Here is a 45141-nt window from a genome sequence, read left to right on the forward strand (position 1 = left end):
GTTCCTTCTCGATAGCCATGTGATGATTCTCTCCTTTCCATCATCATGGCCTCGCGCACAGAATTCCTGACAGTCCCGGGGCTGGACGGGCGCACGCCAGAATTCCGCCCACCCGCGCTTCTGCCTGGCAATAGTGCATACCAACCGCTCAGCGCCGTACCGCGCGCCGTGCTACGCCGGCGACGCTGAACGGCGTGAGCGGTCGCTCGGTTCGAGCTTCGGCGGGCAACACAAGACCGCCAAAGCCGGAAGGCGTAAGCTGCTCCGAGGCTCCGAGTCCGATTAACCCGGCGCTTGCGGCGAGCAGATCACTCTACCAATTCAATCTCGCCCGGCTTCCAGGTCTTGTCGAACCACGGTTCCAGCGGGCCGTAGAGGCGAAGAAGCGTGAACCAGCCCTTGCCCGGAATCGTCTGCACCCAGTTGTTCTCCATTCCGGCCGGGGCTTTTGGTCCGAAATAGACGTCAACCGAACCGTCAGCATTGACCTTGACGCCTTTGCTCTGGCTGCTGACGCTGGGGGCCTTCTGGTCTGTCTGCACCATCGAGCGGGTCTGGTTGTCGTAGACGATGACCGACCAGAAATCCTTGACCGGGATGTTGGGAGGCAGGCGCAACTTATAGTTCTTGCCGCCATCGAAGGGATCGCCCTTCGCATCCTGCACCGACCAAGGATATTGCGAGCCCTGGCCCACCATCTTCTCCTCCATAGCCGGCGTCACGGCAATGGCGAAGTAGTAAAAGAAGACGGCGCCATCCAGGTTGCTGACCCCGGGCGCTGACTCGAACTTGTAGCCGCCCAAAAACGGCAGCCGCCACGCACTGTCCGGATAGAAATACGCATCCTTCGGGCGAATCTTGAAAGCGACAGTCCGCGCCGTCACCGCGCCGATGTTGGCGGCGTCGGTGAGGATTTTCTTCATCCGCTCGTCGGGATTGAAGGGTTTGCCCTTTTCGATGCCGATCGAGGCGAACAGGCCCAGGGTGGTGGGATCGGAACCGTCCGCCGGCTCTTCCTGGATGACCTGGTTCAACAGGCTCCAGAACGAGTAGTCGCCCGGTGAGACGAAATTCGATGGGATGCCGGAGGCATTGACGAATTGCATCGGCGGCGGGTTGGCTGCCTCGGCCAGGGGATAGATTCGCAGGTTCTTCTTGACCGAATCGACCGCAGGTTGGGTGGAGCCGTCTACAAGGAAAGCGCGAAAGACGAAGTAGCTGCCGAAGGTGCTCGGCCGCAAAACGTGATACCCCGATGGGATGTCGCCCTTGAAACCAGGCGGCAACAGGAGATACTTGCCGCCTTCGCCCTTGTCGGCCCCGGTGATGCCGATGTCGGCCACCCACTTGTACCAGAAGTCGTCGACCGTCCCGAGCACCTTTGGCGGAACCTCGGCCACCAACGGTCCCTTGCTGGTGTCGACCCACATGAAGTTGTAGATCGTGTTGTCGTTGCCAGTCAGCGCGACGGTCTTGGAATCCATCAGGCTTTCCCAGATCACGTTGGTCTGGTTGTCTGGTCCAAACTGTCGCAGCGACTCGCGCATGCCGGCCTGATTGACGATCGGAATCGCCAGCAGATAAGCCTGCAGCGCGCGCGAACGGTCGAGGTTGTCGTAGATTTTTTCAACTGTATCTTCCGATGGGTAGCCGTAATTGAGATTGAGCGGCCCGATCGAGGACTCGATCTTGTCCGGCACGGCGACGCCCGGTGCGAAGGGCGTCGTCATGTTGTAGGTCTCGGCGGAAGCGGCGCCCATGCCCATCAGCACCGCTGCGGCGGTGGCGCAAAGCAGTCTCGTCATGCGTATCATTGCTCTTTCCTCATCGACATCCAACGCCACACATCAGCATGGTCGGGATAATTCATGTTCGGGGGATCATCACTGCGCCACATTGATACCGGGCGGCTGCCAGCTGCCTTCGCCGGCCGGCAGGATCGAAGGCGCTTCCGTCTTCGGCCAGTACAGGCGCATCACGAGATAGATCTTGCCATTGGGCGCAGGCAGCCAGTTAGCTTCCTTGTCCGCACCGGGGCTGTCTTTCTGGATATAGAGGGTGAGCGAACCATCCTCGTTCTTTTTCATGCCCGGCAACATCGGCGAGTTGATGAGGTAGCGGTTGATCGGATTGTTGATCAGGAGCTGGCTCTTGCCGTCATACATCGTTACCGACCAGAAGGAATTCACTGGCGGCAGCTGTCCGGGTGCGAAGGTGATAGTGTAGTTGTGCTTGCTGCCGTCGAGCGGTTCCCCGGTCGCATCCGTTCTGGTGAAGGGGTACATGGCCTCTGCTGCATCGTTGCCATAGAGGCCTGCCTTTGCAGCTCCGGCCCGCATCAACCAATCGCCGTTGTAGAAGGCTTCGTCGCCCAGGAGGGAGCTGACATTCCAGCCGTTGATGGGCTTGTTTCCGCTGGCCAGCCATTTGTTGATTTTGTCGTCACCTTGCTTCATGCCTATCAGCATTTCTGCCTTATGTTCGAGCGATAGATCCTTCAACTCGAAGGTCTTTCCGGGACCGATGCCAATCTTCGCCAGTTTCGCACGGATCTCCTTGTCTCTTGGCGTCTCGGGGACGAATTGCAGGGCCGCATCGAGATATTGGAAGAAGTTGTCCTTGATCCCGGCTGTGGTGGCAGGGAGGAACTCGATCGTAGGCGCGGCGGGGGGGGCGGGCTGCTTGAGGAAGGCGGAAAGCGGCTCCGCCTTGTAGCCGGCCTGCACCTTTTCCACGTTCGGCATATCTTCGACATTGATAAGCTGGGTCCGAAAGTTGGCGAACACGAACGGGGTGGTCGAGGAAAAGACTTGGCTGATGCCGACCGGCTTCTCGCCTTTCCCGTCGGGTCCGACAACAAGATAGGAACCCGGATCGTTCCCCGTGGCGCGGCTGCCGATGTAGCCGAAGTTGTACGTATTGCCATCAATCAACTGCACCGAATAATAGCGCTCCTTCTCCACCGCCGGCACCGATATCACCATCGGCTCGGCACGCAGGTCCAGCCAAAGTACGGAGTATGGCGTGTCGCTGTTCGGCGTGACGACTGCCGTGTCTTCCGGGGTGGCGACGTGGTGCATGTTGTCGATCTTGTTGAACGGCGCCTTGAACTGGCTGGACTTCGGATCGACGGCGAATTCATTCATCACGGCATAGTTCATCACGAGCGGCAGTCCGTAGATGAAACCTTCCTCGGCGATGTCCTTGGCCTCGATGATGCCGGGGTAGCTCTGCGCCATCAGCAGGCTTGGGTTCGCAATCGCAGCGCCAGCGGCAATCGCCGCGGCTGAGCGAAGTAGATCTCGCTTTGTCAACATTTGCCGTCTCCTTATCATTCGATGAGTTGTCGAATTCGTGCGTTTTCTTCATTTTCGCGCCGGCAGGCGGCGCCGGTCTTGCTCATTTTTTCGGGAACAGAAGCGTAATCCCGGTACGAAAGCCAAACCCGTCTGGGCCGCTGTCGGGGCTTTCGGTCCAGTAGCGGACGCCGGCGAAGAGGCTGATGGGCTGCTTGTCGACGACGACGAGCTTCGCGACCTGGAAATTGACCGGAACGGACCATTCCTCCGCCTCCCAGTTGTAGGTGCTCTCGGTGTTCAGCGTGAACGTCCAGGCGTCCTTGGTCGTGTAGGCGACGAAGGGCTGCAGGAACGTCGAACTGATGTCGCCGCGATCGCTGTCGCCCGCGAACGACCAGACGTGGTTCGCCAATGCGCCGACCGTCCATCCGTGGCTCTGCTTCAGCACAACGGCGGTCGGGCCTGCGCCCCATTTGCCGCCGCCGAGCAGGTCGTCGGTCGCGGTAGGAACCAAAAACACCGGGCCGACGCCCCAGACGATGCCGGACTCGGTCGGTTGGGACGGCGAGAAGAACAGGCTCTGGGTTATGTCGCCGAGACCAGACTGCTCGCCCGACGGGCCGGCTATGTCATTTTGCCAGATCACCGGCAGGATCGTGCGCGAGATCATGTTCCAGTCGGCATTCAGCGAGACGGGGATGACCGGCTGGATGTTGACATAGGCTTTCTCGCCGTCGTTCGGGCCGTAGCCGCTGTCGTAGTTGAACTGGAACGGCACGCTGATCAGCGAGGCGATCGGGTTCGACAGTTTCTTGGCGAGTTCCTGCGTGTCGTCCTGGGCAGACGCCGCGACGCTGAACAACAACGACGGAAATAACAAGGCTGTAACTTTGAGAACCCGAGTAGCAGATCGAATATCCATTGCCCTCTAAATCGTGCGAAATAATATCGGGTGTCATCGAACGCCCGGTGCCTGCCATGCTGCGCAGATATTAAATTCAACTGCTGGACCGGGGCTCCGCCGCTCTGAGTGCTAGCCAACCGTTGCTGGCGTAGAGTAGGGCAGCCCATACTCCACAGGGCAAGTAGCGGGTGCGTAACTTACGTGGGCAACTGTAGTCCGAACGGCAGCAATCGGCCTCTCAGGAGGATGCAACCTGACCATGTAAAGGTCGACAACGGGTGGATAGTGTTGAAAATTGCGCTGCCCTTCACAGGTGAGGACCAATGGGGCCTCATGATGCTTCTGGAAAGGGCCGGCGATACGTTTCCTACAAGATCACTTGTGCCATGCCGTTTTTACCATTGCGGCGACGCCAAGCGAACGGAGAAGAGCCTGCATATGCTCTGCCAGATCGTGCTCGCCGCGCGCCTCCGATCTTTAGAAGATTTCGGCCTTGGCCCGGCAAACACCTTCCCTGACCGCAGGATAGCGCATACAGCCAGCAGCGCCCTTTCCTAAGTCCGGCTGGCTCTGTCGTGGTCGCGGTTACTGCCGTCCATTTCGTGGATTGCCTTGCCGAACGCCGTGTACCCTGGATCGCGCGCCCTTTATGGCGTTCATGCCGACCGCGCTCGCTGCGGGATGTTCAGCAAATTCCCCGTCACCCACGTAACTTACATTCCGCTACCGCCTCCATACGATTATGCTAATGCGGTCCCGGGAAAACACGAGTTGCCATGAGGATGGAAGACGAACCGCCCGATAGACGCAGAGCGGTCTCGGCTGCAGTACGCCAGTTTAGGCTTTCGCCGCCTTTTGAAACAGTTTGGTGGCATAGAGCAGCGGCGCTTCGGAAACTGCGTGCCGCGTGCCAAGGAGAGCGCAATGAATAGCCGTCCAAGATCGTTGTGGATTCGATCCCTCGCCACACGCGTTCTCTTATCGGTTGGTCTCGGAGGTCCTATTGCGACCGCCACAGCCCAAGACCAGAGCGCTGACGTCAGGATCGTTGGCGACCAGGTGCGAAGCCAGGGCTTTCCTTGCGACAATCCAAGCTCGGCTGAGCGTATCGAAGCGGAGTCGGCCCCCAATCACACTGTCTACCTGCTCAAGTGCGAGGGCGTGACCTACCGGGTGGTTCTGATTCCAGATCAAGCAGCGCAAGTGACCGAAGCTAAGTAAACCCGCCCCTAGCGGCGCGCTCCTGCATGGATCGGTGCTTGACCGTATCGTAGTCCCTACAAGATCGTACACGCCTTGCAGATTGAGGCCTCGAAGATCTCACGGACACTGAGCTGACTGCCATCAAGGGCTGACTGTCTTGGTCCCGCCTGCAATTCCACCTGTAGGATACAGTTAGTTACGTTCCCTAAAGCAAAGCAATCGGCCAAGGTGACGCGTTCCTGCATGGATCGCTGCTTGGACGAAATTAAAAGCAACCAGGAGAAATGATCATGAACCTCAAGATGCTTTGCACGGGCGCGATGGCGCTTTCGATGATGACCGGCGCCGCACTTGCCGAGCACGGCGGCGCCCTCGACGAGCCGACGAAAATGGCGCCCTTCTACACCGCTGCCGACATGAAGACCTTAAAATCGGATGCCGACTTCAAGGCCGCTTGGGAGGGGTTGAAAGACGAGGATCGCGCCACGATAAAGCAGGAATGCGGCGGCATAGCCAGTGATGACCAGGGGCATGGCGCCTTCTGCACGATGGTTGGCCACCAGTAAACGCTGCCGGTTTGGTGAAGTCGGAGATGGCGGGCAAAGTTGCCTGCCATTTTTCCGTGACCGGATCTTTTCCCTCAGCGCTCATAAGATTACTGGCGGGGGCGTTCATTCGGGTGACATTGCGGCTAACTAAACGACGCTTTCAGATCGACCCCCAAAACTTCCGCTAAGCGCCCATACTGGACACTCCCGAGCCTCTCTGGCCGCGCGTCCTCATGGATGGAACGCTTGTTGGCATTCTGATTTACAACACGGCGGTATCAATTCTCGCCGTCTACGCGGGTGCAGTCCTAAAGATGACCGGCGTCATGCTTTGGTCCGCGGCTGGATTTCACGCGCTTCTTGCCGTCTGGAGTTGTCTGCTTCTACGTGGCGTTCCGGGCGAACTCCGCCGACAAATCGGTGACAACTGAGGGGTCCTTGGAAAAGGGCAACGGGCATATCGCGTGATATTGCTGCGATGCATGGTATTCCATCTGCGCATTGCTGAAAAGTCCGCGACTAAGTCAAGTAGGGCGCTTGCCGCGACCGCGCCCGGCGGGCCACGGTGCTCCGCGCCACCCAAGAAATACACCGCGCCCGGTGCCCAATTAGGCGTCGGGTGAAACAGAATGGCCAATTCTGTTTCACCCGCCAACCGCGCGTTCCGGACCCATGAAAGGCAAATGACTGGTCAGAGCGGGGTCACTGCGTGAGGCACTTGAGGCCCATTGCCATTGCCTTGTAAGTCCCCTTCAGATCGACGACAAAGGCCCCCTTGGTTTCCGGAAACACGATCATTTCATATTGCTTCGCTACGTCGCGCTTGAAATTCGGGTCGTCGGTCAAGATGTAGCCGCCAGAGTATCCGCCCTTGAGGTCGCCGCTCATGCTGGTAGCCACACCCTCGTAGAGACGGCCACCGATGGAGACGAAGATTTCCGACTTGGTCCCGTTCTGAAGGCCGATATCCTGCTTCGTGAACACGCCAAGATACCCGACCTCCTGATTTGCGGTAACGCCCATTTGCACCGAATTTGGGCCATTTGAGTGCACGATCAAGCAATCTCCGCGGGTTTGATTGGCATAGACGGTCCAGCCCTCGACGTCGTGCCCGTATCGGACAAGCACGTCGCTGGCCTTGGGAAGGGGGCTTTGATCTTGTGCGTAGGCTGCAGACGAAAGTGCTACTGACGTTGCCGCGATGAGTGTCGTGAATTTTCGCATTGATATTCCCCTTGTGTGCAAAATTGTTTCTGGCTATGGGCGCCCTATTCGATTGCTCAGAGGCTGCTGTCCTCTTGCGGGGCGAGGCGATATTACCTTGGCCGATCGGCTCACGTCAGGGAACGTAAATAACTGTAACCTACGGGCGAATGCTGGCCAGCGCACTGCGGACCGTTCAGTCCTCGACGCCATCGACGACTGCATGATGTCCGGTTTGACCCCATTGCGGCCGTTCCTCAGAGATAACCGACATCCTGCGAACGACTATCGCGCGATAGCCATTGCCCCTTGGTCGGATGTCGGTTTTGGCACGGCCCGAATTCCGTTCTCTCGGAATGCATTGTGAACCGCCTTCAGTGCCGCCCGACGGATCGCGGATTGCCTGCCCGGTTCGCCGTAAACTTTGCCTGAATGACCATGCCGGGAAGGGGAAGCATCAACCTGATGATCGAGATTGCCGGCCAGCCGGCGGCGCGCGGAGACGATGCAGGCGCCATTGAATGGTATCGGAGGATTCTTGACGCTGACGCGTAACGCGCTCGCCGGGCTTGGAGTTTCGGCGTTGCGGCTCGGAGACTATGACCTGGCAATTGAAGTCAGGGCAAAGCTGCTCAGCCATGAACCCGCCAACGCTCAGGCCTATGCGGTCATCGCCATCGCTTACTACGCAAAAGGCGACTATGATCGGGCAAAGGAGAACGCCGCCAAGGCCCGTGACATAGACCCTTCCATCCGCTCGGCGGATGAACTCGACCGGCATGTTAGGCGGCCGAGCTGACTGACGGGGAGGCCAGCGGGCTACTCGAGGGACGAAATCGCGAAATCCAGCTCGCCAAGCATGCCTCAAAGCATGAAAGAAAGTGGAGCTTTGGTGATAATGTGGCTCGAAGATTGGTTGCTATTTGGGAGCCTGCTCGGTGACTGGGTAGATCAGTCGAGATCGGATTTTCGCAGGAGGGCAGCATGAAAGCGATCGAGATATCCCGGCAAAAGTCGCCATTTTTGGCGGTGTGCGTCATGGCCGCGCTGGCATTGGTGTGGTTGGCGGCAATGGGCAGCGCCTCGATGGCTCAGGCGCAGCAAACTTCGACCATGCCGGTGGCGGATGAAAAATTTCAGGCGTTCATCAAGATGCTTGATGATCCCGACATCCGCGCGCGGCTGGACGCCATGGCAGTGCCCCCTGCGGACAAACCAGGTGCGCCAGCCGCCTCGCAGATGGCGGTCTGGGACAGCCTCATTCGCAGCCATCTCGTTGCGTTGCGTAACGCGGTTCCGCGCATCCCGGGCGAGGCCGCAAACGCCGTCCGAATTGTGAGGTCAGAAATCAACAACCGTGGATTCGCCACCATACTTGTTCTCTTCGCAGCCTTGCTGGCGCTTGGCTTCGGAGCGGAGTGGCTATTCAAGCGTGCGGTGGGCGGAGTGAAGCAGCCCGGCTCGGGCCAGGCAGCCGATGCAAGCGCCGCACGCGAGGCCAATCGTGCCGCCCGATTACTCGCGGAACTGGCGCCGCTCGTCGTGTTTTCCCTCGTCAGCGCTGGGGTTTTCCTGGCCTTCGATTGGCCCGCCTTGCTGCGCGTCGTCATCCTGACCTATCTGGTCGCATTCATCGTCGCGCGGGTGGTGATGGCCATCGGCAGGATCCTGCTTGCGCCGAATGGCGGCGCCATTCCGGCGGGACAGGAGAAACCGCTCCGGCTTGTTCCGGCGAGCGATGCCGAAGCCCATTTCTGGTATCGCCGGCTGGCCGTTTTCACCGGCTATCTGATGGCCGGATGGGCGACCGTCAGCCTGCTTCCGCACCTGGGCTTTTCGCCGGATGCAACGCGTTTGATCGCCTATCTGCTGGGCATCGGGCTTCTGGTCCTCGCCATCGAGATGGTCTGGCGGCGTCCAGGCGGCCCAGCGACCACACAGCGCATAAGCACGAGGGAGTGGCTCCTTACCATCTACCTGGTTCTCCTCTGGGGGCTCTGGGTCGCCGATCTCAACGGCGCGCTATGGCTCGGCATCTATGGCTTGCTATTGCCAAAGGCGTTGACCATCGCCGGCCATGTGGCAGAGGCGCTGGTGGTCCGGCCGGACAATGCCACCTCGGCGAGTTCCGTTCGCACGGTGCTGATCAACCGCGGCGTTCGCGCGCTGGTGATAATGCTCGCGGTGCTGTGGCTGAGCCTGGTCTGGCGCCTGGACCCAGGTGCAATGGCAGAAGGTAATACCACGATAAACCGCATCGTGCGCGGCCTGTTCCACGGTGTCCTGATCTTGCTGGTTGCCGATCTCATCTGGCAACTGGCGAGAGCCTATATCGGCCGGACGCTGGAACTGGCCGCGGTCGACGACACAATCACGCCGGCTGAGGCGGCACGCCGGAGCCGGCTCAGGACCTTGCTGCCGATCTTTCGCAACATGCTGGCTGTGCTGCTTACTACTGTGGCCGTTCTCATGGTGCTTTCGGGGCTCGGCGTGCAGATCGCTCCGTTGATCGCCGGCGCGGGAATCTTCGGGGTTGCCATCGGCTTCGGCTCGCAGACCCTGGTCAAGGATGTGCTCAGCGGCGTCTTCTACATGCTCGACGATGCCTTCCGGGTCGGTGAGTACATCGAGAGCGGCAGCTACAAGGGAACCGTCGAATCCTTCAGCCTACGCTCGGTGAAGCTGCGCCATCATCGCGGCCCGGTGTTCACGGTTCCGTTCGGCGACCTTGGCGCGGTGCAGAACATGAGCCGCGACTGGGTGATCGACAAGTTCAGGATCCGGGTGTCGTTCGACACCGACATCAGGAAGGTGAAGAAGCTCTTGAAGGGTATCGGCGCGGAATTGCTTGCTGATCCTGAACTGGCGCCGGAGATCATCGAGACGGTGAAGATGAAGGGCGTCGAGCAGTTCGGCGACTTCGGCATCGAGCTGAGCTTCGCCTTCATGACCAAGCCCGGTCACCAATTCGGCGTCAGGCGCAAGGCCTACACCATGATCCAGCAGGCGTTCGCAGAGAACGGCATCCATTTTGCCCAGCCCACGGTCCAGGTGGGAACCGATGAGAAGCAGGCGGCCATGGCTGCGGCTAATGTGATATCACTTGCCCAGCAGAAAGCAGCCCAGACTGCACAGGGTGAATAGAAAGCGGCGATCATCGAGTCGGCGTCGAGAAGCAATGGTTGAAGCAAGGACGTCGGTTGATCTGATGACTCTTGTAAATGTGCGACTCTGGCGGACCGACCAAGATGTTCACGCACGGACCGCTCAGTGTGAAAAAAACGTGCCGGATTTGGTGAAGAACACGCAGAAAATGGTCTCGTTGCGGTTGCCCGTGCGCAGAACGTGGAGTTCTTCCTTGGCCCATTGAGGAAAGTCGGACTGATACCTCAAGGACCGACTCTTGCGCTGGCCGAGCGGAGTCTTCCGGTAGGTTACCGTTAATTACCTTCCGCCCCGAGCGGCAATGGGCAAACCTCACGAAGGACGATTTTGTCGAAGGCATGGCTGAAAAGGCGGAGCTTATGCTCATTGAACAGGAAAGTTAGGCCAATAGCTGCCGCTGGCTGAATAGAATATCTGCAAGCGTTCCCACTCATCGGCTAGCGCGCAATTGCGCGATCAAGTCGGCAAGTTGCGCGTTGTCCGGTTGCTGCCGGGCAAGTTCTTCAGCCAGTCTCAGCGTTTCGGGGTAGCGCCGCAACTTAAGCCCAAATTGAATGGCGGTGCCGAGCAGGTTCGGATCGGCGGAGCCGTTGGTGACCGATTCGCCAAGCATTTGGAATGCATCGCCTGTGCGACCGACCGAGTCGAGAGCTATCGCTAGCGTGGTCCTGTATTGAACATTGGCTGGAGCAAGCCGCACCGAAGCCTCCAACTCGCTTATTGCGCCAGTCATGTTTTTCGCGCGAACCAGCGACAGGGCGTGACCGTATCGGAGCAGGGGATCTTCGGGCGAGATCTTGATGGCCTCGGCATAAGTGCCTTCCGACTTCTCGTTCTGGCCGGTCGCCCTGTAAAGTTCGGCCAGATTGGCGTGCGCTCCGGCGAGGCTGCTGTCGAGCGAGATCGCGCGACGCAGCGCAGCCTCCGCGTTATCCGCTTGACGTTGACCCATCAGGAAGAGACCGTACGCGTTCTGTACTTCAGCCATGTCCGCATTGGCCCGCGCATAGGCTCGCAGATCCTCCAGCGCGACGTCGAAACTGCGGCGCTGGTCACCGAGCAGATCATTCGTCGGCGCATCGCCGAGAGCCGTCACAGCGGCTACCCGAACGGCGCGCGTCTCGTCGGCAAGCAGCTTTCCGATGGCATTCAGCCGCAGTTCAGGCGGCAGGCTGCCGGCAGCCTGTGCCGCACCGAGCCGGACGAGCGGATCGGGGCTTGCTGCCGCGGCAGCCACATCTGCAAAAACGGCATCGCCGCCGAGGCGTCCCATCTCCACGATCGCGCTGCCTTTGACGATGCCCGCCTGTTCCCGGTCGGCGACGAGCGCACGCAAAGCTTCGATCGCCGCCGGATCGTTTTGGGCGGCACCTGCGAAGGCATGGGCAATCGTCGGGCGCTCGCGCCAGGCTGCGCCGTACCATTTGTCCATCGTTTCTACCGCCCACGCGTTCGTGCCGTTTGCATGGCAGGTCGTGCATGCGTTGGGAGTGCCGTAGGCGATCGACAGATCGGGCCGTGGAACGACGAATGAATGGTCGCGTCGCGGGTCGACCTTCATGTAGGTGCGCTTGGGCATATGGCAGTTGGCGCAAAGCGCGCCTTCTGAACCTGCTTGGTGGTGTGTGTGCGCGGGCGTGTCGAAACTGCCGCTCGGGTCGAAGTCCGTAAATCGCTCCGGCTTTGCCTCGGTGTGACACTGCGTGCAGACGGCATTGCCCTCCGCCTTGAGGGTCGCCTCATGCTGCCGGTGACAGTCGAGGCAGACGACGCCGGCTCTCGCCATCTTGCTCTGCTGGAACGAGCCGTATTCGAACACCTCGTCCAGGATTTGCCCGTCGGGAAAATAGAGGTCCGGGCGCAGCAGGCTCGGCGAGAAATGATCGAGAAAAGCCTTTCCTGGCCCGTGACCGCCGAGAAGCTTCGTCCGTCGAGAATGACAGCCCAGGCACACATCCTGGTCGACTGGGGCGAGGCCGAAGTTGTCGAGCGATTCAGAAGTACCCGCCTCAGCCCATTCCACATGTTTCGCGCCGCCGCCGTGGCATGACTGGCAGCCGATGCTCGTTGCGACATAGGTCGATTGGTACTCGCCGGTCTCCGGCTCAAAATTCGCTTGGGGATCGGTCGAATGACAGTCGATGCAGGTCCGGTTCCAGCGATAGAATGGGCCGGTCCAGTGGTAGGTCGTGCCGGGTCTCGCGGGCTTGCCCGTGCCGAGCCAGAACCATTCCTGTTTGGTCGTGTCCCATGCGATATCGAGTGCCTGCAGCCTGCCGCCGCCGATATCGATGAGATATTGCTGTAGCGGTTCGTAGGCGAATGTATATTTGACTTGGAACTCGGCCTGCCTGCCGTCCGGTCCCTCGGTCCGAACGAAAAACTGGCTTCCCCGTCTGAAGAAGGTCGTCAGGACGCCGTCATGCTCGTAGCGAGCACCATCGAAGTTCGCGCGCACCGTGCTGTCGTCTGCCACAGCCATCGCCTTGGCATGGTTCGATTTGGCGAAGGCCGCTGCCTGGCTCGCGTGACAGGAGGCGCATCTTTTTTCATCGACGAACCCATTGTGGATGGAGATTTGCGGATCGATGGGAGGACTTGTTTCTACCGCCGAAGCGTGGCCAGAGATGGAAAACGCCGCGAAAAACGCCAGCACCAACTGCAACAGAGTGCCCTTCCAAGCCTCAGCCATGATGATCGTGCTCGCTCAGGGCGATTCTGATGTCCTGGAGGAAGCGCAGCAGGGAGCCTACTAGGAGGACTAAGGCCACAACAAACAATACGCCCGCGCCAGGTTCGTGACGATAGCCCGATAGGCTTGCCACGAATCCGAATAGCAGCAGAACGGCGATGGTGATGCCGCTGGTGACGACGAGATGCAGCGATTGATTGAGAAGGATCTCCCGGCGCTTCAACCTTGAGACGTCCGCCTTGAGCCAGCCGCGTGCCACGTCATCGTCGGCGATCTGGTTCAGATTGCGTAACCGGTCGGTAACGCGCGTCATCCGGGCAATCAGGATTGACACCAATGCGGCAATCGCGGTTAGCAGGAATGACGGCGCCACCGCGTGCGAGATCATGGTCGAAAGCTGGTCCGCGTTAATCTGAGACATCTGCCACTTCTTTTCTTGATACCGGAACCTGCCGTAGCCCCCACATCCGCGCGGGTCGCAGCGAGCCAAGCCGCCAGTTCACGCTGTTAGGGAACGGCATTCACGGCTCGCGCGGCGACGATGGCCAGGGTCAGCAAGGAAATGGCGCTTTCGAGCATCGTCAGCATTTTGGCCCGCCGGCTTAGCGGCAGGACATCTGTAGGGCTGAAGGCGGTCGCCGTGTTGTAGGCCAGAGAGAGGTAGTCGAAGAAGAATGGCCGCCAACCCGGTGAAGCAACGTCCGGCATCGCCGCTTGCGGAAAGAGCCAGTCAGGCAGTTTGTCCCCACTCTTCCGGGCAGCGGGGCCACCGCTATCAATCTGCCAATAAAGCATCGCGAAGGCCAGGACATTGGTAACCCAGATGGCGAGCGAGGACGACAACAGCGTGACCGCGCGCGTTTCTGGAGGGCCCAAGCTTAAGACGCCGATCATGTCCGCAAGCTCAAGGGCGGTGTTGACGACATAGGCGCCGGCAAACACGAGGATCACTGCTCTCTCGGCGCGCAACCAAAAGTGGATATCCCCGACCGGAAAGGTGACGGCGGCCATCGGCACCAGGACCGCCAATGCGACCAGATACGATCCCCAGACCGGCATGATTTGGACATGACGCGGCAACACCGCAAGCAGCACCAGCACCGCGACAATGGCTAGGGCCGGGCCCCAGCGCGGTTCAGGTCGTGTTAGTGCTGCAGCATTCGCCATGCGCATTTTCTCGGCTCGAGGCAATTGCGGATCTCGTTGTTGCCGAGATCGAGTCCTCTGCAATGCTTTATGATGTCTGCGCCGCAGTCTTTGGCAAGTACGGTGATGGCATCGGCGTAGCTGATCGTTTGCGCCCGCCCAACGTTGGCGAGCGCAAGTGAAGCCTTCAGGATCGCACCGCCAAGAACACCAACTTTGATTGCCATAGCGTATTCCCTTTGATTGTGTTCGTCCGAGTTCTTGGACTCTTGGTTTTGCGGAAAGATCTGCTTCCGGCAGCGGCCGCCTGTCCGACTTGCATTAGCAGCAAAAGTAGGATGGCCGTGCGAAGCGATGCAGCGAAGCGAGGATGTATGTCGACCAAGGCTCCATCTGTGTGGCCGACTCTGCCGGCCACACAGGCTTCATAGCGTCGCATCACAAACCATTGGCAACCTACGCTTAATAGCACGGCGGGTACGGATAATATCCGCAGTAGGGCGGATATGCGTATGGGGAAGCAGCGGCACCGACGGCAGCGCCAACAGCAGCTCCGGCAACTGCGGCCCCCGCGACAGCGCCAGCACCATACCAAGCGCCGTGATAGACAGGGGCATGCCAGTAAGCGCCGCCGCCGTGATAGACGCCGCCGTAGCCGCCCACATGGGCGAATCCACCGCCGCGCGGTCCACGAACCGCGAACGCATCAATGAAAAGAGCTGCCGGACCGCTCGCGCTGTTGAGACTGCCTTCCAGAACGGCAACGTCGAACGTCAGTGTGTTTCCCTCAAGTTTCGGAGCTTTGAGCGTGACGACGGCGTCGTTCACCTCCGAGCCGTCTCCCCCAAGAACTGAGACCGTTGCGTTCGGCGGGTCGACGGCGAAGTTGTCCTTGCCCTCATCCCACTGCATAATGAACTGCTCGGTCGCAACATGACCGGCGGCCCGCACCGGCCGATCGGCAAAGACGATCGAGGTTTTCGAAACGCCCGTCAGGACAAGCTTGCCGCCTTCGAGCGTGGCGCCCTGCGAATTGATGACGGCCAAGGACGGGATCGGACCGGTCGGAGTAGCCGCGCCGATGGTCTTCTCCAGCGGGACATGCGGCTTCTTGGTTGTATCCTGGGCGACGGCCCCGGTGGTTGCTAGGGCCAAACTGCCGGCGAAGGCTATCGTACCTGCGATGCGACTGATGTTCATAGAATTGTCCTCCCCTTTGAGTTTCACGGAAAATCCGGACGCACGTCACGCTGGCTCTAGTTTCCCGGAAAGATCTGCTTCCAGTCGGCCTTCATGTCCACGATCGTCCATTTGTTGATGGCGGCGGCATCGAGAGCCAGGTCGAGATGGCCGAACTCGCTTTTCCGGTCGTAGGCATATTCGCGCTCTGCGTCGGTGTGATGAACGATCAAGCCGAACTGCAGACCGTCGGCGAGAGTCGTCCATTGCAGCATTTCAAGATCGCCGTCCGAATTGCCGAACGCGGCAATAGGCTTGCGGCCGATATGCTCCTGAATGCCGACCGGCTTGCCGGCCTTGTCGTCGATGAAGTTGACTTCAGGCAGCCGAAACAGCGTCGGCGCGCCGTCCTTCATCGCGAACTTCGTCTTGATCGATGACCCCACCACCTGTTCCGGCGGAACGCCGTAAACCTTTTCCGTCCAGGGGCGCATGAACTCGACGCCGCCGCCAGACACGATGAAGGTTTTGAACCCGTTGGCCCGCAGATAGGCGAGAAGTTCGAGCATCGGCTGGTAGACCAACTCGGTATAAGGCTTCTTGAAGCGTGGATCGCGCGCGTTGGCGATCCAGTCGGTCACGATTGTCTGGAATTGCGTGACGGTCATGCCGGCGTGGGTCGCCATGATGAGTTCCACCAGGCCCTTTTCACCGGCAGCGGCGAGCGCCTTCATGTCGCCTTCAAGCACGGCCTGAAACGGCTGGGTGGTCGCCCATTCGGGATGACTTGGCGCCTCGGCTTTTACACGGTCGAGCGCGAAGGCGAGTTGCACATACATCGGATGTTCGACCCACAGCGTGCCGTCATTGTCGAACACGGCGATGCGTTCGGGCTCCGGCACGAAGTCGGGCGAGCCTTCCTTGCTTACCTTCTCGACGAACTCGACGATCGCAGCCTTCGGCGCGGTGTCGTTCCAGGACGGCAAGGGATCGGACTGGGCCTGCGCCAAAGAGGGTGCGAGGAAAGCCAACGCAACGGCTGTCGCGCTGACAACCCACAGAGATTTCATTCGCTCAAACATACATCCTCCCCAGATATGTCAGTGTTCGTTCCTGTGAGTAGTCTAATTGCTCGATGGCGGGTTCCTGAGTTTTTCCATTGCCTGTTCGACCGAGAAGGAGCCGGGCTCCTGGCGCGGCGGAAACTCCCTAAAGCTCATCAGATGCTGCCCTACCAGGGCTTGCGCTGGGACCAGCACGAAGGCGTGCTCGACGAACCACCGCACATAGTCACCTGCCTCATGCTGGGCCCTTTCGAACGGGTCCGAGCGCAGGTTGAAAAGTGACGGCAAACGCAGTTGCACCATCGGTTGCGCCCAGACATCGAAGCCATGCGCCTGCTGTTCCATGAAAACAGCCTTCCACTGCTGGTACCGAAGACCTGCGAGATTGCCGTCGTCGGTCCAGTAGAAGAATTCCTTGCGCTTGTCGGACCCTTTTCCAGAAAGAAGATCGCGCTGATCGTAGCCATCGAGGTGAACGCGGAAATTCTTGCCCGCCGCGTCATAGCCTTGCAACAGCTTGTTCTTGATGTCTGGTTCGCCGGCGGCTGCCACCAGGGTCGTCGCCCAGTCCTCGGCCGAGAAGATGTCGTTTATTTCGACCCGAGCTGGCACCAAGCCTGGCCAGCGCACCATCGCCGGCACGCGATAGCCACCTTCCCAGTTGGTATTCTTCTCGCCGCGGAACGGGGTGGTGCCGCCATCGGGCCAGGAAAACGTCTCCGCGCCGTTGTCGGTGGTGTAGATTACGATTGTATCGTCGGCGATGCCGAGCTCATCGAGCTTGTCGAGTATCTCGCCGACCTGCCCGTCGTGCTCGACCATGCCGTCCGGATAGATGCCAAGTCCAGTCTTTCCCTGGGATTCCGGCTTGAGGCGGGTCCAGATGTGCATACGGCTTGGATTGAACCAGACGAAGAACGGCTTCTGGTCCCGATGCGCGCGGTCAATGAAGTCCTTCGAAGCGGCGAGGAATTCCTCATCGATCGTCTCCATGCGCTTCTTGGTCAGCGGCCCGGTATCCTCACACTTCTGTTTGCCCCAAGGCCCGAAACGGGGATCATCGCCGGGCGTGTCGGTGGTGGTGGCGACGCATTTCATGACGCCGCGCGGACCGAATTGGGCCCTAAACGCGGGGTCCTTTGGATAGTCGGGATGCTCCGGTTCGTCTTCTGCATTCAAGTGGTAGAGGTTGCCGAAGAATTCGTCGAAGCCGTGAACCGTTGGCAGGAACTCGTTGCGGTCACCGAGATGGTTCTTGCCGAATTGCCCGGTTGCGTAGCCTTGCGGCTTGAGCATATCGGCGATCGTCGGGTCTTTCAGTGACAGGCCTTCTTTCGCTGCCGGCAATCCCACCTTCAAAAGTCCCGTGCGCAACGGGCTCTGTCCGGTGATGAAGGCGGCACGGCCGGCGGTGCAGGATTGTTGGCCATAATAATCGGTGAAAATCGCGCCCTCATTCGCTAGGCGATCGATGTTGGGCGTGCGGTATCCCATCATGCCGCGATTGTAGGCGCTGATATTCCAGTAACCGACATCGTCACCCATGATCACAAGGATGTTGGGCTTGGCCTGCTCCTGCGCCTGGACTATCGCCAAGGAAGGCGCCAAGCCTACGGCAATTGTCATCGCTGTAACAAGGCGGGTTGCTATCGGTGTCATGTCACGTCCTCGATTGATAAGTTACCGCCGCGCGGGGCGGTGGCCGACAACGGACGCCCCTGGGACGGGGCGTCCGGCATTGGCGGGCGCGTTAGTCGTGACCTGTCTTCATGCTCCGGACTTGCGCCATCGACGATCGCAGCCTTCGGCGCGGTGTGGTTCCAAGACGGCAACGGGTCGGACTGGGCAAGGGCGGCCGCGGGAGCGACGAGCAAAGCGGCGGCCGCGAGAATGGCACGACGGGTCAGTCTGAGAAGATCATGCTTCACGAACATATCGCGCTCCTTTCTTGTAAATCTCGATTCGTATCGGGGTCTAAGACGACCGGCTCGTGGCCGTGGAACCGGCGGGCGCCCCTTGCGAGCCGCCCGCCACGAGTCATCCCGTTACTTGGCCAATGCTGCCCTTGCCGCCTCGATCTGCGCCTTGACAGCGTCGAGGTTGAAGCTCGCGCCCTTCTGCATGGGCGGGAACTCAAGGGCCGTCTGGGCCAGCTTGCCCACTTCCTGCTGAACAAACACGAAGCGCCAGAACTGGTACATAAACCATTCGTTGAAGTAACCCTGGGCGCCGTCCAGCGTTCCGTTTGCCGGAGTGCCCAGGCGTTCGAAGGGATCGAGGCGAAGGTTCGTGATCGACGGTGCGTCGACATGCTCCTTGGCTCCGAGCCAGCCGTTCGGTTGCTCGATGAAGCGGTACTTGTAGTCATCGATGCGCACCGCGCCGAGCGTGCTTTCACCGAAATAGAAGATCTCGTGGCGAGCCGACGGGCCCTTGCCGGTCAGCAGGTCCATCTGGTTGTAGCCATCGAGATAGTTCTTGTAGGTGCGGTCGCCGATCTGCTTTCCCGCCAGCAGTTCGGCCTTGATGTTGGGGTTGCCTGCGGCGGCCACGAAGGTCGGCAGCCAGTCGAGCCCGGACATGATGCCGTTCTCCACCTTGCCTGCTGCGATCTTGCCCGGCCAGCGAATGAAGGCCGGCACACGGAAGCCGCCTTCGTAGATCGTGCCCTTCTGCCCCCGGTACGGCGTGTTGCCGCCATCAGGCCATGTGAAGGTCTCGGTGCCATTGTCGGTGGTGAACATGACGATGGTGTTGTCATCAACGCCAAGGTCCTTGAGCTTCTGCATCACCAGGCCGACGTCATCGTCGAGCTGAGCCATGCCGGCTTCCTGCAGCGACCAGCCGTTCTCCGAGTTGCGCAATGCCTCATACTTGGGCGAAAGATGGGTGATAACGTGCATGCGCGTGGGATTGAGCCACAAGAAGAAAGGCTTGTTGTCGGCCTTGGCTTTCTCCACGAACTTCAAGGCTTTGTCGCGGATCTCGTCGTCCACTGTTTCCATGCGTTCGGGATAAAGAGTGCCGGCGTCTTCGATCTTCTGCTTGCCGACCTTGCCCCAGCGCGGGTCGACGGTCGCGTCGTCGGTCGTCGTCGCCCAAGTATGGAGCATGTTGCGCGGCCCCACCTTGTCAAGCAGGTCCTGCGGATAGTTCGGGTGTGCAGGGTCTTCCATGGCGTCGAGGTGATAGAGGTAACCGAAGAACTCGTCGAAGCCGTGGACGGTCGGCAGGAACTCGTTCAAATCGCCAAGGTGGTTCTTTCCGAACTGGCCGGTGGTGTAGCCCATGTCCTTCAGGGCAGTCGCGAGAGTCATCGCTTCGGCCGGCAGGCCGGTGGTGGCGCCGGCCTGACCGACGGTGGTCATACCGGTGCGAATCGGAAGCTCGCCGGTGATAAAGTTCGCCCGGCCAGCCGTGCAGCTCGCCTCTGCATAGTAGTCGGTGAAGAGCATGCCCTCGGCGGCGATCTTGTCGAGGTTGGGCGTGCGGCCCGCCATCACGCCGCGGTGATAGGCGCCGATGTTCCACATGCCGATGTCGTCGCCCATGATGACGACGATGTTCGGTTTTTGCGCGTCCTGCGCATAGGCAACCGATGCCATACCGCCGCAAAGCGCAATTGCGGTCACCCAGGTTGCGATGCCGTAACTCGGAATTCCAGGTCTCATGTTCAGCTCCTCCTGCTGGAAATCTCGCCAACCGCCCGAATTGGAACGATTCCGCGCCCGTGCGCCCCTCGCTTGATCAGTCAGCACACAAGGCTGACGCGACGGTAAATCCGAGCAACGCTTGATGATATTGTCCTTTGGGGAAGTCGATCGGACCGTGCGCCTGTTGGGTGGCGCGCAGCCGGGCTCACGCACGACCGGACGCCCTGGGGCGTCCGGCATTGGCGGGTGCGTCAGTCGTGACCTGTCTTCATGCTCCGGACTTGCGCCATCACTTGCTCCAGATTGTAGCTTGCAGGATCCTGAAGCGGCGGGAAGGCGATGTAGGTCTCGAGATGCTTCAGCCACAGCTGCTGGCCGATGGGCAGGATGTTCCAGTCATAGACGTAGGCGGTGGACGGTGACGCGATGGAGCCGCCCATACCGAAAAGTGTCTTGATCTGCTGTCCGACCGAGGTCTCAAACGGATCGCGCTTGATGTTGACGACCTGGGTCCAGGCAAAGGGCATTACACCGTTAATGAACCCGGCTGGGTCATCCGAAACCATGGCGAAGTACATCTTCCAGTTCTTGTAGCGGACCGCCGACGGCTCCTTGCCGGAATAATACAAGAAAGAGTCGCGCGCGGATGGCGCCTTGCCTTCCAGGAAATCACGCTGATCGATCCCGTCGAGCGTGGTCTTGACGACATTCGGATATTTGCCCGTTTCGATCTCCTTCTTCAGCCCGTCACCCTTCGGGCCACCGGCGATGTTTACGAGCGTCGGCAGCCAGTCGAGCGCCGAGAACATGTCGTTCTTGACGGTGCCGGGCTCGATGTGCCCCGGCCAGCGAACGACCAGTGGTGCCCGCATGCCGCCTTCCCAGGTGCTGAGCTTGCCACCCTTGAACGGGGTGGTGCCGCCATCCGGGAAGGTGATCGTCTCGGCTCCGTTGTCGGTGGTGAAGACGACGATGGTGTTGTCGAGCTGGCCCATGTCTTCCAGCTTCTTCAGGACGACGCCGATGTTGTCGTCCATCTGCTTCATGCCGGCTTCGTTCATGCCCCAGTCCTTGCCGCCGGGCTCGCCGATCATATTGAGATACTTGTCCGGCAACACTGTCGTGATATGCATACGCGCCGGGTTGTACCAGACGAAGAACGGCTTGTTGGTCGTCTTCGGGTCATTTCGGTCAAGGAAGTCGACGACCTTGGCGGAGATTTCCTCGTCAATGGTCTTTGACCGCTCCAGCGTCAGCGGACCTTCGTCCTTGCAGGATTGCTTTGCGGGGGTTCCGTCGGAGGAAGTGCACGCGAGCATTGGACGCGGTGGCGTCAGGCAGGTCGTGGTCTTCGGATCGACAGCGCCAGGAACCTCAGGTACGCCGGGAATCGGGGTATTCATGCAAGCGGGCGCGATCCCCTGCTCGGTAGGCGACTTGTTGATGTCGGGGAAGCTCACGCCCTGCATAGCGTCGAGGTGATAGAGGTAGCCCCAAAATTCCTGGAACCCGTGTGCCGTCGGCAGGGATTCGGTGGTATCGCCGAGATGGTTCTTGCCGAACTCACCTGTCGAGTAGCCGAGATCATTCAGGAACCTGGCGAGGTGAGGCGTGCCGGCCCGCAGGTAGGACGGGCTTCCGGGAATTTCCGGCAGGACCATGCCGACGCGCACCGGCTGCATGCCGGTAATGAAGGCGGTACGACCAGCCGTGCAGCTCTGCTCGGCATAGTAGGTCATGAATTTCGCACCTTCGTTGCCGATGCGATCGATGTTGGGCGTTTCGCCGACCATCAAACCTTGGTGGTAAATGCTCGGCTGCATCCAGCCGATATCATCGCCCATGATGAACAGAATGTTGGGCTTTTGCGCTTCCTGTGCCTGTGCGGGCGCTTGCGCGCCCCATAGAACCGCCGCGGCAGCCAAGGTCCCAATGCTGTAGTTAAGGATCCTAAAACTCATGTTCAGCTCCTCCTGCTGGGATAAAATCTCGCCAACCGCTCGATTGGCACGATTTCCGGGCCTGTGCGCCCCTCCTTTAACTAGTCGGCACGCTCAAGCTGACGCGACGGTAGCCCTCGGGAAGCCTTGGTGATATTGTCCTTTGGGGAAGTTGTTCCGGCGCAGCTGCGGCAATGCTGCCCGATCTACTTTCCCGGCCAAAAGCTTGGCTTGTCAGGGGGTATCCATCATGCCGTGCGATCCGCCTGTTCGGTCGCGCCGACGCGCCCAGAACGCGGTCAGGTTCTTTGTTGCAATTTTGATTGCGATTTTTCTGGACGGCGGTTCTGCAGCAGCTGAGGTCGTCGGCCGGTCTCCGCGTGTGCTCATCCTCCATCCGTATGACGAGCGACTGCCCGCAAGCTCGATTGCCGGGGAGAACGCCAGAAATCGGCTTATCGAGGCGACATCCGGCAATGTCGATCTCTTCTCGGAGTTCCTGGACCTCTCGAGGTTTTCCGAGGAAGCCCATATCGACCGCATGGCGCGGTATATGTCCGAGAAATACGTCGATCGTCGCCCGGACGTCGTGATCGCGCTCGGCGAATCGGCAACCCGTTTCATCGTGAATAACCGCGAGGCGATCGCGCCCGACGCAAAGATCGTGTTCTGCGGCTTCGGGCGTGACAGTGCTTCGAAACTCAACTTGCCGGCAGATGTCGTCGGGGCTTTCAGCGAATTCGATATTGCCAAGACGCTCGAATTGGCCCGCGCCCTCCAGCCCGACGCCGAAAATCTTTTCATCATTGGTGGTTCGGCAGCTTTCGATCGCATTTGGCTTGACAGCGCTAGAACCGACCTCGCGGTCGCTTCAAAAGATTACGTAACCACCTACTTGGAAGGTTATTCGATCGATGAATTCGCGGAGCGTGCCTCCCACTTCCCACCGGACAGTATTGTCCTGTTCCTCACCATTCTTGCCGATAGTACGGGCCGCAACTTCCTGCCCAAAGACGCTTTAGCAATAGTGGCGGCGAAGGCCAGTGCGCCGATTTATGGACCCTATGACACCTACGTTGGTCAAGGTGTCGTAGGCGGAAACTCGGTAACCTTCGAGTCCTTGGGAAACGCGGTCGCCGGCTTGGCTTTGGATGCACTCGCGGGAAAGCCGATCACAGACATCGAAGTGCCGCAAACGTTCTTTGCCGATGCAAGGCAGCTAAAGCGATGGGGCCTGTCGGAAAGCTCGCTTCCGGCCGAGACCGCGTTGAGTTTCAGAGAACCTACGCGTTGGGAGCAGCATGGCGACTTGGTCGTGGGAGTCATTGCCGTGGTCGCATTGCAGGGCCTGATCATCACAGGGCTGCTCATCGAACGGCGTCGGCGTTTCGCCGCCGAAGGCGAATCCAGGCTGCGTCTCCTTGAGCTGGTCCACATGAGTCAGTCCGCAACCGCAGGCGCATTGTCGGCATCGATAGCCCACGAACTGAGCCAGCCCCTAGGCGCGATTCGCAGCAATGCCGAGGCGGCAGAGGCCATACTGAGGGGAACGGCGCCGGATCTGAATATCGTCCAGCAGATTTTGACTGACATCAGGGAGGACGATGAGCGCGCCGAGAACATCATTCTCCGCCTTCGTGGCCTGCTCAAGAAAAGAAGCGAGATCGATTGGCAGGAGTTCGACCTCAATGAGATCGTCGACAGCGCCCTCAATATCTTGCACGCAGAAGCTGCGAAGAAACAAGTGGCCGTCAGCGCCGAGCGATCCGGGCACAGACTGCCGGTGCGGGCGGACAAGGTTCATCTCCAGCAAGTGATCCTGAACCTTGCGACGAACGCGATCGACGCGATGGTCGAGGCCGCCACGGCCGACCGGAAGCTGGTTCTGCACACGACGCTGCATGGTGATACCAAGGTCGAGATGTCGATTTCGGATACCGGACGTGGCATTCCGAAGGATAGACTCAACAGCATCTTCGACACTTTCTACACGACAAAGCCAACCGGAACCGGGCTGGGGCTCTCCATCGCTCGCGCGATCGTGGAAACTTACGGTGGAAAGATCTGGGCGGACAATCGCGTCGGCGGCGGCGCGGTGTTCCGCTTCGTCCTGCCGCTCGCGGAGGTCACTTGAACGCCCATGGAACTATTCATTCACATTATCGATGACGACGCATCGTTTCGAACGGCGCTCGGACGTCTCGTCGAAACCTATGGTTTTCGGGTTAGCGGCTACCAGTCGGGCGAGGATTTCCTGGCGCAGCTGCCGGAATCGGAAGCCGGCTGCATCCTTCTTGATCTGCGCATGCCCGGGCTCAGCGGTCCGGAACTGCAGGACAGGCTTGCACAAGCCGTCCCGCTGCTTCCCGTCGTCTTCTTGACGGGCCAAGGCACGATCGCCGCGGGTGTTCAGGCAATGAAGGCGGGCGCCGATGATTTTCTGGAGAAGCCGATCTCCTCGAAAACCTTACGAGACGTGATTGATCGCGCGCTCGCCCATAATGAGAAGAAGCGGGCTGGACGCGATCAATTGCAGGCTCTCCAGGCCAAACTGTCAAACCTCACGCCACGGGAGATGCAGGTTTTCGATCTGGTCGTTCGCGGCAGGCGTAACAAGCAGGTCGCGTACGACCTGAACACCTCCGAGCGCACGATCAAGGCGCACCGCCACAACATCATGGAAAAGCTGGGCGCCGCTTCGATCGCGGAGATGGTGTCGATCGCAGAGCGGCTCGGACGCGTCCAATGGATACGTCCGGAGATTAGAGCTGCATTCTTCCCCAAAGGCCAATAGCGAACAACTGTACCAGGGTTCACGATCAGGAAGTTCTGACCTCGCACGGTCACCAGATCTCTGAGGAACCGAATTTGGAAAGCCCGCCACGCACAGTGGCTATCGTGGAAGACGATCCGAGCATGCGGAGAAGCATCGAACGGTTGCTTAACGCGCACGGTCATCAAACGCATGGATACGCGTCGGCAGAGACGTTTGTTGAATCCGAATTCGTCGGCACGATCGGTTGCCTGGTCCTCGACATTCATCTTGGCAACATGTCCGGAATCCAGCTGCGGCGTTGGCTTCGCGATTTCGGCTCCAGTCTGCCGGTTATCTTCATCACCGCAGTTGACGACGATGCGCTTGAAGCGGAGGCGCGTGAGGCGGGCTGCGTGGCCTATCTTCACAAGCCTTTCGCCGCCAGGTTCTTGCTGTTAGCTATCGATGACGCCTTGTCGGGATTGTCTGCCAAATAGCTGATGTCGCTTTGGGAGGTGCTGATATGAAAGCAATTCAAACTATTCAGGCGGGCATCGTGCTGACCGCCACATTTGGCTTTTGCGGTTCGGCCGCAGCCCAGGACGACAGCCAGGACCTTGCCAAGAAGCTTTCGAATCCGATCGCGTCGCTTATCAGTGTACCCTTGCAGTTCAACTACGACGAAGGGTTCGGGCCGAACGACGGGCAGAAGGCCGTACTCAACATCCAGCCGGTCGTTCCGATCTCGCTGAACGACGACTGGAACATGATCTCCCGCACCATCCTGCCGGTGATCTGGCAGAACGACATCGCCGGCCCCTCGGGCGAGCAGTCCGGTCTCGGCGACATCACACAGAGCTTGTTCTTCTCGCCGAAGAACCCGGGACCGTCGGGCATCATCTGGGGCGTCGGTCCGGCGTTTCTCGTCCCAACCGCCACCGACGATCTGCTCGGCGGCGGCAAATGGGGCGCCGGTCCCACCGCCGTGGTGCTGAAACAGATGGGCGGGTGGACGGTCGGCGCGCTGACCAATCACATCTGGTCCTTCGCCGGCGACGGCGACCGGGCGGACATCAGCTCCACCTTCCTGCAACCTTTCGTTTCCTACACCACGGCAGACGCCTGGACCTTCGGCGTCAACACAGAAAGCACCTACAATTGGGAAACGGAAGAGTGGTCGGTTCCGATCAATTTCACAGTGGCAAAGCTCGTCAAGTTTGACAAGCAACCGGTCAGCTTCACCGTCGGTGTCCGCTATTGGGCCGAAAGCCCCGACAGCGGCCCCGACGGGTTTGGATTCCGCGGCGTGGTGACGTTCCTATTTCCAAAATAGCCGCCCGGCACAAAGGCCTGCCGGGACGACGACAAACAGGGAGGATAGAAGCATGATGGGCAATGACATGTTGAAGGCGGGCGTTGCGGCGCTGGCGCTGCTGCTTGCCGGGTTTGGTTCGGCGCACCCTGTCCTTGCACAAGAACAGGTCGCGGCGGCTGACGCTTCGGGTGATGCCACGACTTCGCCGGAGCCGCTGAGCGCCGACGAGATGGAGGTCTTGGTTGCGCGGATTGCGCTCTATCCGGACGAGCTGATCGCAGTGATCACTGCGGCAGCGCTCTATCCGCTGGAGATCGTCGAGGCGGCGCGCTTCCTCGACCGCTACGAGAAGGACAAGAGTTTGAAGCCGAAGGAGAGTTGGGACGGCTCCGTGGTGTCGCTGCTCAACTATCCGGACATCGTCAAGATGATGAGCGACGACCTCGAATGGACGCAGACGCTCGGCGATGCCATCGCCTACCAGCAGAAGGACGTGCTGGTTGCCATCCAGCAGCTGCGCGACGAGGCGGTTGCCAAGGGCGTCATCAAGACCGACGACAAGATCCAGGTGGTCAAGGAGAACGACAATTTCGTCATCAAGTCGGCGAGCCCCGAGGTGATCTACGTCCCGCAATATCCCCCGCAGATGTTTTATGAGCCGGATTACGTGTGGGAACCGATCCGCTATTATCCCGATCCTTACCCCTATTATTGGTATCCGGGAGCGACCTTTTTCGCCGGGGCGGTGACGGGCGCCATTTGGGCCGCCGCCGTCGACTGGGACGACTGGGGCGTGTGGGGCGGCCGCTGGAACGGCAACGACATCGATATCGACTGCAACAACTGTTTCAACAACCGCGACTTCAACGGCAATATCAACATCAACGACGTCGACTGGAAGAATGTCGATCGCAGCAAGATCAAGATCGACCGCGATCAGTTGAACAAGTTCGACCAGAACAACATCAAGAACAGGATCGAGAAGAATGGCGACAACGCCATCCGCGACCGCGCCCGCGACATCAAGAAGAACGACAGCCTCGCCAACAGGGCGCCGGGCAAGACGGCGGGAACGAGAGACGTGCGCAAGAGCACGCTGGACGGGCTGAAGGCGAAGCCCGCCAACGTCACCCGCCCCGCCAAGCCCGCCAACATCCAGAAACCTGCGGCCAGGCCTACCGCCAATCGCCCGGCGGCGAAGCCGGCCAAGGTGGATCGCCCGGCTGGCAAGCCGAAACCCGCGGCAAGGGTCGACAACCGGCCGAAGAAACCGTCGGGGCTTGGCAACGTCGATCGCGGCAAGGCGACCAAGGTCAGCTCCAACCGCGGCCATCAATCGATGGGTGGCGGCAGCCGTGGTGGCGGCCACAAGCAGATCAAGCGCTCCGGTGGCGGACGCCAGCGTTAACGGAACGGGAGGACAGGATCATGACACAGTTATTCAGCACCCCCCGTCACACGGGAGTTTTTCATACAATCGTTCTCCGCTCTGTCGGCGCCCTGGCGCTTGCAGTGGGCATCGCTGTCTCGCAGCCAGCCGCCGCACAAGATGCGCCGGAGGCGCCGGAGATCACCGCCTTTGCGGCCGCCGCCGAGCCGCCGGTCTTCGATACGCCGGAGGCAGCGGTCGAAGCATTCAAGCAGGCCCTGAAAGACGCCGGCAACGGTGCGGTTGCGGCCCTTCTCGGCCTCGATGCGGAGAAGCTGAAGGCCGACGAGAACGCGGACGAGACGCTGGCGGCGATCAAGGAGGGGGTGGCCAAGCAGCTTGTCCTCGATGGCGAGGGCGACCGCCGCACGCTGCAGATCGGCGACAAGTTATGGCCGCTGCCTTTTCCGATCGTCAAGGGCGAGGACGGCAAGTGGGCTTTCGACACCTATGCCGGGCTCGAAGAGATCGTGAACCGGTATGTCGGCGAGAACGAGCTCACCGCGATCGAGACGATGCGCGCCTATGTCGACGCGCAGGAGGACTATGCATCGCAGGACCGCGACGAGGATGGCGTAGAGGAGTTCGCGCAGAAACTGATAAGCTCGGAAGGCGCGACCGACGGGCTCTACTGGCCGACCGACGACATCAACGGCGAGAGCCCGGCCGGTGACGCCGTTAGTGAGGTCGAGCTCGAGGATGCGGCCAAGGGCGAAGGCTATTTCGGCTACAAGTACAAGATCCTGACCGGCCAGGGCGACCATATCGCCGGCGGCGCCTACGACTACGTCATAAACGGCAACATGATCGCCGGCTTCGGCCTCATCGCCTGGCCGGCCAAATATGGCGAGACAGGCGTAAAAACCTTCGCCGTCAACCAGCACGGCGTCGTCTACGAGGCCGATCTCGGGCCAACCACCGAGCAGATCGTCAATTACATCGACCGCTTCAACCCGGACGACACCTGGCAGGTCGTGGCCGACTGAGAGAAATGGATCAAAAGCCGGGTTATTTTCGAGTCGATCGGCAAAACCCTCCACTGTGGCAGAAGAGGTGGGCAACACCATGATCCAGCAGGCCTTCGCGGCGAACGCATCAATTTCGCCCAGCCGACGCCCGGAATGGTCGTGAACGGCATACGTCCAGGCGCTTGGCCTTCGCCAGCCGCGGCCCTTCACCGCCGTCGCAAAAATTCCAGCTTCAGCCGGTTGATCTGCTCCGCGGTCCATCCCCGAACGTTAGTCACTTCGATCCAGGCATCGATGTAATGCTCCGGCGCATATACATGCCCGTAGCCCATTGGGGCCGTTGTGGCCATCGCCATGTCGACGGTGAGCTGGAGAAGCGTCACGACCGGATACCATTTGAGGTCGGGAGACACGTCGGAACCGCGCGGCCCCCCCATCCATTCCGGCTGTCGGTACAGGGACCGGTAGTCGAAGAACGTCACCGGGTCGCTCGCATATTGAAGATAGACGATCCGCATCGGTCCCCAATGTGCGTCCGGAATCGCCAGGCCGTTCTCCTGGCTCGTGAACCGCACATACGACCCGTCCCTGAAGCGTGGCAGCCAGGCTGGCGATCCTCGCTCGCGGTCGTCGGTGACGGAACGCCAGATCCTGCTCGGAAATGGCGGGCCGCTCCAAAGTGCCCCCTGATACGGGTTGCCGATCACTTCGAACAACTCGGCGGATTGCTCGGAGCTCAAGGCGCCAAGGCTCAGCCCATGCAGGTAGAGCCTGGGGCGCCTTTCCTTGGGAAGATTGGCCCAATGGCTGTAGATTTCCGCAAAAAGGGTACGAGCGGCCTTGGCGCCATAGCCGGGCTCGACCAGGAGGGACAGCCAGCTTGTGAGATACGAATACTGCATGGCGACGCTCGCGACGTCGCCGCCGTGGAGATATTCGACGGTGTCCATTGCAGCAGGGTCTATCCAACCGGTGCCTGTCGGCATCACCACGATCAGCACCGAGCGATCGAATCCGCCGACGCGCTTGAGCTCGTCGAGGGCGAGCTTTGCGCGCTCCTCGGCTGTCTCCGCAGACCGCAATCCGACATAGACGCGGATCGGCTCACGCGCATCCATCCCCAGGAACGAGCTTAAATCCTTGCTCGTCGGTCCGGTCGCGATGAACTCCCGTCCCGCCCTTCCTAGCTCGTCCCACTCGATCAGCGAGGTATCGCTTCCGGTCTTGCTGGGGTCGGCCGGCTGTTGGGTCTCGGGCTCGATCAGTTCATCGAATGCCTGGAAGGACGAATCCGCGGCATGGAGCGCAAACCTGAAGAAAACGCCGTTGACCACCGTCCAGAATAACGCAGCCGCAGCGGCAATGCCGATCACGTATGACACGCGTTTCGGCACGATCCGGCCAAGCATTCGCGAGATGAACAGGAACGTGACCTGAAACAATCGCGCCAAGAGGATCAAGAGCACGAAGGTCAGCAGCGCGATCAGACCGACCTTCAGGGGGTGCGCAGTGTCTACCGGCTCGAGCCTCATGAGCTGCCGGATCGAATTTTGCCATTCCGAAGCCTGCCAGAGAAACGCGACGGCAACCAGGATGCAGGTGGCCGCAGCGACGAGTTTGATGGCCCGCAAGATGCGGCCCGTGGGCTTGGGCAACTCCAGATAGTCGGCCAGCCAGCGCCCGAACACGCCAAGCCCATATCCGGCCGCGAAAGAGCATCCGGATAGAACGCCTTGCGTTACAAACGTGCGTGGAAGCAGCGTAGGGGTGAGCGAGGCCGCAAAGAAGAGTGTTCCGATCAAAAGGCCAGCGGCTGAGAAGGAACGCCAGAACCTGAAGATCCAGAATAGCCTCATTGGAGCGGCCACGTGCGATCGTTGGTGTGCTTCGAGGCAGCTTGCCGTGCAAGATACGTCGGCGCAACCCGCAACTGCGCGGAACCACGGCGACGCCACGAACTCGATACCAATCTGGAGCAGTCTTTGTTCTGGAGCAGTCTTTCCAAACTTAAGGGGTGCGGAGTATGCGCCCGCCGTTCACCGCGCGTGCCAAAGGAGACTGAGCAGCGCGGCACGATGGCCGAGCTTCATCGTTTGTGGAGGTTAGAATCGGAGTTGGGAACAGAGGCCCCAACGCACAAAGCGCAGGGATAATAGCCACTTACTGTAAATCTGGGCGATTCCCCGATGTGCTTGCCAATGATGTGCGCGGGGCCTGCTTCCGGCCATCCTCTGTAGGAGCGTCGCGCAGTCAATTTAATTGGATGGAAATGGGTGGACAAACGGCAAAGCTAGAAATCGACCCATTACACGCCGATACGATCCGATTGATCTAACGGCTGGCGCTTCAAGGCGACGGCACGTCCGGGCCGATGGGCGCCAAGAACAGGGCTCAGGCCATGCTTGAAAGCCGGGCCAGCAGGCGATCACCCCGCCGATGGTTCGGAACTTCGCCCGGACGGCGCGGGAGCGCATGCGGATCGAGGGCGGCGGCTACCGCCGCGATCATCTCAGCCCAGCGCGTCCAGGTCGCGGACAAGGAAGCCAGCATCATGGGATCGAAAGGTGATTTGCTCAGAGCCCTAGCCGCTGGCGTGGGCGTAACGCCGGCTACGCTCGGCGTTCGCAGTTCTGTTCTGAAATGGCGGAGGGAGAGCAACTGGGTCCAACCTTCTCCAACTCGCACTGGTTCGCGCACGCTGGCAAATGGGATCTAGGCATTGCTCAAGTGCGTGGACACCAGAACGCCAGGCTCGAAGCAGCAAGTATGCAAATTGGTGGAAACTGCCGGAAGCGGCTTAGCTTCGAGCATCGCCAACGCCTCATCGGATGACCGTGCCTGTCGGAGTCGCGTCCGAACCTGAGATGACCGAAGCAGCCGGCATATTTGGGAAAGGGCAGGGAGGAAGGCGGACGTGGCAGAGGCCGGCCAAAGTATAGTGTAAATGAGGTCGACGGGATCGTCGTCCGGACCGTCGAAATCGATAGGCTGAGCCAAACGTGTCAAAGACGCGGCAGGCGAAGAGATCATACCGAGCAGAGCGTGGGGGATCGCGACGCCACGACCGAAGCCGAGACACTCACGGTCGAAAAGACCACGGAGAACCATCTGCTCGTCAAGCCCATTTCTCCGAGCAATCCTGACCGCAATTTTTGACAAGGCTGATTGATTTCCCTTAGTCACAAGATCAAGCGAAATGTCTTCTTCTGACAGGGTGGGGGAGATCATCAGGGTCAACCTCCGTGTCGATCCAGACGCGATCGCAAATGAGCGTTCAGCCGCACTGGTTAAGCAGAACAGAGTTCTCAGTGGACTGAGGAGTGGAGATGAGGCTGGCTGTCCGGACGCGAAGCCAGTGCTTTCTCGCGTCCGGGCTAATGGCCCGTTTTGAGGCGTTTCGGCCCCCGCCGGAAATCGAGCTTGAAAATATTCATGGCAATTCAGAGGTAGTGAAAGATTTTTTGAAATCAAGAAAAACAGGCATTCACCTGACTAGCAGAAATAATGCATTTAAATGCCAGTTATTTTCGTTTGACGAACAGAACAGTCTCCTGCTTGCTGGCTGGGCTCGAACAGGCCGTGTCAAAAAGTGAAAATCGAATTTTTAGGCGGTTTTCCAGATCTTCAGGCGTCGCGATTTTTATTTCAACAAGGAGATACCGTGATGAAAGAACTCGTCCTCGCAGTTGCCCTGACAGTGGGCAGTTCGCTTTGTGCCATGGCGGCGAATGAGGTTACCAAAGCTCCGCCAGCCGCTCCTTACGAACAGGTCAGCAAGCTTGTGAAACTGCCCGACTTCCTGCCGGGCATGGGCCAACTTTTCGTTGATCCGACGACATTGCCTGCCGGACCATTCCTTGCCTATGACCATGATGGCGAGCTTGTCAGCACGATTTATATGCTGCCGATCAAAGACCTCAATCCGGACAAGCGTTTTGACGACCTCGCTTCACCTGGCGGCAATGTCGACCACGTGGACGTCTACTACAATGCCGGCCATCCGGGGGTAGAAGAGCCGCATGTCCATGTCGTGCTGTGGCATGTTTCGGCGGCTGACGAGGCACAGGTCGCCAAATGACACCGACGCGTCGTGAGATACTGGGCGTTGGCGGTGGGCTCGCCGCCGCCCTTTCCCTCTCTTCTCTGGCCGTATCGGGTGGCGAGATGATCGAAGTCAAGATGCGAGGGCGCGACGACGGTTCACACGTTTGGTTCGACCCGATAGGCATTCTGATCAAACCAGGACAGACGATCCGCTGGACCAATCTCAATCCCGGCAATTCGCACACGACGACGGCGTACAATCCCACAAACTTCGAGCGGCCGCTCCGCATGCCCAAAGCGGCAAAATCTTGGGATTCTGACTATCTACTGCCCGACGAGAGCTTTTCAGTTACTTTCACCGAGCAGGGGGTCTATGACTATTATTGCATTCCGCATGAGCATGCTGGAATGGTCGGTCGTATCGTCGTCGGCAGGCCCGAGGCGCATGACTGGACGGAGCTAACCGGAGCGAATGGAGACCTGCCGGACGAGGCCGTCAAGGCGTTTCCGATGGTCGAAGACATCATGACGAAAGGGATCGTGCGGCGCGCCTAGACATGCGTGCAGGAGGCATGACGACCAGCAACAGGAGAACCCAAACGACGATGCGAATGGGAGCGCGAGTTTCCTGTTTGTCGTCAATGATCGATAGGGGCGACCATCATGACTGGCAGTGCGTTTCAATACGATAATAAAACGCGAGCGAAGCGCGACGAGCGCGCTCAGGTAGATATGCCTCTCGGTGCTTGGGCCGCAGCCCAACAACGTGAGCGTGCCACACATCGGCTTGCCGCCTTAGGCGAGATGACTGGCGGTATTGCCCATGATTTCAGAAACCTCCTAGCAGTCATCGGATCCGGCCTGAGGCTTGCCGAAAAAAGAGCCGAGGAGCCCGAAAGCGTGAGGACCTACATTGCGGCAGCGCGGCAGGGAATCGATCGAGGTATCGAACTGACGTCACTGGTACTGGCCTTCGCAAAACATCAGGAACTCGATATCCACGCTGGCAATTTGAATGAATTCCTCAGGTCTTTTGAGCCTTTCCTGAGATATGGCGCCGGCCCCGGTGTCCGCGTCAAGCTGGAACTTGGTACCGATATCCCGAACTGCTTGATCGACCCGGCCCTGTTCGACTCTGCAGTGCTTAATCTCGTAATGAACGCACGAGATGCCAAGTGGCGGGGAGATCCGCGTCACCACTGAGCGATTGGTGCAGACGGCCCCGACGCCTGATCTGCCCTGGCCCGAAATCTACGCATGCGTCCGCGTCAAAGACGATGGTTGCGGCATGGCTCCGGAAGTCCTGCGGAAGGTGTTCGATCCTTTCTTCACGACGAAGGGTGAGAAGGGCACCGGGATAGGGATGTTGCAAGTGCAGGCATTGGCGCAAATGGTTGGTGGTCGGATCCGGATAACGAGTGAACGAGGGATTGGAACAACGGTCGACCTTCTGTTCCCGTCAATCCAAGCGGACCTTTAGACGCCCAACAACTCCTACAATTTGATGTCGGCGCTCGCGACGGAATGCAATCCTGCCAGGGCAGGACCTACCACGCTCTCGTCCGCACTTGCGGATTGCACCGCGTAAACCGGATAGGAGAACTGCGGCATTTCAGGCACAAGGTGCAGCCGGCCGGCCTCTATGTGAGGCTGCACAGAACTCATCCTGAAATATCCGGAGCCGCCAATCGCAAGAACATAGCTCAGTGCGAGCGGACCGAGATCGAAAGAAAGGTCCGGCGCAGCACTCGGGAAATTCATCCCGTGGTGAAGTTCAAAATCCGGCCCCCAATCCATATAAACATAATCGGATTCGTCCAGGAGGCGCGCTTCGGAATTGGTAGTCACGAGGACGAGTTTTTCCTCCAGAAGCAGATCGATCTTCAAACCCGGTCTGTGGGGTGGCGCGTACATGATAGCTAAGTCGACCATTCCTGACGCGACCTGATTGATCAAATCCTGCGGCACATCGACGTGTACTCGAAGTGCAATATCCTGAAGCGATCCGCGCATCCATCGGACCCAATCGAGCAGAAGAGGTTGCGCAAGGCTGACTTCACTGCCAACCGTCAGAACAGCTCGACGTCCCGGGGGCACGGCAACCTGGTGAAGGGTGCGTTGCCATAGTTGGACGAACATCGGGGCGTGGCGCAGAAATTGCTCACCGGCCGGGGTGAGAGAAGCTCCGCCTTTGTGGCGAACAAAAAGCGCGCGGCCCAATTGCTGCTCGAGGTTGCGAATTCGTGCGCTTACGGTCGTCTGGGCGACATTCAAGCGCTCCGATGCCCGAATGAAACTGCCTGTCGAAACGATCTCGATGAAAGTCCGGGCGAGCTCAATGTCCATCAGACATATAGCATAAAAATTGCGTTTAAATGTCAATAACTTTCGTTTGCTAGATAGCTAGCCAGATCAATAGGCTTCGAGAATATCCCACCCAGCTCAGCGCTGGCGCAGCGCCCGTTGGAGGGAGCGCCAGCAAATGACCGAAAGGGAGTTCGACTATGTCCACAGTGCAGCAGCAGGAACTTAGCGTCACCAGTGGTTTGCGCACGGTTGCGCCCGCCCGGTACTATTCAAAGGTCGTGAAATTCATCAACGAGGTCGCCAAGGAGGCGGCCAATGATGCACCGACCTCGGTCGAAATCTTCTCTGACAGCGGCCGCTGGTACTGCCGGGTTCGTCGCGGCGATGAAAAGACCCGGCCGATGGGTCCCTATACCAAACAACAGGCTGAGCGGATCCAGGAAACTCGGAGAATGTTGATCGCAGAAAGAGGAACCTCTCGGATCATGTTCGCGTAAGCGGGGATCTCACGATCACGCCGGCCGGCACACTCACTCTACATGATGGTTCGTCATCGAATTTTTTGAAACGTTGCGAGCAGACTGAGGGACGTCGTCAGATAGAGATTTGATACGTATCGCCTAGCAATATAAATTTAGAGCATCGCTCGAAAAAAGAGGTCACCGCTTTTTCGAACAAAGCGATGCGCAAACAAGAAGTTACAACGGTGCGCTTGATCTCTTTTTCACGCGCACCGCTGTAGCGCCGGATCAGATCACGAAAAAATCGTCGGCCAGCAGCGTCGGCCTGTTCGTCAGCGTCGCGAGCTGTGTCATGCCGCCTGCGACGTTTCCGTTGGAATCGTAAAACAACGCACCCGTAACCTCGTCATAGACGATGTGGTCGTCGGCGTCGTGCGCGCTAGTCCCAGCGAAGAAGAACCTTGGCTCAAGGGCTCCCGTGGTGGCTCCAAGCCCCTGCATTACCGAATTCTGGAGCCTGAATGCATCGGCCGTATGGTCGAAATCCGTGATGATGTCGCGGTTGGCCACTGAGAGCGGCGCGCTGAAAACGAAGGAATCGTTGCCGGCGCCACCAGTAAGCTGGTCAATGCCCAGGCCGCCCGTTAGTGTATCGTTGCCACCCCACCCAAACACAGAATCATTGCCTCGGCCGCCGTCCAGTTTGTTGTCGCTGTCGTTGCCGTCGAGCACGTTGTCGAGGGAATTTCCCGTGGCTCCGACGTTGGCGTTTCCGGTCAGACGCAGATTTTCTACCGCTCGGTTAGCGGCCGCCAGTGAGTACGTGACCAAGCTGAAAATCTGGTCGAGGCCCGCTTCGTCGACGACGTTGTCCAGTGCATTGTCCACATAATAGGTATCGTTGCCGGCACCGCCATTCATCAGGTCGGCCCCGGTCCCGCCATCGAGAAGGTCGGTGCCATCATAGCCCGCTAACCGGTCGCTACCCGCCCCGCCCCTTATGGTGTCGTTGCCGGCAAGGCCGTCCAGCGTGTTGTTCCCATTGTTCCCGGTCAGCTCATTGTCGGAAGAATTGCCGCGACCATTGATAGCGCCAACGCCGATGAGGGTCAGATTTTCGACATATCGTGGCAGTGAATAGGTGCTCGAGCTGAACACCCAATCGTTGCCCGCCGCATCGCCCTCGACCACGCGGTCGAGCGCATTGTCAACATAGTAGGTATCGTTGCCTGCGCCGCCCTCCATCTTGTCGATTCCGACCCCGCCGTCGAGCAGGTTGCTGCCAGCGTTGCCGACCAGCGTGTTGTCGAGTTCGTTACCCATCGCGTCGATGTCGGCAACGCCGGTGAGCGTGAGCTGCTCTATTTGCTGGCCGGACAGCGAATACGTCATCGAGGTGATGACCAGATCGATTCCGGCGCCGTCAGCCTCAATGACTACGTCGAATGCGTCATCGACGCGGTAGGTGTCGTTGCCGAAACCGCCGGACATTTTGTCAGCACCAGCTCCGCCGTCCAGAACGTCATCAAAGCTGCCGCCATTCAGGATATCCGCCGCATCCGTCCCGGTCAGGTGCTGTTCCATCACGTCCGGCGCGGCATAGGCGCGCACGTAGTCGATGACCATCTTGTAGGTGCCGGACGCCCGCTCGAGCTCAAGGGGATTCATGGCAAGCGAGGCCAGCATATAGAGCGGCGTGCGGAAGGACTCGCTCATTGGAAAGCGGCTCAGCTCCTTGCCGTCATAGTACACGGTGATCCAGTCCGTCGTGATCCTCGCGCCGTAGGTGTGAAACGCCCCGTCGAACATCGAACCGGGGAGGCCCGTATAGTTGCCTTTCGAAGCGTGGCTTTCCTTGTTGCTCAAGTGCACCACCTGGTGATGACCATCGGGATCGCCCCCATACGCTTCAACGATGTCGACCTCGACGCGTGGCACAGTCTGATCGGGCGACAGCATCCAGAAAGCCGGCCAGGCTCCCGCCCCGCCGTGAAAGGCTGCGCGCATCTCGAAGTACCCGTACTCTTGCGCGAAACCCTGGCCGGCGCTGTTAACCGTTTGCATCGTTCCAGACTGCCAGACGCCGTCCACCTGCTTCATGGTAATGGTCAGCTTCCCGTCGGAGACGGAGAACGGATTCGTTGCCCCCACCGGCGACATGAACGTGGCGGCCCCATAGGGGGCGTGCACAGGCGCGAACCACTTGCCGGTGCCGTTGTTCGGCACGACATCCATCGTATTGAACTCGTCAGAAAAGGAGAGGTTGAAACCGGAGAGGTTCAGCTCCGATCCCTTGTACTGTCCAGTCCAATCGCCAGGAAGAGCAATCGCAGCCATTGATGGGCTCCTCGTTCGCGCAACATTTTCGCGGTGACCCCACCAGATCTAATCGTCCATTTATTAACGGAAGGGTAATGGACACCGATTCCCCCGCAAATGGGGTCAGTGAGGTTATCCCCAGCGCTTCACGAGAAATTTGGGAGAAGTCGCAAATCGGTTGACGTAGCCGGCACACGATACTGCGAATCCTCCGATACCGTGACGCAGGGCTCGAACGTCGCCGCAACCAGCCGTTCCTTCTCCGCCCCGCGACCAGCGCCGCCGGCGCCTAGTGGGAGTTCACCCAACCATCAGGCTGCTGGCGCACCGCAAAAATTGAAATTGTTCGAATTGAAAGCTGAGAACCAAAAGCGCGAAGTTGAGAGCTTCGGAGAATGTTGAGCCAGAGCACGCCCATTCAGCCCGGGAGGCCGGCAGCCCAGGTTGGCAGCTTAAATTGAAAAGCCCCGCGGTTCTGCGCGGTTCGTGCGTCATCAAGCCGAGGCAGAGAATGTTGCGCAGTGGCGGAGGGAGTGGGATTCGAACCCACGGTGGGCTTGCACCCACGCCGGTTTTCAAGACCGGTGCCTTAAACCGCTCGGCCATCCCTCCAAGTAGTTGACTTTAAAGCGCTTCCTGCCTCTTTGCGGTTTGCTCAAAAGGCCGTTTGCTACGCACTTTGCAACTATATGGTCTTTCGACTTGCGCTTATAGCTACCTGCAACGCCGCGTCAACTTGCTCTGCGGCGTCAGCCTGCATGCCGGGCATGACATGGGAATATAGATCCAAGGTAATCCCGATGGTCGAGTGCCCAAGGCGTTCGCTGGCGACCTTTGGATGAACGCCGGCCGATAGCATCTGCGTGGCGTGGGTGTGCCGAAGGTCATGAAAGCGGATGCGGGGCAGGGCGGTCTTGCCCAAGACGCGCACCCACTCGTGCGTGAGCGACCTTGGCTGCAACGGTGAGCCGTCGACCTGGGCAACCACGAAGCTGTCGCCGTTCGGCCTAAGCCCCAAACGGAGCTGTTCCTCGGCTTGCCGGGTTCGATGCGCTTTCAGCTCTGCAACGCTGCTGGCCGAAAGCGCCACTGTTCGCGCTCTGCCAGACTTCGGTTCTTTGTACCGCACTCCGTCATCCGTCTGCTCGGCGCTTTCTTCGATAGACATCTGCCGGCGGTTGTCCCCGAGGTCCAGGTGATGCCAGCGCAACGCCAGGATTTCGCCGCGGCGCAGGCCGCACGTCACTGCCAGCAAGACCGGGATGAACATGCGCGTCGGTCGGAGTGTTTCGAGCAATGTGGCCGTCTGACCCACGTCGTACGCAAGCATTTTCTTCCGCTCGACCTTCGGCGGCGTCGTCGCCCGCGCCGGATTGCGCGACAGCCTTTCCCATGTCACCGCCTGGCCCAACGCCTTGATAAGCACGCGGCGGTAGTGGTGGACGGTACGGGGCGACAGTGGCGGAAGGGGCGCGGGCGGTTCCCCATCCTTCTTCTTGCGATGGTCAACTCGGGGCGTTGTCAGCGCCGTGGTGAAGGCCGCGTCTATCCGGTCGGTCTTCAGCTTGGACAGAACCACATTGCCGATGAGCGGCGCCAGTCCCTTCCGGCAAATCTCGGCGTATCGCTCATGCGTCTTTGGGGCGACTGACGGCTTGATAAACGCCAGCCATTCGTCAAGAAACTCGGCGACCGTCTGCTTGGTAGGCTCGACGTAGAGCCCCTGGTCGAGAACGGTGATGAGCCGGGAGCATTCCTTTTGCGCCTCACGCTTGGTGCCTTGGAAGCTATGCCATTTGCGTTTCTTCTTGCCGGTCTTTGGGTCGATCTCGCCGACGTCGAGGACGATTGCCCAATGCCCTGGGCTGCGCTCGCGGATGTGGCCTTTCACTGCTTCGGCTCCATCGTTCGCTTGCCCATCATGCGACGGAGCAAGCCGCTAATCATTTCATGAACGCTATTTCGGGAAAGCAATCTTCTCGGGCGAGGCACAAAATCCCGATCGAGCTTTTCGTAAAGGTCGGCCGCCAGCCGGTAGAGCGTCCACAGGTGATCATATCCACCTTTCCCAATCAGGTCTGAGTAGAAGAACGCGATTTCCAAAGCCTGCTCTCTCGATATGGCCTCGTCTTTTGGCAGCCGTCCCAGAAAGGATTCGATCTCTTGCTCGGCGATGGCAACGTCATCAATCGCCGCGTTGGCCTTGGCTATAAACGCTTCAAGGTCGCCGAGCGTTGTCATTCCCGCCGCCATCAGTCGGCGAACGGCATCGGCCCTCGTGGCAACTCGGTTCTGAAACCGCCAGTCGTCAATCGCGTTCAGCTCTGCGTCTGACATCATTATCGGTATTCGGTTTTCTCGCAGATCGACCATTATTTTCCCTTTATCCCCAAGAAGCTATACAAAAACGGCACAAGAAGCACAAGTGGCACTTGCAGGGAACATTTCCGGTACGTAGTATCACTGAACGGTGCAATTCGTGCCGTTCAAATAAGGTTCGTAAAATGACACTTCAGGAAGCTCTGACAAAGGCGACCGTCTCGGTCCCTATTGCGGGAAAGGTCTTTTTCGGCCTTGCCCGAAATGCCTCTTACGATGCGGCCAAACGTGGCGACATCGCAACTATTCGGATCGGTGGCAAGAAAGTCGTTCCAGTGGCGCCGTTAGCCGAAAAGCTCGGCCTGCGCTCTACCGCACGGAGCGGGGAAGCTTGAGCGGTCCGTCTGGACAACTAACCGCTCAAGCCAATCTGGCCCCGATTTTTCCCAACCCCTTGCAGAGCACGAAAGGAACCAGACCATGCAGGACATAGCAGGAGAATTTCCCCAGGCGAAATCAATTCCGGTGATAGCGCCGACGAAATGGATCGAGCCTGACGGTCGCATACTGAAGTTCGACGGCCGCGCCGCCTGGATGATGCGGGTGCTGGTCAAAGCCGGCCGGCGGGGCGTGACCACCCTCGAATTGCCAGCCGGCGTCAGAGTAAGTCACTGCGTCCTGCGGCGTGCCGGTTTCACCGTTTCGTCTCCGCGCGAAAGCCACGGGGGTCCTTTCCCAGGGACCCATTCCAGATATCGGTTAGAAACCGAAGTGACAATCCTCGAAGACATGGCAGTCGCCGCTTGAGCGCCGCCGCTGACCAGTCCGCAAACCCCGTCGACCTCGCGGCCAACTGGCTGGCTACCGGCTCGGCGGATCGCACCAAAGCGTTGGTGCCTCAACTTCAGGATCGGTTCGGCCTGACTGCATTGCAGGCCGTCCAGGCAATGCGAGAAGGCCACTTGATCACGGCGAGGGATGCGTAGGTTGGACGAAGCGCAAACCCCTCTGTCACTTCGATGGGAGCACCGGCCTCACTGGCCGGCCCTTCGCAAAGAGTATGGCGGCTCTGAAACAACGGCCGCCATTATTCTCTCACTTGTCACCGCTGATGGTGCTGTTTCGTATTCGCGCAATCGCAATCACTACGCCCGGCCGCGCCGCTACAAAGAGTCCCTCTACACTTACCTCAAGGTGACGGGCTCGGCCGACTATCTCGATGGCGTCGGCCTTGTTCATCATGACAAGGTGCCACCCAATCATCGGAGGTGGCAAAGCTCGATGGTAGCCACGCCTGAGCTAATCGAGCGAACCGGCAAAATACTGAGCGCTGGTCCGGCTCTTTTAATCGCCAGACCTCGGGAAAGTATCATCCTTCGAGACGCGGACAAAGAGCCTATCGACTATCGCGACACCCCCACGATTCGCCGGATGCGCCGTCGTGTCGAAGAGATGAACGAAGCCATTCGCGGCACGCTTCTAACGGGCGTCCTGCCGTCTCCGATGGTTCGAATATTCAACCGCACCTTCAACCGAGGTGGCCGCTATTACGCATTAGGTGGAGGCTGGCAGTCGATGAGCAAAGAAGCGCGAAAACTGATTACGATCGGCGGCGAGAGCGTCGTAGAGATTGACTACAAAACCCTGCACCCAGCTCTCCTATACGCCGAGGCGGGCGCAGCTTTGCCCGAAGACTGCTACGCCATAGCAGGTTGGCCGAGACCGCTCGCCAAACTTGGATTGCTTGTTCTGGTCAACGCCCCAACCAAGGCAAAAGCTCGCCTTGCCATTGCGCATCACAAGGAGATGGCGCCGGTTGCGGGGCCTGGATCGCAATTGGCGTTTGCAGCGGCAGACCAATTGATAACCGATGTGAAGCAGGCTCATCACCGCATCGCTAAGTACTTCCACTCTGACAAAGGCGCGGAACTTATGTGCCTGGACAGCGCCATTGCCGAAACTGTCATGCACTTGATGCTGATGGCTGGCGTCACGGTCCTGCCGGTACATGACAGTTTTCTGGTCCAAGCGTCGAAGGCCGAATTGCTTGAAGAGGCAATGCAGAGGGCGGCCTACGAGACTGGAATAGAAGCCCTGCAAGTCACCTTTGGCTGAAGGAAATTACCTAATGGATACAGGAACGTGTGCCATAAACGTCTTACATATGGAGAGAGGTGCCCCGGCCTCTTCCCCCTCCGTCTCTCCTGTTCGGCCGTTTTTTGCTGTCTTAAGGGGGAAAAACAGGATTTGGGCGCGAAAGCCAAAAAATTTTTTGGCCCTCGAAAAGGAGGGGTGCCAGCATGACGGTGATTGAGACTGAGGGGGGCCTCGTTGTGGTCGACGACGGTTCGCCGAATGATCGGCGAACGCTCGCCGGACCATTCCCGAAGAATGCGGAAGCGTGGCGCGCTGCCGATCGGCTAGCGGACTCGCCGGTATCGACGGCCGAAAAGCGTGCGGACTGGATATCGAGCAAGATCCTGTCGAGCGGCCCGATGCCGGTCGGCCCGAAGAAGAAGACCAAGCGTGAGCGCAAGCAAGCCAAAGCCGCCGCGAAGGCTCCTCGTTGGGTCCGCGACATCGCAGCGGCAAAGTTCGATCCGCATGGCAACCGTAATGGCAACGTTCCTGTCCAGCAGGGCAAGGTGCCGCTTAATCGCATTCGTGAAATATGGGCGGCCTAATCCATGACGGCAAAAGCAGAAGTCCTTCCCAAGCCCGATAGCGCGAGCCAAGCGAAGCCGTCGCGCCTCTTAAAGATCAAGGGCAGCACCGTCACGATCGATCATACGGCAGCCCAGAAAGCCTTCGGGTCATCAGACGAAGATTTCATCAATGGCTTCCTGCGCCAGCTGGTGAATGTCGGCAGCCACGGCAAAACGCCAGACGATAAGGGCACGGCCTTTATCGCCTCGATCGTGAAAGGCATTGAACCGCAGGATCAGATCGAAGCTATGCTGGCATCGCAGATGGCTGCGGTGCACATGGCGACAATGACGTTCGCCCGCCGCCTTGCTCACTGCGAAACTATCCCGCAGCAAGACAGCGCCGAACGTGCTTTCAACAAGCTCACCAGGACATTCGCGGCCCAGGTCGAAGCCCTAAAGAAATACCGCACGGGCGGCCAGCAGCACGTCACCGTGAAGCACGTCACGGTGAACGAAGGCGGCCAAGCTATTGTCGGCAACGTCTCGCATGGGGGGCAGGGTGACGGAAAAAAATAACGTCAACCTCATGAACCTAGCGCCTCGGTGTCATGCTCGGTCGAAGCGGACGGGTTGCCAGTGTCGATCGCCAGCGGTGAGGGGCAGCGCAGTCTGTCGCATGCACGGTGCGGGCGGTGGCGCACCTGAAGGCAAGCGGAACGGCAACTATCGCAACGGAGGCAGGACGAAACGCACAATGGCAGCCTTGGCGGTTGTCCAGGCAATGGCGCGAATATGTCGGCAGACGATAGATGATCTACCGGATTAACTGGGGAGTAGTCGCCATGCTGCTCGCCGCCGCCTTCATTCTGGCGTTGTGCCTGCGTCCTTAGCTTGCGGCCTTGATCGAATGAAGGGTTGTTTCATCCAAGAGCTTGACGAGATGTTGCAACTCGCTATGCGGCAAAAGCTCCCCGCTGCCGGCGTGGCGGCGATCCTTGGGAAGGCGCGGCTCCTGGGCCTCGTCGTAGACAGGACCGAGGTCGCGACGGTCATCAGAAAACCGGCCCGGTCGCCGACCAGCGATACGCAAGTCAGTCTCGAGGAGTGGCAAGCCAAGTTCGCGCCGAGGCGCGCGAACTAGGGCGGCGCCTAGGCGCGCGTTCGGCGCGCCGGCTTCCGAAGGCCGACCAAGGCGTCCCATCGGCTGTGCGGCCTTCCCTCGGCCAACATGGGCCGATTTCGGGCTCGCCTACCAATGCGTTCCGAGCGCAGGCTGGCCCGCTGGGGCTTCTTCTTCCGTCGTGGTCATCTCGGCGCTGCCGTTACCATATGCGATAGTGAGATCCCGTCTTTGGCCAACCCTTCGGCGATGAAGGCGACTCGTTGGGCTACATCGCCCAGAGAGCCAACGCTCGCTCCGCCACGGCACGATTGTCTCGGATGCGTAACACCGCCTGGCGGGAAAGGCCCGTTGTCTTGGCAATTGCCGAGGGCCCAGTACCGATTTCGAGCATGGTGGTGACGGTCTCCAATGTCTCGCGATCATAGCTCGGCTTGCGTCCACGGTATCTCTTCTGCTCGCTTGCCTTGGCAGCGGCAATTCCAGCCCTCTGGGCTTCTCTGGTGGCCGTGGCCTGTGCTTCTGCCGTGGCTGCCATGAATGCGATCAAGGCGTCTCTGACGGCTTGCTGGATGGGATCTTTGGTGGCGCCATCGAAGACCATGCAGTTGATGACGGTCTTGATGACGACGCCGTCGCGCATGAAATGTCGGATGCTGTCGGATACGTCCCGGTAGTCCCGGCCTAGTCGGTCGACCCAGCGCACGACGAGAGTGTCGCCGGGCCGAAGGATGTCAAACAACCTCTTGCCCTGGGGTCGTTCCGCCAGCTTGGTCGAGACCCCCGATACTCCGTTGTCGGTAATGACTGTGTCGATCTTGAAGCCGGCCTGCTCGGCCTGTGCGCGTTGATGGTCCGCCGACTGATCAGCTGTGGAGACGCGAGCGTAGAGAACGGTCTTGGTCACTGACAATGCTCCTGTCCATTAGGGATGTGTCCGTTGTCTATATTGCCCGTTGATGGAAATCAACCCTAACGGACAAGCTAAAAGAAGCAGATAAATTTTCCGCTAGGGTATACCCCAACGGACGGCTCGCTGCGTTTCTTTATCCCGCGATTTCGGGATGATGGCGGGCAGGACCACACCGCCTCCGCGACGGTGGGGGCCCGGCATTGTCGGCAGGCCGGGTGGGCGCCACTTGTGGGGCCCCTGTCAAGTGCGCCCGATCGACACCCCCGTTCACAGTTCGGGACCGCCTCATGGCTGGCGGCTCTGGTTCCCAAAACCCAAATCACTCTGAACGACCGAGTTCGGACCCCTTTGGGGACGTTCGTTCGCCCCGGCCGAATTCACCATAGCAGTCGTCGCGAATACGCTACCCGAACGTCGCGAAAGGATGGGAATGTTTGCAGCTTCGCGGCGTTTGGCGACCATGTTGCGCATTGCGACCGCCGAACCCGGCTGACGCGAGGTTTGGAACTCCAATGCGTCGCTTCAACCAGCGGCGTCAGAGTCCGTG

The 45141-nt window shown here is 59.5% G+C and carries 42 protein-coding genes and 1 tRNA gene; 21 read left to right on the forward strand and 22 right to left on the reverse strand.

Annotated elements, in window-relative coordinates:
• Nucleotides 1-308 precede the first annotated feature (308 nt).
• The 3 genes from AC0L16_RS30095 to AC0L16_RS30105 all read right to left on the reverse strand — a co-directional run bounded on the left by AC0L16_RS30095 (nt 309) and on the right by AC0L16_RS30105 (nt 4179).
• Nucleotides 309-1814: a DUF1254 domain-containing protein gene (locus AC0L16_RS30095; RefSeq protein ID WP_473625082.1), complete on the reverse strand. Its 1506-nt coding sequence runs from the start codon at nt 1812-1814 to the stop codon at nt 309-311.
• 69 nt (nt 1815-1883) lie between these two features.
• Nucleotides 1884-3317 carry a DUF1254 domain-containing protein gene (locus tag AC0L16_RS30100; protein WP_473625132.1) on the reverse strand — a complete coding sequence of 478 codons (1434 nt, stop codon included), beginning with the start codon at nt 3315-3317 and terminating at the stop codon, nt 1884-1886.
• A gap of 82 nt (nt 3318-3399) precedes the next feature.
• On the reverse strand, nt 3400-4179 hold the full coding sequence (locus tag AC0L16_RS30105) for a transporter (protein ID WP_473625083.1): 780 nt from the start codon (nt 4177-4179) through the stop codon (nt 3400-3402).
• Between the two features lie 312 nt (nt 4180-4491).
• Between AC0L16_RS30105 and AC0L16_RS30110 the strand changes: the two genes are divergently transcribed.
• Together AC0L16_RS30110 and AC0L16_RS30115 are read left to right on the forward strand one after the other, a co-directional pair.
• Complete coding sequence (locus AC0L16_RS30110; protein WP_473625085.1) at nt 4492-4761, forward strand: hypothetical protein; 270 nt, start codon at nt 4492-4494, stop codon at nt 4759-4761.
• A 935-nt stretch (nt 4762-5696) separates the two neighbouring features.
• On the forward strand, nt 5697-5972 hold the full coding sequence (locus AC0L16_RS30115; protein WP_473625086.1) for a hypothetical protein: 276 nt from the start codon (nt 5697-5699) through the stop codon (nt 5970-5972).
• Nucleotides 5973-6656: 684 nt separating this feature from the next.
• Here the strand turns inward: AC0L16_RS30115 and AC0L16_RS30120 are convergent.
• Nucleotides 6657-7178 carry a hypothetical protein gene (locus tag AC0L16_RS30120; protein ID WP_473625087.1) on the reverse strand — a complete coding sequence of 174 codons (522 nt, stop codon included), beginning with the start codon at nt 7176-7178 and terminating at the stop codon, nt 6657-6659.
• A 517-nt stretch (nt 7179-7695) separates the two neighbouring features.
• Between AC0L16_RS30120 and AC0L16_RS30125 the strand changes: the two genes are divergently transcribed.
• Together AC0L16_RS30125 and AC0L16_RS30130 are read left to right on the forward strand one after the other, a co-directional pair.
• Entirely contained in the window at nt 7696-7956 is a 261-nt protein-coding gene (locus AC0L16_RS30125) for a tetratricopeptide repeat protein (protein WP_473625088.1), read from the forward strand.
• A 185-nt stretch (nt 7957-8141) separates the two neighbouring features.
• Nucleotides 8142-10301, forward strand: a complete 2160-nt coding sequence (locus tag AC0L16_RS30130; protein WP_473625089.1) for a mechanosensitive ion channel family protein — start codon at nt 8142-8144, stop codon at nt 10299-10301.
• Nucleotides 10302-10752: 451 nt separating this feature from the next.
• Here the strand turns inward: AC0L16_RS30130 and AC0L16_RS30135 are convergent, their stop codons facing one another.
• From AC0L16_RS30135 to AC0L16_RS30175, 9 genes are all read right to left on the reverse strand, one after another.
• The gene (locus tag AC0L16_RS30135; protein WP_473625090.1) at nt 10753-13014 is read right to left on the reverse strand and encodes a tetratricopeptide repeat protein; all 2262 of its coding nucleotides are present in this window, start codon (nt 13012-13014) and stop codon (nt 10753-10755) included.
• Complete coding sequence (locus AC0L16_RS30140) at nt 13007-13435, reverse strand: DUF2721 domain-containing protein (protein WP_473625092.1); 429 nt, start codon at nt 13433-13435, stop codon at nt 13007-13009. Before AC0L16_RS30140 ends, AC0L16_RS30135 begins: the two co-directional genes overlap by 8 nt.
• An 86-nt stretch (nt 13436-13521) precedes the next feature.
• The gene (locus AC0L16_RS30145) at nt 13522-14181 is read right to left on the reverse strand and encodes a hypothetical protein (protein ID WP_473625093.1); all 660 of its coding nucleotides are present in this window, start codon (nt 14179-14181) and stop codon (nt 13522-13524) included.
• Entirely contained in the window at nt 14160-14387 is a 228-nt protein-coding gene (locus AC0L16_RS30150) for a hypothetical protein (RefSeq protein WP_473625094.1), read from the reverse strand. The genes AC0L16_RS30145 and AC0L16_RS30150 overlap by 22 nt, the downstream gene beginning before the upstream one ends.
• Before the next feature lie 235 nt (nt 14388-14622).
• Nucleotides 14623-15360, reverse strand: a complete 738-nt coding sequence (locus AC0L16_RS30155) for a hypothetical protein (RefSeq protein WP_473625095.1) — start codon at nt 15358-15360, stop codon at nt 14623-14625.
• 56 nt (nt 15361-15416) lie between these two features.
• A complete protein-coding gene (locus AC0L16_RS30160; protein WP_473625097.1) occupies nt 15417-16409 on the reverse strand; it encodes an HAD family hydrolase in 993 nt (330 codons plus the stop codon).
• A gap of 54 nt (nt 16410-16463) precedes the next feature.
• Nucleotides 16464-18062, reverse strand: a complete 1599-nt coding sequence (locus AC0L16_RS30165) for an arylsulfatase (protein ID WP_473625098.1) — start codon at nt 18060-18062, stop codon at nt 16464-16466.
• 386 nt (nt 18063-18448) lie between these two features.
• Nucleotides 18449-20008: an arylsulfatase gene (locus tag AC0L16_RS30170; RefSeq protein ID WP_473625133.1), complete on the reverse strand. Its 1560-nt coding sequence runs from the start codon at nt 20006-20008 to the stop codon at nt 18449-18451.
• A 299-nt stretch (nt 20009-20307) separates the two neighbouring features.
• Nucleotides 20308-22017 carry an arylsulfatase gene (locus tag AC0L16_RS30175; protein ID WP_473625100.1) on the reverse strand — a complete coding sequence of 570 codons (1710 nt, stop codon included), beginning with the start codon at nt 22015-22017 and terminating at the stop codon, nt 20308-20310.
• Nucleotides 22018-22246: 229 nt separating this feature from the next.
• On the opposite strand from AC0L16_RS30175, the gene AC0L16_RS30180 reads away from it, so the two are divergent.
• The 6 genes from AC0L16_RS30180 (at nt 22247) to AC0L16_RS30205 (ending at nt 28481) form a co-directional block, all read left to right on the forward strand.
• Complete coding sequence (locus AC0L16_RS30180; protein ID WP_473625101.1) at nt 22247-24130, forward strand: sensor histidine kinase; 1884 nt, start codon at nt 22247-22249, stop codon at nt 24128-24130.
• A 6-nt stretch (nt 24131-24136) separates the two neighbouring features.
• A complete protein-coding gene (locus AC0L16_RS30185; protein WP_473625103.1) occupies nt 24137-24790 on the forward strand; it encodes a response regulator transcription factor in 654 nt (217 codons plus the stop codon).
• Nucleotides 24791-24864: 74 nt separating this feature from the next.
• Nucleotides 24865-25248, forward strand: a complete 384-nt coding sequence (locus AC0L16_RS30190) for a response regulator transcription factor (protein ID WP_473625104.1) — start codon at nt 24865-24867, stop codon at nt 25246-25248.
• A 26-nt stretch (nt 25249-25274) separates the two neighbouring features.
• The gene (locus AC0L16_RS30195; RefSeq protein WP_473625105.1) at nt 25275-26084 is read left to right on the forward strand and encodes a transporter; all 810 of its coding nucleotides are present in this window, start codon (nt 25275-25277) and stop codon (nt 26082-26084) included.
• A gap of 67 nt (nt 26085-26151) precedes the next feature.
• Entirely contained in the window at nt 26152-27474 is a 1323-nt protein-coding gene (locus AC0L16_RS30200; RefSeq protein ID WP_473625135.1) for a DUF3300 domain-containing protein, read from the forward strand.
• A 20-nt stretch (nt 27475-27494) separates the two neighbouring features.
• Entirely contained in the window at nt 27495-28481 is a 987-nt protein-coding gene (locus AC0L16_RS30205; protein ID WP_473625107.1) for a DUF2950 domain-containing protein, read from the forward strand.
• A gap of 188 nt (nt 28482-28669) precedes the next feature.
• Here AC0L16_RS30205 and AC0L16_RS30210 read toward each other — a convergent pair whose 3' ends face one another.
• Nucleotides 28670-30319 (reverse strand): alpha/beta hydrolase, encoded by a 1650-nt coding sequence (locus AC0L16_RS30210; protein ID WP_473625108.1) that lies wholly within the window; start codon nt 30317-30319, stop codon nt 28670-28672.
• 856 nt (nt 30320-31175) lie between these two features.
• Nucleotides 31176-31691 (reverse strand): PTS sugar transporter subunit IIA, encoded by a 516-nt coding sequence (locus tag AC0L16_RS30215; RefSeq protein ID WP_473625109.1) that lies wholly within the window; start codon nt 31689-31691, stop codon nt 31176-31178.
• A 98-nt stretch (nt 31692-31789) separates the two neighbouring features.
• On the opposite strand from AC0L16_RS30215, the gene AC0L16_RS30220 reads away from it, so the two are divergent.
• The 5 genes from AC0L16_RS30220 to AC0L16_RS30240 all read left to right on the forward strand — a co-directional run bounded on the left by AC0L16_RS30220 (nt 31790) and on the right by AC0L16_RS30240 (nt 33987).
• The gene (locus AC0L16_RS30220; protein ID WP_473625111.1) at nt 31790-32056 is read left to right on the forward strand and encodes a hypothetical protein; all 267 of its coding nucleotides are present in this window, start codon (nt 31790-31792) and stop codon (nt 32054-32056) included.
• 71 nt (nt 32057-32127) lie between these two features.
• A complete protein-coding gene (locus tag AC0L16_RS30225; protein ID WP_473625136.1) occupies nt 32128-32541 on the forward strand; it encodes a DUF5602 domain-containing protein in 414 nt (137 codons plus the stop codon).
• On the forward strand, nt 32538-33062 hold the full coding sequence (locus AC0L16_RS30230) for a plastocyanin/azurin family copper-binding protein (RefSeq protein ID WP_473625112.1): 525 nt from the start codon (nt 32538-32540) through the stop codon (nt 33060-33062). Before AC0L16_RS30225 ends, AC0L16_RS30230 begins: the two co-directional genes overlap by 4 nt.
• A gap of 108 nt (nt 33063-33170) precedes the next feature.
• The gene (locus tag AC0L16_RS30235) at nt 33171-33710 is read left to right on the forward strand and encodes a sensor histidine kinase (RefSeq protein WP_473625113.1); all 540 of its coding nucleotides are present in this window, start codon (nt 33171-33173) and stop codon (nt 33708-33710) included.
• Nucleotides 33676-33987 carry an ATP-binding protein gene (locus AC0L16_RS30240; protein ID WP_473625115.1) on the forward strand — a complete coding sequence of 104 codons (312 nt, stop codon included), beginning with the start codon at nt 33676-33678 and terminating at the stop codon, nt 33985-33987. The genes AC0L16_RS30235 and AC0L16_RS30240 overlap by 35 nt, the downstream gene beginning before the upstream one ends.
• A 14-nt stretch (nt 33988-34001) precedes the next feature.
• On the opposite strand, the gene AC0L16_RS30245 is transcribed toward AC0L16_RS30240, so the two are convergent.
• Complete coding sequence (locus AC0L16_RS30245) at nt 34002-34853, reverse strand: LysR family transcriptional regulator (protein WP_077377837.1); 852 nt, start codon at nt 34851-34853, stop codon at nt 34002-34004.
• Between the two features lie 158 nt (nt 34854-35011).
• Between AC0L16_RS30245 and AC0L16_RS30250 the strand changes: the two genes are divergently transcribed.
• A complete protein-coding gene (locus AC0L16_RS30250) occupies nt 35012-35311 on the forward strand; it encodes a hypothetical protein (RefSeq protein ID WP_473625117.1) in 300 nt (99 codons plus the stop codon).
• Nucleotides 35312-35563: 252 nt separating this feature from the next.
• Here AC0L16_RS30250 and AC0L16_RS30255 read toward each other — a convergent pair whose 3' ends face one another.
• The 4 genes from AC0L16_RS30255 to AC0L16_RS30270 form a co-directional block, all read right to left on the reverse strand.
• Nucleotides 35564-37612, reverse strand: coding sequence for a family 16 glycosylhydrolase (locus AC0L16_RS30255; RefSeq protein ID WP_473625118.1), 2049 nt, complete (start codon nt 37610-37612; stop codon nt 35564-35566).
• 504 nt (nt 37613-38116) lie between these two features.
• Nucleotides 38117-38206, reverse strand: a tRNA-Ser gene (locus AC0L16_RS30260).
• Nucleotides 38207-38279: 73 nt separating this feature from the next.
• Nucleotides 38280-39485 carry a tyrosine-type recombinase/integrase gene (locus AC0L16_RS30265; RefSeq protein ID WP_473625120.1) on the reverse strand — a complete coding sequence of 402 codons (1206 nt, stop codon included), beginning with the start codon at nt 39483-39485 and terminating at the stop codon, nt 38280-38282.
• Entirely contained in the window at nt 39482-39967 is a 486-nt protein-coding gene (locus tag AC0L16_RS30270; protein ID WP_473625121.1) for a hypothetical protein, read from the reverse strand. Before AC0L16_RS30270 ends, AC0L16_RS30265 begins: the two co-directional genes overlap by 4 nt.
• 131 nt (nt 39968-40098) lie before the next feature.
• Between AC0L16_RS30270 and AC0L16_RS30275 the strand changes: the two genes are divergently transcribed.
• The 5 genes from AC0L16_RS30275 (at nt 40099) to AC0L16_RS30295 (ending at nt 43137) form a co-directional block, all read left to right on the forward strand.
• A complete protein-coding gene (locus AC0L16_RS30275; protein ID WP_473625122.1) occupies nt 40099-40308 on the forward strand; it encodes a hypothetical protein in 210 nt (69 codons plus the stop codon).
• Nucleotides 40309-40393: 85 nt separating this feature from the next.
• The gene (locus AC0L16_RS30280; RefSeq protein WP_473625124.1) at nt 40394-40720 is read left to right on the forward strand and encodes a winged helix domain-containing protein; all 327 of its coding nucleotides are present in this window, start codon (nt 40394-40396) and stop codon (nt 40718-40720) included.
• Nucleotides 40721-40900: 180 nt separating this feature from the next.
• On the forward strand, nt 40901-42028 hold the full coding sequence (locus AC0L16_RS30285) for a hypothetical protein (RefSeq protein WP_473625125.1): 1128 nt from the start codon (nt 40901-40903) through the stop codon (nt 42026-42028).
• 185 nt (nt 42029-42213) lie between these two features.
• Nucleotides 42214-42597 (forward strand): hypothetical protein, encoded by a 384-nt coding sequence (locus tag AC0L16_RS30290; RefSeq protein WP_473625126.1) that lies wholly within the window; start codon nt 42214-42216, stop codon nt 42595-42597.
• A 3-nt stretch (nt 42598-42600) separates the two neighbouring features.
• Nucleotides 42601-43137, forward strand: coding sequence for a hypothetical protein (locus AC0L16_RS30295; protein WP_473625127.1), 537 nt, complete (start codon nt 42601-42603; stop codon nt 43135-43137).
• A 310-nt stretch (nt 43138-43447) separates the two neighbouring features.
• On the opposite strand, the gene AC0L16_RS30300 is transcribed toward AC0L16_RS30295, so the two are convergent.
• The gene (locus AC0L16_RS30300) at nt 43448-43651 is read right to left on the reverse strand and encodes a hypothetical protein (RefSeq protein ID WP_473625129.1); all 204 of its coding nucleotides are present in this window, start codon (nt 43649-43651) and stop codon (nt 43448-43450) included.
• 298 nt (nt 43652-43949) lie between these two features.
• Complete coding sequence (locus AC0L16_RS30305) at nt 43950-44588, reverse strand: recombinase family protein (RefSeq protein WP_473625130.1); 639 nt, start codon at nt 44586-44588, stop codon at nt 43950-43952.
• Nucleotides 44589-45141: the final 553 nt, after the last annotated feature.

The sequence above is a fragment of the Mesorhizobium sp. WSM4848 genome, from assembly GCF_055811375.1.

Excerpts from the sequence above, each read along its gene's own strand:
- AC0L16_RS30250 (WP_473625117.1), top strand. The coding sequence starts at position 35,012 with ATGTCCACAGTGCAGCAGCAGGAACTTAGCGTCACCAGTGGTTTGCGC.
- AC0L16_RS30295 (WP_473625127.1), top strand. The coding sequence starts at position 42,601 with ATGACGGCAAAAGCAGAAGTCCTTCCCAAGCCCGATAGCGCGAGCCAA.
- AC0L16_RS30230 (WP_473625112.1), top strand. The coding sequence starts at position 32,538 with ATGACACCGACGCGTCGTGAGATACTGGGCGTTGGCGGTGGGCTCGCC.
- AC0L16_RS30165 (WP_473625098.1), bottom strand. The coding sequence starts at position 18,062 with ATGACACCGATAGCAACCCGCCTTGTTACAGCGATGACAATTGCCGTA.
- AC0L16_RS30150 (WP_473625094.1), bottom strand. The coding sequence starts at position 14,387 with ATGGCAATCAAAGTTGGTGTTCTTGGCGGTGCGATCCTGAAGGCTTCA.
- AC0L16_RS30245 (WP_077377837.1), bottom strand. The coding sequence starts at position 34,853 with ATGGACATTGAGCTCGCCCGGACTTTCATCGAGATCGTTTCGACAGGC.
- AC0L16_RS30160 (WP_473625097.1), bottom strand. The coding sequence starts at position 16,409 with ATGAAATCTCTGTGGGTTGTCAGCGCGACAGCCGTTGCGTTGGCTTTC.
- AC0L16_RS30215 (WP_473625109.1), bottom strand. The coding sequence starts at position 31,691 with ATGATCTCCCCCACCCTGTCAGAAGAAGACATTTCGCTTGATCTTGTG.
- AC0L16_RS30120 (WP_473625087.1), bottom strand. The coding sequence starts at position 7,178 with ATGCGAAAATTCACGACACTCATCGCGGCAACGTCAGTAGCACTTTCG.
- AC0L16_RS30100 (WP_473625132.1), bottom strand. The coding sequence starts at position 3,317 with ATGTTGACAAAGCGAGATCTACTTCGCTCAGCCGCGGCGATTGCCGCT.
- AC0L16_RS30145 (WP_473625093.1), bottom strand. The coding sequence starts at position 14,181 with ATGGCGAATGCTGCAGCACTAACACGACCTGAACCGCGCTGGGGCCCG.
- AC0L16_RS30270 (WP_473625121.1), bottom strand. The coding sequence starts at position 39,967 with ATGGTCGATCTGCGAGAAAACCGAATACCGATAATGATGTCAGACGCA.
- AC0L16_RS30170 (WP_473625133.1), bottom strand. The coding sequence starts at position 20,008 with ATGGCATCGGTTGCCTATGCGCAGGACGCGCAAAAACCGAACATCGTC.
- AC0L16_RS30135 (WP_473625090.1), bottom strand. The coding sequence starts at position 13,014 with ATGGCTGAGGCTTGGAAGGGCACTCTGTTGCAGTTGGTGCTGGCGTTT.
- AC0L16_RS30280 (WP_473625124.1), top strand. The coding sequence starts at position 40,394 with ATGCAGGACATAGCAGGAGAATTTCCCCAGGCGAAATCAATTCCGGTG.
- AC0L16_RS30240 (WP_473625115.1), top strand. The coding sequence starts at position 33,676 with ATGCCAAGTGGCGGGGAGATCCGCGTCACCACTGAGCGATTGGTGCAG.
- AC0L16_RS30235 (WP_473625113.1), top strand. The coding sequence starts at position 33,171 with ATGACTGGCAGTGCGTTTCAATACGATAATAAAACGCGAGCGAAGCGC.
- AC0L16_RS30095 (WP_473625082.1), bottom strand. The coding sequence starts at position 1,814 with ATGATACGCATGACGAGACTGCTTTGCGCCACCGCCGCAGCGGTGCTG.
- AC0L16_RS30180 (WP_473625101.1), top strand. The coding sequence starts at position 22,247 with ATGCCGTGCGATCCGCCTGTTCGGTCGCGCCGACGCGCCCAGAACGCG.
- AC0L16_RS30275 (WP_473625122.1), top strand. The coding sequence starts at position 40,099 with ATGACACTTCAGGAAGCTCTGACAAAGGCGACCGTCTCGGTCCCTATT.
- AC0L16_RS30195 (WP_473625105.1), top strand. The coding sequence starts at position 25,275 with ATGAAAGCAATTCAAACTATTCAGGCGGGCATCGTGCTGACCGCCACA.
- AC0L16_RS30130 (WP_473625089.1), top strand. The coding sequence starts at position 8,142 with ATGAAAGCGATCGAGATATCCCGGCAAAAGTCGCCATTTTTGGCGGTG.
- AC0L16_RS30290 (WP_473625126.1), top strand. The coding sequence starts at position 42,214 with ATGACGGTGATTGAGACTGAGGGGGGCCTCGTTGTGGTCGACGACGGT.
- AC0L16_RS30210 (WP_473625108.1), bottom strand. The coding sequence starts at position 30,319 with ATGAGGCTATTCTGGATCTTCAGGTTCTGGCGTTCCTTCTCAGCCGCT.
- AC0L16_RS30115 (WP_473625086.1), top strand. The coding sequence starts at position 5,697 with ATGAACCTCAAGATGCTTTGCACGGGCGCGATGGCGCTTTCGATGATG.
- AC0L16_RS30140 (WP_473625092.1), bottom strand. The coding sequence starts at position 13,435 with ATGTCTCAGATTAACGCGGACCAGCTTTCGACCATGATCTCGCACGCG.
- AC0L16_RS30255 (WP_473625118.1), bottom strand. The coding sequence starts at position 37,612 with ATGGCTGCGATTGCTCTTCCTGGCGATTGGACTGGACAGTACAAGGGA.
- AC0L16_RS30175 (WP_473625100.1), bottom strand. The coding sequence starts at position 22,017 with ATGAGTTTTAGGATCCTTAACTACAGCATTGGGACCTTGGCTGCCGCG.
- AC0L16_RS30205 (WP_473625107.1), top strand. The coding sequence starts at position 27,495 with ATGACACAGTTATTCAGCACCCCCCGTCACACGGGAGTTTTTCATACA.
- AC0L16_RS30225 (WP_473625136.1), top strand. The coding sequence starts at position 32,128 with ATGAAAGAACTCGTCCTCGCAGTTGCCCTGACAGTGGGCAGTTCGCTT.
- AC0L16_RS30185 (WP_473625103.1), top strand. The coding sequence starts at position 24,137 with ATGGAACTATTCATTCACATTATCGATGACGACGCATCGTTTCGAACG.
- AC0L16_RS30200 (WP_473625135.1), top strand. The coding sequence starts at position 26,152 with ATGTTGAAGGCGGGCGTTGCGGCGCTGGCGCTGCTGCTTGCCGGGTTT.
- AC0L16_RS30220 (WP_473625111.1), top strand. The coding sequence starts at position 31,790 with ATGAGGCTGGCTGTCCGGACGCGAAGCCAGTGCTTTCTCGCGTCCGGG.
- AC0L16_RS30155 (WP_473625095.1), bottom strand. The coding sequence starts at position 15,360 with ATGAACATCAGTCGCATCGCAGGTACGATAGCCTTCGCCGGCAGTTTG.